Genomic DNA, 57,671 nt, shown 5'->3' with positions numbered 1-57,671 from the left:
CTGGCGCTGGCGGCGGTGTTTTTGCTGTTTCTCGATCAGGCTGCGCAGTGGCTGGGCACGGGCGCGGTGGCGCTCTGGATGGGACTGGTCGCCGTGGGGGTCTATCTGATCGTGAAGGACGGCGGAAAGTGACTGCCGCAGCGGGCGCATCGGCCACTTGGCGGCAAGACGCGCTCAGCGGAAGAACAGCGCGCTCATCACCAGACCGATGGCCACGATGCTCCAGCGCATGACTTCGCGCGGAATGCGCCGGGCCAGACGCGCGCCTGCGTAGCCGCCCAGCAGCACGGCGGGCAGCATCAGCGCCACCCAGCCCCAGCGCACCGTGCCTGCCGCCGCGTAAATCCCCACTGCGAACAGCGTCAGCACCGCAGACACGGCGTTTTTCAGCGCGTTCATGCGGTTGAGATGCGTCTCGCCAATCAGTGTCAGCAGGGCAAGCAGCAGCACGCCAAGGCCGCCGTTGAAATAGCCGCCGTAGACGCTGACGGCGAATATTCCCGTCAGGGCCTGCAGGCGCGTGGCATGTTGCTCGGGGTGTCGGCCGATGAGGCGCAGCAGGGTTGGGCCAAACGCGAACAGCGCGGTGGCGAACAGCAGCAGCCAGGGCACCAGAGCGCGAAATGCGTGATTGCTGGTGGCAATCAGCAGGCCCGCGCCCACGCCGCCGCCCACGAGACAGGCCAGCATCAATGCGGTCATGCCCAGCGCCCGCGGCGGGCCCAGGTCTTCGCGGAACCCCCAGGTGCTGGCCAGATAGCCGGGAAGCAGCGCTGTGGTGCCGGTGGCGTTGGCCGCAACCGGCGGGATGCCGGCGTAAATCAGCGCGGGCAGGGTGAGGAAGCTGCCGCCCCCGGCGGCGGCATTGAGCGCGGCACCGAAAAACGCTGCAGCAACGACGAGGGTGGAGGTGAGTGGATCGTCAGACATGGTGGCTGCACAAAACGCGCAGCATACCCAGCAGGGCGCAGGCGCGCTGCAACCGGGTGCGCTGCCGCCTGGTGGCCAATGCCTGTTTGCCTGCCCTGCTCGATGACATCACCACGGTCCACGATGATGTGGCCTTGCTCGTGGGCATCGCGCTGCGCATGACCGCTGGGGTCGACGGTCTGGTGGCGGGAACGGCAACCATGTTTCTGGTGGGCGGTGGCATCATCAGCCACCGCTGGCCCTGGTTGCACCACGCGAGCGAGGCGCTGGCGCGCCGTGCCGGCGCTGCGCTGGGCTGGCTGAGTGTGCTGCTGTTCGACGCCGCAGTGGGCGTCGCAACCGGAACCCTGTTGCTGGCAGCGTGGATGCCGGGCCGCAAACTGCTGGGGCGCGGCGCCGCGTGAGGGCGCTGCGCGGGAAGATCAGGCCGCCAGCAGCGCGGCGAGCTGGTCCTTGAGGTGCAGGCGCTCCTTTTTCAGCGCCTCCAGGTGCGCGTCGTCGGCTGCGCGCACGCCTTCCTCGATTTGCACCACGTCCTTGTTGATTTCTTCGTAGCGCTGCGCCAGCTTCTGAAAATGCGCGTTGCCCGCCTTGAGCGCGTGAATCTTGTCGGCCTGCGCCGGGAATTCATGGGTCAGATCGTGTGGATCCAGGGTCATGGGAAAGTCCTCCTGTGTTGTTGAGCATGACTGCACCCTGAACCATAGGACGGTTCGTTTAGCCGCGCCACCGCGGCGCGCAAACCACCCGCTCTGGCGCCGTTCAGGGATTGACCGGCAGCAACACCCACATCCTGCCGGGCCACTGCATGCGTCCGGCCAGTTCTCCGGCGGCATCGCCGGTGCCGGTGAACAAATCGGCGCGCACTGTGCCGGTAATGGCCGAGCCCACATCCTGCGCAAAGACCAGACGGTTGAGCGCCTTCGGGGCGGGCGAACTGGCGTCATAGGGCTGCGCGGTGGACAGCCACACCGGCAGGCCGAGTGCAATCGCGCGCTTGTCCACCGCAATGCTGCGCATGGCAGTCAGCGGCACGCCGAGCGCGCCAACGGGGCCGCGTTGTGGCTGAGTGTCGAGCGCTGCGCTGAAAAACACCACGCGCGGGTTCGCGGCGAGCATTTCGGGCACGTCGTCCGGGTGCATTTGCGCCCAGGCGCGGATGGTGGACATGGTGACCGTTCCTTGCACACGGCCCGTGTCGAGCAGCCAGCGCCCAACAGATTTGTACGGCCAGCCGTTGGTTCCGGCATAGCTCAGCCGCAAGGTCTGTCCATCGGGCAGGCTGACCAGCCCCGAGCCCTGTACCTGCAGGAACAGCGCGTCCACGGCGCTGTCCAGCCACACCACCACCTTGCGGTCGAGCAGAGCCTGCACCGCCGGGTCGGACTGGATCTGCGCCCGGCTCCAGAACGGCAGCACGCGCTGCTGACCGTCCACCCAGGCGACGCGCCCGCCGGTGACGCCGTCGGCCCCCGCTGCGCGTGGCACCAGATCGGCGGGCAGCCCCCACACCGGCACCACATAGGGCCAGCCGCGCTGCAGCGCACCGTGCAACACCGGCTCGTAATACCCGGTGATCAGGCCCGCGTCGTCCTTGCCGCTGGCGGGGATGACCTGCCACGGCGCAAACTGCGTTTCGAAAAACGCCCGCTGCGCCTGCGTGTCAGCCGCGAGCACGGTGGATGCGCGTGCACAGACCGAGGCCAACGCAGGGGGAAGCCGCGCGCCGCAATCGCGCCGGAACGCCTGCCAGACCCCGTCAAAGTCATCCTGGCCCCAGCCGGGCAAATCGGCCCATTGCGCTGCGCGCAGCCGCACACCGGGCCCGGTGAGGGGGGCCGTCATCCCCGCCGACGCACTGGGCGACGGCACCGAAGGCGACGGCACCCCCAGCGTCGGTGGGGCAGCGGGTGGCGCTGCGCACGACGCCAGCAGCAGCAACAGCGCGGCACCCAGCAGGCGCTGCGCCCACGCAGCAGTGAAGATTGGACGCGGCATGGTCGTGGCTCAGGTCGCGCTGGCCACGGCCTGACGCGGTGGCAGCAGGAAGGTCCACGGTCGGCGCAGCAGACGTCTGGCGAGGCTGGAATAGATCGCGCGACGTTCCTTCACCTGAATGCCGCGCGCCCGCAGCGCCAGGCGGTAGGCCAGATAGAAGCTCACGCCGACATTGAGCACCCCATTGACCGCAATGCCCGCCAGCGCCCACCAGAACGCGGGATCGTTGACCACTGCGGGCCCCAGGCTGGCGCAGGCCGCGCCGAACAGGCCGGAGGACAGGGTGACGTGCCGCACCTGCAGATCGATGCCGAAAATGCGGAAGAATTCCGGCGTCAACCCGAGCAGCAGGCCGAGCGACACATTGCCGGCCATCACCCCCACATTGCGCCGCCACCAGGCCGCCCAGCGCGCGGCGCGCCTGGGGCCCAGACGACGGCGAATGCGCGGATTCCACGCAATGGCGCTGTCCAGGCGGTGCAGCACAAAGGCGTTTTCCGCCCAGCCCGCAATCACACTGGACAGAAACAGCAGCACCCCGGTGAAGGCGGCAAAGAGCGGCGTGGGGCCGAGCAGCGACAGCGCATGCAGTTCGTGCTCCGCCTGGGGCACCGGCAGGAATTGCGGCCCGAACCAGGCCAGCCCGCCCAGGCCAATCAGCAGCGCCATCGGCATCACCACCAGCACATTGCCGAACACACCGGCAGACTGCGAGCGGGTGAGGTTGGCCACTTCGTCGACAAAGCGCTCCACCCCGCCGGGGCGCGACAGCTCGCCGAGCTTGTCGGCCAGTGCCGGAGCGGTCATCGCCGGCTGCTTGGTGGCGATGGTCCAGTGCAGCAGTTGCACGATGACAAAGCTCACCGCGTAATTCAGACCGGCGAGCAGACCCGTCCAGAACAGTGCAGCCTTCAGGCCAAGAATGCCGATCTTCACCCAGGTGGTGAAGCCCATGATCAGCCCGCCGCCCATGGCCGCCCAGAGCATCGCGCGATATTCACGGCGGTCTCGGGTGATGTAGTGTTCGCCAGACTCGGCATGGCGCTCGGCCATCTTTTCCGCCAGCAGCGCCGTGTTGTGTCGCCACAGGGCGCGCAGGCTGCGGCGCTGCACATTCAGGTGCGCCAGACCGGCCAGCAGATGCGCTGCATCGCGCGCCGGGGTGTCGCCCACCAGACAGTTCAGAAGGGCCTCGGCACGGTCGATGCGTTGACGCAGTTCATGGAGCGCGTAGACCAGGCTGACCGAGGTGCCATGGTCTTCCAGGTGGTCGTGAATCGATTCGGCCTGCTGGCGGCAGGCGTCCAGACCCGCGCGCAACAGCGCGAGGGTTTGCGGCAGCGTGGTCCGATCAGCGGGCGCCGCCGTGTGCGCAAGCTGCGCCTGCACCGCCTCCACTTGCGCGGACAGGTGTTTGAACGGGGCTTCGGCCTCGGCCTCCCACGGGCCCGTGGTGCGCATGCGCGAGCGCAGATCGGGTGAAAAGCCGGTGGCGCGGATCTGGCTGACGGTAAAGGTCAGGGCATCGAGCAGTGCCGTGCGCCAGAGCAGGTTTGCGGGCGCTTCGGTCGCGTCGGGCGAGGGCGTCTCCAGCAGCGCGGTCAGGCGGGCCAATGCGGCGCTGTCCAGTGCATCCAGCCAGACGGCGTCGCGCGCATTCGGAAAGAACAACGAAAACAGCACGGCGAGGTCGCGGGTTTCGGGCGACGCCGGCAGCCACTTGCGCCCCAGGCGCTCGCTGAATTCGCTGAAAAAGGACGAGCGACTGCTGAAGCCGAAATCTGCGAGCAGCAGGGTCGGGTCGGTGTGGCGCAGCAGTCCGGTGAGAATGGCGGCGACCTGGGCGCGGCGCTGCGGTTGCTGTTCCAGCACATCGAGCAACACGTCGAGGCGGCGAATTTCCGCAGGAGTGACGGGCTCCGCAGAGGCGGGAGGCAGGTTCAGACCCGTGCGCAGCGCCTGTTCGTCCGGGCCGTGACGCAGCCAGTCCAGCGCGTCCATCAGCCAGAGGGATTGCTCGACCGGCGGCAGCCGACTGTCCTCCCGTGCCAGCAGCGCCAGCGCGCTGCTGGCAGCGCGTTCGGCGGCTTTGCGCGCCCGGCGTCGCGCAAAGCGCATCAGTGCAGACTCCGCGGCTGAACCAGGGCGAATTCGGGGATGGTGGCCTCGAACCGTCCGCCATCTTCGGCCACACAGAAATAGCTGCCGCGCATGCTGCCGGTGGGCGTGCTCAGGTGCGACCAACTGGTGTACTCGAACGCTTCACCAGGCTTGAGAAAGGGCTGCTGCCCCACCACGCCCAGGCCGCGCACCTCCTCCACCTTGCCCGTGCCATCGGTGATGATCCAGTGGCGCGAAATGAGCTGCGCCGCAATGCGGCCGGTGTTGATCACCGTCACGGTATAGCTGTAGGCATACACGCCCTGTTCCAGATCGGACTGCTCCGGAAGATATTGCGGGATGACGGAGACGGAGAATTGATAGATCGACATGTCGCAGATTTTAGGAGCCCGTCGGCCTTGCGCCGCGTTCTGGGGAAAACCAAGGGAATTGCGCGCGGTCACGGAGTTTGCAGCGATTTTCCGAGCAGCGGGGTCGGGCATCCCCTTAAAATGCGCAGCCATGAAAACCTACCGCATCGCTCCCAGCATTCTCTCGGCCGATTTCGCCCGCCTGGGCGAAGAAGTGCGCAATGTCATTGACGCCGGCGCCGATTTCATCCACTTCGACGTGATGGACAACCATTACGTGCCCAATCTGACCATCGGCCCGCTGGTCGCCGAGGCAATCAAGCCCTACTGCAAGAAGGCCGACGGCACGCCCATCACCCTCGACGTGCATCTGATGGTCGAGCCAGTGGACGCACTGGCAGCGATGTTCGTCAAGGCCGGGGCCGACATCGTCAGCTTCCACCCCGAGGCGAGCAAGCATGTCGATCGCACCCTGCAGATGATCCGAGACGGTGGCGCCAAGGCCGGATTGGTGTTCAACCCCGCCACTCCGCTGGACGTGCTCGACTACGTGATGGACAAGGTCGATCTGGTGCTGCTGATGAGCGTCAACCCCGGATTTGGCGGCCAGAGCTTCATCGAAAGCAGCCTTCCCAAGGCCCGCCAGGTGCGCGCCAGGCTCGACGCCTACAAGGCGCAGACCGGCCGCGACATCCTGCTGGAGATCGACGGCGGCATCAAGCCCGACAACATCGCTGCAGCCGCAGCTGCCGGAGTGGACACCTTCGTTGCGGGCAGCGCCATTTTCGGCAAACCCGACTACAAGGCCGTGATCGACGCCATGCGCGCCAACCTCGCGCAGGTCGCCTGATGGACGCGCGCACTGCCACGCCGCCCGCGGTCACGATCGCGGGCCACGCCGTGGTCGCCGCCATTGTCGATCTCGACGGCACCATGGTCGACACCCTGGGCGATCTGCACGCCGCAGCCAACGCCACCATGCGGCTGCTCAAGCTGCCCGAGCTGTCGCGCGAGGACGTCGAGCATCGCATCGGCAAGGGCTCCGAATACCTTGTGCTGCAGTGCCTGCGCCTGCACCTGCCGGACGATCAGGCACAGGCCCTCTATCCGCAGGCCATCGCACTCTATCTTCAGGAATACACCCAGCTCAACGGCCAGTTTGCCGACCCGTTTCCCGGCGTGCCCGAAGGCGTTGCCGCGCTCAGGCAAGCCGGGCTGCGCCTGGCCTGCGCGACCAACAAGCCCACCGAACTGGCGCGCGATCTGCTGCAGATGAAGGGCCTGCTGCAGTATTTCGAGATCGTCAACGGTGGCGATGCCTTTCCGCGCAAGAAGCCCGACCCCATGCCGCTGCTCGAAACCTGCAAGCAACTGGGCCTGCCGCCCGCGCAGGTGCTGATGATCGGCGATTCGCAGAACGACGCCCTGGCCGCCCGCGCCGCGGGCTGCCCGGTGGCGCTGGTGACCTATGGCTACAACCATGGCGAACCCATCCGCACGGCCGACGCCGACGCCTTTGCCGACCGCATCGGCGATCTGCTCGTCCACTGAGAGGTCTTCCCAAAGCCACTCAAGGAAACGAAAAAGCCGCCGCACTGCGAAGTGACGGCGGCTTTTCTGTGCGCAAGGCGCACAGCAAGAATCAGCTGACGTTCTGCTTCTGGATGCTGGCGTTGGACAGCACGCCGGCCGGCAACATGCGCAGAATGGCTTGGTACAGCTCGGCATTGCCGGTGCCCGGAATGATGTGCGCGCCCGGGCCCATCAGCACGATGCCGTTGGACGGCTCGAACAGCAGTTCCACGGTTTCGCCCTTGGGAATCTGCTTCACGCTGGCGAGTTGCTTGGAGAACGCGTCCATCGCAGGCTTGAACGACGCGTACTGCGCAGCGGACACATGCTTCTTCACGCCAGCTTCGAGAGCCTTGGCCAGACCGGTTGCCTGCATGTTCGACAGCGCGGTCAGGCGAAGCGATTTGGCGCCGGGCATGGTCATGATGTTGCTGGCGGACGTGGTGTTCTGCGGCAGATACACTGCAGCGGCCATTTTCCCGCCCATGTCCACAATGCCGGCGCCGTTGATGAACAACGGCACGCCGTTGGCCGGGGCGGATTGCATCAAGGGCATGCCGCCCACGTTGATGGCGGCATTGGCGCTGACTGCGCCCATGGTTGAGGCCAGCGCAAGCGCGGTGGCAGCCCAGATTTTTTTCATGTTGGTTCCTCGGGTGGTCGAATATCAGCGAAATCTTATTTTATGAACCCACCCATTGCACGTTCGGGTTTTCACCGAAACAGCCGCCGGAAGTGGTCACCAAACATGACCGCGCGCAAGTCCGGCAGAAACCCCGCGTCGCCTTGGTTAATTGCTGTCCGAGGCATTGCCCAGCAACGCCCGCTTGAGCCGACCTTCCGCAGGGTCCTTGCCCAGCCAGATCTTGAGCATGGAGTTGAAGAATTGCGGTTCGGTGAACACGCTGCCCGTGGGCACGCCGTCGATGGCGATGGTGCAGCCCTTGCCGGGAATGTCGCTGAACGTGACGGTTTCGCCCGTCTTCACCTGGCTTTTCTGGGCAAACAGGCCGCCAAGCTGCACCAGACTCGGAATGAACGCGTTGAATTCCTCCGGGGTGAGGTTGTTCTTGATGCCTTCGTTGAGCTTGTCACCCAGTTCCTTGCCACTGACATCACGCAGCATGGTGAGCTTGAGTTCCTTGGGCCCGGCCATGCTGTAGATCGCTTGCGGCTGCGCGCTTTTCTGCGGCAGGTACAGCGCGGCGGTATAGACCTTGAACAGGAACACATAGCGGGTTCCCGCGCCGTTGAGAACGAGCGTCTTGCCACCGAGTTCCACCTGCGGGGGAATGTCCACTCCGTGCAGGGTGAGCGCCTGCGCGCTGGGAGGGAAAATTGCGAGGGTCAGCGCGGCGGACAGCAGGGCGGTCGCGCCGAGTTTGTGCAGCAGGCGGCTTGTGATCTGGGGCATGATGTCTCCTGTTATCGAACGGTCGTTCATTTTTAGCAAAATGCCGCGCCTTGACAAGCGGATTCGATGGCAGGGGCGTCTATGATGGACCGACAGACAGCGCAACAGGAGGTGTCATGTCCAAAGCGTTTCAGGATTTCTATCCCGACAATCTGGCGCAGTGCTATGGCTGCGGCAGCCGCAACCCGCACGGCCACCAGATCAAGACTGTCTGGGACGGCGACGAAACCGTCACCCGGTTTACCCCGCAGCCCTACCACACGGCGGTGCCCGGATTCGTCTACGGCGGGTTGATTGCCTCGCTGATCGACTGTCACAGCACCGGCACGGCAGCCGCAGCAATGTACCGGGCCGAGGGACGGGAGATGGACACGCTGCCCGCGTTCCGTTTTGTCACCGGGTCGCTGCATGTGGATTTTCTCAAGCCCACGCCGCTGGGAGGCGAGCTGGAAATCCGTGGGCGGGTGAAGGAGATCAAGGGCCGCAAGGTCATCGTGGAGTCCACCGTGTACGCCGCGGGCGTGGCCACGGCGCGTGGCGAGGTGGTCGCAGTGCAGATGCCACCAGATTTCGGCGCCAAGGCCGCATAGCCACTGATCAGCCGCCGAGCGCTCGCGCGAATTTGCTACATTCGCCCCTTCGGACCGTTCTGCATCCATTCAATCATTCCATGTTCGTTCATCGGCGACACGCATCGGGTTCTGGAGACCGGGGGGCCTGGCCCTGGCGGAACACGCGCGTCCTTCTCCTCGCCACTGCCGTGTGCGCGTCACTGGCCTGAGCGCTCCACGCGCCAGGCGCCAGACTGCCGCACGGGTTCGCTGATCTGCTGCGGCCCCATCACAAGGCTCGCCGCGACCCTTCGGAGTCGAACATGACCGAACACGAATTTGTCCAACTGGCCCAGCAGGGCTACAACCGCATCGCCCTCACCACCCAGGCGCTTGCCGATCTGGAAACGCCGCTGTCGCTCTATCTCAAGCTGGTGCCGCGCGGCGCTGCGGGGCGCAACAGCTTTCTGCTCGAATCCGTCGTGGGCGGCGAGCGCTTCGGGCGGTATTCCTTCATCGGCCTGCCCGCGCGCACGCAGGTGCGGGTGAAAAATGGCGCCACCGAGGTGCTGCAGGATGGCGCGGTGATCGAGCGATCGACCGACAATCCGCTGGATTTCATCGACGCCTTTTACAAGCGCTACAAGGTCGCGATGCCCGCGGGCATGCCGCGGTTCTGCGGTGGCCTGGCCGGGTATTTCGGCTATGACGCGGCGCGCTATATCGAGCCGCGGCTGGCGCGCTCGGCGCAGCAGCATCCCAAGCCCGACCCGGTCGACCTGCCCGACATCCAGCTGCTGCTGACCGAGGAGCTGGCGGTGATCGACAACCTCAGCGGCCGCCTGCACCTCATCGTCTATGCCGACCCGAGCCAGCCGCAAGCCTATGCCCGGGCGCAGGCGCGGCTGCAGGCCCTGCGCGCGCAGCTGCGCAATCCGGTCGAGGCGCCCGCGCTCGCGCCCGGCGAACTCACGCCGATCGAGCGTGAGTTCGACAAGGCCGACTACCTGCGCGCGGTCGCGGTGGCCAAGGACTACATCGCCGCGGGTGACTACATGCAGGTGCAGATCGGCCAGCGGCTGCGCAAGGCCTATACCCAGCCGCCGCTGAGCCTGTACCGTGCGCTGCGGGCGCTCAATCCGTCGCCCTACATGTATTTCTACGACTTCGGCGATCATCAGGTGGTCGGCTCGTCGCCGGAAATCCTGGTGCGGCAGGAGCGCACCCCGCAGGGACAAAAGGTCACCATCCGGCCGCTGGCGGGGACGCGGCCGCGCGGCGCCACGCCCGAGCAGGACGCGGCCTTCGAGGCTGAACTGCTGGCCGACCCGAAAGAGCGCGCCGAGCATCTGATGCTCATCGACCTGGCGCGCAACGACATCGGCCGCATCACCCAGACCGGCACCGTCAAGGTGACCGAGGCGTTTGCGATCGAGCGGTACTCGCATGTGATGCACATCGTCAGCAATGTGGACGGCTTGCTGCGCGAGGGCATGGACGCGATGGACGTCTTTCGCGCCACCTTCCCCGCGGGCACGCTGTCGGGCGCGCCCAAGATCCGTGCCATGGAAGTGATCGACGAACTCGAACCCACCCGCCGCGGGCTATACGGCGGCGCGGTGGGCTACTGGAGCTTTGCCGGCGACATGGATCTGGCGATTGCCATTCGCACCGGCATCGTCAAGCAGGGGCAGTTGTATGTGCAGGCGGCAGCGGGCATCGTGGCCGACTCCGTGCCCGAGATGGAATGGCGGGAAACCGAGGTGAAGGCACGCGCCGTGCTGCGCGCTGCCGAACAGGTGCAGGAAGGGCTGGACGGCTGACAGGGCCGCGCGCAGTCAGGCCGAACGGTTCGAAGCTCTGGCGGTACAGGTACGCGATCGGGGCCTATTGGCTACAAGCGGCCCTGTACAAGCGGCCCATCATCGGCTTTGAAACCGCCCTGTCGTAAACTTCTCAGCGCTTCCTCTCAAAGACATCCCTCGGAGTTTCACCCGTGTAAGCCGCACCCATCGCCGCGCGTTTCAGCTTCATCACAACATAGACGCTCGCGCGACGCACACACCTCCGATTCGATGAAACCAACATGCTTGCTGCGCATGCACGCAGACAGGCCTCCAGTTCACTGATCGGGCGACACGCTGACGCGCGATTTCGCCAGCCGCTCCTTTGCCGGCTGGCTTTGCAACTGGACTTCAACACATGCAATCCATCCGTCAGGACTGGTTTTCCAATGTTCGCAACGATCTGCTCTCGGGCATCGTTGTCGCCCTGGCGCTCATCCCCGAAGCGCTTGCCTTTTCCATCATCGCCGGCGTCGACCCCAAGGTGGGTTTGTACGCAGCATTCAGCATGGCCACCGTCATCGCCTTCACGGGCGGGCGCCCGGGGATGATCTCGGCCGCCACCGGCGCGATGGCGCTGCTGATGATCACCTTGGTCAAGCAGCACGGTCTGCAATATCTTTTTGCGGCAACCGTGTTGACGGGTGTGCTGCAGATGCTCATCGGCTGGCTCGGGTTTGCCAAACTCATGCGCTTTGTCTCACGCTCGGTCATCACCGGCTTTGCCAATGCGCTGGCCATTGTCATTTTCATGGCGCAGCTGCCCGAACTCATCCACGTGCCGTGGACGGTGTACGCCCTGACGGCAGGCGGGTTGGGCATCATCTACCTGTTTCCCTACATCACAAAGGCGGTCCCGTCGCCGCTGGTGGCCATTGTGGTGCTGACGGCCTTGACCGTCCTGCTCGGCCTGCATGTTCCCACCGTGGGCGACAAGGGACAGTTGCCCGACAGCCTGCCGATTTTTCTGCTTCCACAGGTCCCGCTCAACCTGCACACCTTGCAAATCATCTTTCCCGTCTCGCTGGCGATGGCGGTCGTCGGTCTGCTGGAATCGATGATGACCGCCACACTGATCGACGATTTCACGGACACGCCCAGCAATAAACGGCGCGAGTGCATCGGCCAGGGGGTCGCCAATATCGTCACCGGCTGCCTTGGTGGCATGGCGGGTTGCGCCATGATTGGCCAGTCGGTCATCAATGTGAAGTCCGGTGGGCGCGGGCGCTTGTCCACACTCACCGCGGGGGTCGTGCTGCTCATTCTGGTGGTCTTCCTGGGGCGGTGGGTCGCACAGATCCCGATGGCCGCGCTGGTGGCCGTGATGATCATGGTGTCCATCGGCACGTTCAACTGGGGCTCGATCCGCAATCTGCGCCAGCACCCCAAGAGTTCCAGCGTGGTGATGCTGGCCACCGTGGCTGTCGTGGTGGCCACCGACAATCTCGCGCTGGGCGTGCTCACCGGGGTTCTGCTGTCGGGGTTCTTCTTCGCCCACAAGGTCGGCCAGATCCTGCGCGTGCGCTCGGTGGCCGAAGATGAAGGCCGCATGCGCACCTACACGGTGACGGGGCAGGTGTTTTTCGCTTCTGCGGAGCGCTTCATTGCTTCCTTTGATTTCAAGGAGGTGATCGACAAGGTGCGCATCGACGTCAGCCGTGCGCATTTCTGGGACATCACCGCGGTGAGCGCGCTGGACAAGGTGATCCTCAAGTTCCGCCGTGAAGCCACCGAGGTCGAGGTCATCGGTCTGAACGAAGCCAGCGCGACGATGGTCGACAAATTCGCCGTGCACGACAAGGACGGTGCCGACGACCTGATGATGAGCCATTGAGAGGGCCACGCCATGAACCAAGAGAACAAAGTGCTGGCCTGCGTCGATCAGTCACATTTCGCCGATTTTGTCGCCGACCATGCCGCCTGGGCGGCACAGCGCATGGACGCGCCGCTGGAATTTCTGCATGTCATCGACCGCCATCCGGAGATCGGATCGGGCAAGGACCATAGCGGAGCCATCGGCATCGACACCCAGGAAACCCTGCTGCAGCAACTCACCGAGGAGGAAAAGGTCCGCACCAAGGCCGAGCGCGAGCGCGGCCGCGTGTTTCTCAACCGCCTGCGCGAACGGGCGCTGGCCGCTGGGGCCGAGTCGGTGGACGTTCGACAGCGGCATGGCGAGCTTGTGAACACGCTGGTCGAGCAGGAGCGTGACGCGCGGCTGATTGTCCTGGGTCGTCGCGGGGCATCGGCCGAATCCTCGGGCCGTGACATTGGGCGTCATGTCGAACGTGTCGTGCGGTCCTTGCGCAAACCCATCTTGACCGTCACCGACGCGTTCAAGCCGCCGCAGCGCGTTTTGATCGCCTTTGACGGATCCGGCGTCACCCGCCGCGCGGTGGATCTGGTGGCGAGCAGTCCGCTGTTCTCGGGGCTGGAGGTGCATGTTCTGATGTCCGGAAAGACCCGCGCAGACGCCGACAAAAAACTTCAGGAAGCGCGCACCACCCTGGAGTCGCGCGGGATGGATGTCGTTGCGTCGTACGTGCCTGGAGACGCCGAGACCATCATCGCCCAGACCGTTCGCGAACGGGCGGTTGATCTGTTGATCATGGGCGCATATTCCCATTCTCCCTTGCGAACGTTCTTGTTCGGCAGCAAGACCACCGACCTCTTGCGCTCGTCGACGGTTCCCACTTTGCTGCTGCGTTGAGACAGTGGGGTGATGACTTCTTCGTGCCGGATCAATGGCGCGTTGCCCGGGCCCGGATTTGAGGCCGATCTGCCATGGCGTTGATGGTGCGGCAGCCGCTGAGTCTCGACCAGGGCAAATCGGTTGCAGGAGCGCTCGCGCACCGAGCCTCGCCGAGCCTTACAGCAGCCCGATGCGCGGTGGATGGATGTTGCGCCCGTTTGTCTTGCAAGGACGCGATGGACAGTCTGGGCCAACGGTGACCGTCAAAACGCCAGATCCCCCTCGACCGCATCCAGCCCCGCCTTGGCACAGACATCGTCGTTGTCGCCACCCGGCGCCCCCGACACCCCGATGGCGCCGACCATCTGGCCAGCGGCTTCGATCGGCAGCCCGCCGCCGATCATCACCACCCCGGGCAGATTCCTGATCGCCGCTTCCGCCGCACCCGGCTTGTTCACCCGCGCGGCCACCGTGGTCGTTGCCTCGCGCCAGCTCGCTGCGGTGCGCGCCTTGCCTTCGGCCGCAGCCACCGTATGCCAGCCGGCGTAGCGGTCGCGCAGCAGCACCAGGGGCAAACCTGACGGATCGGTCACGGCCACCGCCACCTGCCAGCCGCGCTTGGCACATTCGGCCTTGGCCGCCTGCGCGGCCTTGAGCGCGGTCTCCGGGGTGATGACGGTCTGCTTCCAGGTGGCCGAGTCGGCATGGGCAGCCTGCGCCCACAGGCTGCACGCCGCGAGCAACGCGGCGCCGACAAGGCGCGCAACGGTAGCGGTTTCGTGTTTTTTCATGTTCAGGCTCCGAACCAGCTCTCGACCTGCGCGCGGCTGGGGATGCCGCCAGAATGCACCACCTTGCCGTCGATGACCACGCCCGGGGTGCTCATCACGCCGTATTTCATGATCGCGGCAATGTCCTCGACCTTGTCCACCTGCGCCTGCACGCCCTTGGCGGCGATCACGTCTTCAACCAGCTTTTGCGTGGCCTTGCAATTGGCACAGCCCGTGCCGAGGATTTTGATGTCATGCATCGAACACTCCTTGAAAAAATCGCGGCAAGTCACATCACCGCATTGAACACATACCCCACGACGATGATGCCCACCGCCACCACCCCGGCGAACAGCGCGATCAACTTGGGCTTCATCACCTTCTTCAGAATCATGAACTCCGGAAGGGATAGCGCGGTGACCGCCATCATGAACGCCAGGGTCGTGCCCAGCGCCGCGCCCTTGCCCAGCAGCGCCTGCACCACCGGGATGATGCCCGCTGCATTCGAGTACATCGGCACGCCGAGCAACACCGCCAGCGGCACCGACCACCACGCGCTCTTGCCCATCAGGTGCGCCATGAAGTCCTGCGGCACATAGCCGTGGATCCACGCCCCCACGCCCACCCCGGCGACGATGTAGGGCGCGACCTTGAGCACGATGTCGCGCACATGCTTCCAGCCCTGGGCAAAGCGCGCCTGCCAAGTGAGCTTGCCTTCCTCGCCGTGCACCGCCGGGATGTCGAACACCCAGGGTTCGACCAGATCGACCGGGTTCATGCGCCCGATCACCAGTCCGGCTGCGATGGCCACGGCTAGCCCCAGGCCGAGATAGATCGCGGCGATCTTCCAGCCGAACAGGCCAAACAGCAGGGCGAGCGCGACCTCGTTGACCATGGGCGCCGAGACCAGAAAGGAAAACGTCACCCCCAGCGGCACGCCCGCAGTGAGAAAGCCGATGAACAGCGGCACTGCCGAGCAGGAGCAAAACGGCGTGACGATGCCCAAAGCCGCCGCGAGCACATTGCCCACGCCCTGGCGCTTGCCCGCGAGGATCGCCCGAGTTCTCTCCGGGGTGAAGAAGGTCTGGATCACGCCAACGACAAACACGATGAGCGCCAGCAGCATCAGCACCTTGGGCACTTCAAACGCGAAGAAACTCAGCGCGCTGTAGAGGTGGCTGGACGAAGCCAGCCCCGTGGCGCCGGACAGCCAGCGCATGAAGGCGTCGGTGGCCGGTTCGAGCTGGTCGTAGAGCACGAACCAGCCCAGCACGTACAGCACCGGCACGACCCAGGCGCGCCAGGCGGGCGCGGCAACGGGCTTGACGGCGGCGGGTTGGACTTGGGTGTTCATGGGATCATCCTCGCAAAGGCATCGATTCGGTGGTGAAGACGCAGCAGCGGCGAAAAGGATGCAGCGGGAGGCGAAGACCCAGGGTTATCCCCGAGATTCGATCCACTGGAAAGGGCAAAACGCCCCCTGCCCTGCCGCAGGGGGCAACGCGTCGCGTGCCGTGAAACGCGCCGGGGGAGATTTCGAAACCGCGCTTGCCGATGCCGTCTGCGCACCGACAGCAGTGTTTCATTGCTGCGCACCGCCCTCGGGCATGGCGTACATGCGCGAACGCATGTGCTCCTGGATCAGGCCGTCGTCCACGACGGTGGATTTTTCGATCGCCGCAGGCACGCGGCCCATCCCGGCACGCATCTTGGTCAAGAGTTCCTGGGCGGAAGGCAGGGTTTGGGTGGTTATGGTCACATTCCGCCAAAAAGGTTGGCAACGGATCAGCGACAGTTCCTGCCCGACGACGTGGTGCAGCATGTGCGTTGGGCTCTTTTCATGCCCGGCGCCATGCACACCACGGAAGCGGCTTGGATTCGGAGGGTCATGGCATGCACCTCCCAACTGCCTCGCCTCGCCAGAGAAGAGGCGCCAGATCCGATAAGGATGCACGCCAAGGTTGCACCCGACCGCGCAAACGGGCCTGCACCCCACAGATGCGCCGCTTATGATGTCTGCATGGAGATCGCCACTCAGCAGCCTGCCGAAACCTGTGTCACCCGCGCCTGGCGGGTGCATCAGGCGGAAATCGAAGGCTACTTGCGTCACCGCCTGGGCGATGGCGAGCTCGCCGCCGATTTGCTGCAGACCGTTTTTCTCAAGGCGCTGCACGAGGGCAGGCGGTTTTGCGAATTGCGCGAGCCGCGCGCCTGGCTGTTTGCCGTGGCGCGCAATGCGCTCGCAGACCATCTGCGCGTGCGGCATGTGGCCGAGCCGCTGTCCGAAGAACTCGCGGCGCCAAGCGATGAGGCCGAACCGGTGGACACCCTGGCCGACTGTCTGCCCGTGGCGCTGGCCGCGCTCGATCCCGATGACCGCGACGTGCTCTCCCGCTGCGATCTGCAGGGCATGACACAAAAGGAGTATGCCAAGCAGCATGGGCTGAGCTTGCCAGCGGTCAAGTCGCGCGTGCTGCGCGCCCGCACCCGGCTGCGCTTGCTGCTCGTTGAACGCTGCGGCGTGCGCTTCGACGCCGCAACTGGTCGGGTGTGCTGCAGCGTGCCCAGACAGCCGATCAGCGCCTGTTGCAGCACCAGCCCCAGCACGACGGCCGCCTGACCATGTGCGGGATTTGCGGCGAACTGCGCTTTGACGGCGCGCAGGCAGACCCCGGTGCGATCGCGCGCATGCGCGCCGCGCTCGTCGACCGCGGCCCCGACCATCAGGGGCAGTGGCAGGGCGGCGCGGTGGCCTTTGGCCACACCCGGCTGTCGATCATCGACCTGAGCGCGGCGAGCGACCAGCCGATGGTCGATGCCGACACCGGCTGCGTGCTGGTGTTCAACGGCGTGATCTACAACTACCGCGCACTGCGCGCCGAACTCGTCGCGCGCGGCCACAGTTTTTCCAGCAGCGGCGACACCGAGGTCATCCTCAAGGCCTACGCACAGTGGGGGCAGGCGTGCGTCGAACGCTTGGACGGCATGTTTGCGTTCGCGCTCTGGGATTCGAGGCAGCAAAGCCTGCTGCTGGCGCGCGACCGCTTTGGCATGAAGCCGCTCTACCTCGCCGAAGACGGCAATCGGCTGCGCTTTGCCTCGACCCTGCCGGCGCTGCTCGCTGCTGGCGGCGTGGACACCGCGATCGACCCGATTGCGCTGCACCACCTGTTTTCGCTGCATGCCGTCGCGCCCGCCCCGCGCACCGTTCTGCGCGGCGTGCGCAAGCTCGCCCCGGCGCACACCCTGCGCGTGCAGCCCGACGGCATGCGCTGGCTCAGCCCGTACTGGGATTTGCGCGCCACTCGCCCGGATATACCCAAAACCGAAGGCGAGTGGATCGAGGCCACGCGCGCAGCCTTGCTTTCAGCGCTCGACACCCATGTGCACGCCGCCGACGTGCCGGTGGGCGTGCTGCTCTCAGGCGGGCTCGATTCCAGCCTGCTGGTCGGCCTGCTGGCCGACAAGACCAGCGACCTGCGCACCTACTCCATCGGCTTCGAGACGCTCGACGCGCACACCGAGCGCGCCGATGAATTCGCCTACTCCGACCTGATCGCGCAGACCTTCTCCACCCGCCATCACAAGCGCTCGGTGCCCAACGACGCGGTGCTCGCGCGTCTGCCGCACACCATTGCACGCATGACCGAGCCGATGTTCAGCCACGACGTGGTCGCGTTCGACTTTCTCGCCGAGTGGGTGGGGCAGGATGTGAAAGCCGTGCTCGCTGGGCAGGGCGCTGACGAGGTGTTCGCCGGGTATTTCTGGTACGGCGCGATGGATGCCGCGCGCGGCGCGCCGGTCGAGCGCTTTGCAAGGCACTATGTCGACCGCGACCATGCCGAATGGCTGCGCTTCATCGCGCCCGAGTTCCACGTGCCTGACGTGACCGACGAGTGGCTGGCCGAGCGGCTGCAACGGCCGCACGCCGACACCTTTCTCGACCAGGTGCTGCGGCTGGATGCAACCGCCTTGATCGTCGACGATCCGGTCAAGCGCGTCGACAACCTGCCGATGGCGCATGCGCTCGAAGTGCGCGTGCCGTTTCTCGACCGCGCGCTGGTCGAGCTGGCCGCCAGCATGCCGCCCGCGCTGCGGTTGCAAAGCGGCGGCAAGTTTCCGCTCAAGGCGGTGGCGCGCGGGGTGATTCCAGACGCGGTGATCGACCGCGACAAGGGCTACTTCCCAGTGCCTGCGCTCAAGCATGTGCGCGGCGCGTTTTTGCAGCAGATGCGCGACCTGCTCACGTCGAGCGCCTGCCGCCACCGTGGCCTGTACCAGCGGCCATTCATCGACGCGCTGCTGGCCGCACCCGAAGCGCCCGAACACTTCACCCGCATCCGCGGCAGCAAGCTGTGGCACGCGGCGCTGCTCGAGTGGTGGCTGCAAACCCATGTGGACGGCAGATGATCGAGCGGCTCAACCGCGATTGTTTTTGCCTCACCCTCGACCCGGCCCGGCTGAGCGCTGCGCTGCATGACGCGCTGGGCCAGCCCGGGCTGGAGCAACTCATCGCGCAGCGCAACCCGCACCTGTTTTCCGCCCAGCCCGTGTTCATCAGCCAGGCCCACGCGCAGCGCATGCGCGACGTGGTGCAGGCACTGGAACACGTGGCGGCGTTGCCGGGCTACCGGGCGGCGGTGCTGGCCTACGCACCGGCTGCGGCGCAACTCCGGCCGCGCAACCCCGGTGTGTTTCTCGGGGTGGATTTTCACCTCGAGCGCGGACGGCTCGACCTCATCGAGGTCAACACCAACCCGGGCGGCGCGCTGCTGTCGGCGGTGCTCGCGCGGGCGCAGCGCGCCTGTTGCGACGAGATGCAGGGCATGATCCCGAGCGACGCCGCGGTCGACCGCTTCGAAGCCGCGGTGCGCGCAATGTTCGAGCGCGAATGGCGCGACGCGGGCAAGAGTGGTGCGCCGCGGCGCATCGCCATCGTCGATACCGCGCCGCAGCAGCAATATCTCTACGCCGAGTTCCTGCTCTATCAGCAGTTGTTCGCCCGCGTCGGCATCGAGGCCGTGGTGCTCGACCCGGCCGAACTGGAGTGCGACGGCCGCGTGCTGCGCCAGCGCGGGCAGGACGGCGCAGCCATCGACCTGGTCTACAACCGCCTGACCGACTTTGCCCTCGACGCACCCGAACACGCCGTGCTGCGCCGCGCCTGGGACAGCGAATGCGCGGTGATCACCCCGCACCCGCACGCGCACGCCGTGTATGCCGACAAGCGCAACCTCGCGCTGCTGTGCGATGCGCCGGCGCTGCGCGCGCTCGGCGCGGACGCGGCCGCGGCAGACCTGCTCGCCGCGCATGTGCCGCACACCGAAATCGTCGGTGCGGACAATGCCGAGCGGCTGTGGGCGCAGCGCCGCACCCTGTTCTTCAAACTCTGGGCGGGATACGGCAGCCGCGCCGCCTATCGCGGCGCCAAGCTCACCCGCGGGGTGTGGGAAACCATCGTCCAGGGCGGGTATGTGGCGCAAACGCTGGCGCCGCCGGGAGAGCGGCGCATCGGCCCGGCGAGCGCGCCCAGATCGCTGAAGTTCGACCTGCGCGCGTATGCCGACATCGGGCAGGTGCTGTGGCTTTCCGCCCGGCTCTATCAAGGGCAGACGACCAATTTCCGTACCCCGGGCGGCGGTTTCGCGCCAACCTTCGAGCAACCGGCCCCGCAGGCCTGACCGCGCCAGCTGCTGACATGCGCCGCAGCCCGCATGTCAGCTTTGGACGGAGGAGGGCCATCCACGCCCCGACAGCGCAATCGGTTGTGGGCGAAGTCGCCATGCGTTGCATGGAAAGGTTCATCATGTGCTGTGGAGTCGGCGGGCAGCCCAGCCCGTTGCGGTTCGAGATTCTCGGCACAGGCATCGAGGCCGAGAAGTTGTCCCGCCGCTTGCAGTGCGCGCTGGCTGGCCTGGGCTGGTCGGCGCCGGTTGCCGTGCGTGACGATCCGCTGCGTGCGCTCGATCTGGGTGCCAGCCGCGACCCGGCGCTGCTGTCCGATGCTGCGCACAACCTGGGCGATGTCGGCGGTCTGGCGCTGGGTTGGGCCGGGCTGGCCGCAGGCCGACTGCACGCCATTGACCGCCATACCCATGGCTGGCAGCGCGCGTCCATCCTGGCGAGCTTTGCCAATGCCACCCTGCTGCTGATCCTCATGGGCGGGCTGGCGCTCGAGGCGTTCCAACGGTTGACGCACCCGGGAGTGTGGATGAATGGCCGGTTCTCATCGTCGCGGCGGCCAGCATCCTGGTCAACGGCGCCACGGCCTGGCTGTTTCTGTCCGGCGCCAAGCACGATCTCAACATCCGCGGCGCTTTGCTGCACATGGCGGCGGACGCGCTGGTATCGCTGGGCGTCGTGATGGGGGCGGTCGTGGTGCTGGCCACCGGCTGGATGTGGCTGGACCCGGCGATTTCGCTGGTGATTGCCGCCGTAGTGGTCTGGGGGACATGGTCGCTGTTCTCGCAATCGCTGCACCTGCTGTTCGACGGCGTGCCGCAGGCGGTGGATTTGCCTGCCGTGCGCGGCAAGCTGCTGGCGCTGCCCGGGGTGGTCGGGCTGCACGATGTGTTCGAGATCACGCATGTCACGCTGCAGATCGAGCCGCAGACCTTCGCCGCACAGTGCGCGCTCGCGGCCTCGGCTGCCGCCTGGCCAGGGCGCGTGACGTCGGAGCAGATTCCGTGAGCGGGCATGCGGCGCAATCGCCAGCGCGCGGTGCGCCGACACATGCGGCGACCGTGCAACCAGGTTTTGTTCTGTTGTTCTCCACGTCGCTGCAGCATGGGTTCAAGCGGCTGGATCCGCTGCCCTCGGGCTTTGCGCTGCTGCCCGAGCCCGCCGCATCGCAATTGGCGCAGTGGCGTGAGGCCGCGCAGACGCATGTGCTGGGCGACGCCGTGTCGGATCGGCTTGAGATGCTGAGCTTCACCCTGACCACCGCCTATCAGCAGCGCATGACTGCGCTGCAGTTCTGGCTGACCGTGATGTTCGGCGCCACCGAGATCGGCTTCATTGCCGCGAGCATCGCTACCTGGTACGACGCCAGCGGCCTGGGCCATCGTGCTCGGCGTGCTGCGCGAGCCCATGTTCCTGATGCTGCTGGCCGCAGGCGGCATCGATCTGCTGCTGGGCGACAAGGGCGAGGCGCTATTTCTGCTGGGCTTCGTGTTCGTGGTCATCGGCATCACGCTGGCGCAGGAGCGCAAGACGCAGCGGGCGCTGGAATCGCTGCGCGATCTGTCCGCACCGCGCGCGTTGGTCATCCGCGATGGCCGCGAGCAGCGCATCGCCGGGCGCGAGGTAGTGGTGGGCGACCGGCTGGTGCTGCACGAGGGCGACCGCATTCCCGCCGACGCGCAACTGGTCGCCGGGCAGATCGATGTCGATGAATCGCTGCTCACCGGCGAATCCGTGCCGGCGAGCAAGCTGCCTGATTTGGTGCTGCACGCTGCAGGCGCGGGTGGCGGCGCGGCGCTGTTCGCCAGCACGGTCGTGACCAAGGGCGTCGGCCAGGCCATCGTCGTGGCCACCGGAGCACGGACCGCGGTCGGCGGCATCGGCGCAGCGCTGGCGAGTACGGCCGAGGTCGAGTCGGGTCTGCAGCGCGCCTCGGCCGGGCTGATTCGCAACCTCACCGTCGTCGCGCTCGCCCTGGCGCTGGCCTTGGTGCTGCTGAGCTGGCTGTTGGATGGACGGACGCTGCTGGAAAGCCTGCTCTCGGGCATCGCGCTGGCCATGGCCATCCTGCCCGAGGAGATTCCGGTCATTCTCACGGTGTTCCTCGCGCTCGGAGCCTGGCGGCTGTCCAAGGCCAAGGTGTTGACCCGCCGCGTGCCCGCGGTGGAGGCGCTGGGGGCGATCACCGTGCTGGCGGTGGACAAGACCGGCACGCTCACGCAAAACCGCATGCAAGTGGCCGAACTGGCTGCGGGCGACGCGTCCTTCCAGGCCAGCGAGAGCGATCTGCCCGAGCGTTTTCACACCCTGGTTGAGTTCGCCATGCTCGCCACGCCGCTCGACCCGTTCGATCCCATGGAAAAGGCCATCCAAACCTTCGGCCATGCGCGGCTGCAGGGCACCGAGCATGTGCACGACGACCGCAGCCCGACTCGCCAGTACGACCTCGCGCCGGACATTCTGGCGATGACCCGCGTGTTCGCCACCGCCCGCCCGCAGGTCTACGCCCTGGCGACCAAGGGGGCGCCGGAAGCGGTGGCCGACCTGTGTCACTTGCCTGATGCGCAGCGCCAAGCCATTGCGCGGCAGGTGGAGGCGATGGCCGCACGCGGGCTGCGCGTGCTCGGCGTGGCGCGCGGCACTTGGCAGGCGCCCACGCAGGGTGCCGACTGGCCCGCGCGTCAGCACGATTTCGATTTCGCGTTTCTCGGTCTGGTCGGACTGATCGACCCGCCCCGTCCGGAAGTGCCTGCAGCGATTGCGCAGTGCCGTGCTGCTGGGGTGCGCATCGTGATGATGACTGGCGACCATCCCGCCACCGCCCGTGCGATTGCTGCGCAGGTGGGGCTGTCCGAGCGGCCCGACGTGATCACCGGCGCCGCACTCGACGCGCTGGACGACGCCGCGCTGCGCGAGCGCCTGCGCAGCGTGGACGTCTGCGCCCGCCTCGCACCGGCGCACAAGCTGCGCCTGGTGCGTGCCCTGCAGGACGACGGGCAGGTGGTGGCGATGACCGGCGATGGGGTCAACGACGCCCCGGCGCTCAAGGCTGCCGATGTGGGGATCGCCATGGGCGAGCGCGGCACCGACGTGGCACGCGAGGCCGCCGCGCTCGTGCTGCTCGACGACAGCTTTGCCAGCATCGTGCAGGCCATCCGTGGCGGTCGGCGCATTTTCGACAACATCACCAAGGCCACGCGCTTCGTGTTCGCCGTGCACATACCCATCATCGCGCTGGCGCTGCTGCCCGCACTGCTGCACTGGCCGGTGCTGCTGCTGCCGGTGCACATCGTGCTGCTGGAATTGCTGATCGACCCGGCTTGCTCCATCGTGTTCGAGGCCGAGCCTGCTGCGGCCGACGTGATGCAGCGCCCGCCCAGGCCGCTTGCGGCCAGTCCGTTCACCCTGGGCAATATCGGTTTTGCCTTGCTGCAGGGGATGGGCATTGCGGCGGTGCTGCTCGCCGGGCACGCCGCATTGCAGGGGGCAACCGGCTGGAGCGAGGGCGATCTGGGGCTGGCGGTCTTCTCCGCGCTGGTGCTTGCGCTGTTCCTGCTCATCCTGTCCAACCGCGATCTGCACCATGCCGCGCTGCTCAACCTGCGGGGGGACAACCCATGGCTGGGGCGCATGTTCGCCTTTGTTGCCGTGGTGCTGGCTGCGGTGCTGCTGATTCCGGGATTGCGCGAGGTGATGGGGTTCTCCAGCGTGCGCCTGCCGCCGCTCGCTGCAGCAAGCGGGTTGCTTGTGCTGTGCGGATTCTGGCTGCAAGGTTTGCGACTGGCCTGGGGCCGGCGGCTGGCGTGACGCTGGGCGGCATCGGGGCAAAACCCGCCCGCGTCTGATTTGGATCAAGAGTTTTGCATTCCGGCAGCATCCTTTCCCGGCCCGCGACGTCTTCAAGGGCGAAGTTCACAACAAACCAACGGAGGTTTGCATGCTCACCTACGACGTCACCCTCGACCGGGTCGATGCGCACGGCGCGCGCGCCCAGTGTAAAGAAGCGTGTCTAGCGGTCGACTCGGCCGTCGAGGGCCGGGATGATGCGTTCAACCCGGCCGAGCTTCTGCTCGCCGCAGTCGGCGCCTGCATGCTCAAGAACATCGAGCGGGTCGCGCCCATCCTCAAATTCCAATACCGTGGGGTCCACATCGCCGTCCATGGCGAGCGCCAGGACGCCCCGCCGAAGATGCAGCGCATCACCTATCGCATCACGGTCGACACCGATGAGGACGATCATCGCCTGGCCTTGTTGCACCGCAATGTGCAGCAGTTCGGCACGGTCTACAACACCGTTTCCGCTGGCACCACGCTCGAAGGCAGTATCGTGCGCGGCGGCCTCAGCCCAACAACTCCCTGTGACCAACGATCATGACGCGGTCTTCTGTCTTTTCCCTCAAGCAGGCTGGTTTGGCATGCGCGCTCACGGTCGCTGTCAGTGCGCCCACCGTGGCAGCAGCACAGTCTGCCGCAGCGGGCGCAAGCGCTCCGGTCGTTGCCGCATCCACTGCCGCCTCAACAGCGCAACCCGAGGCGAGCCTCGCCGAGGTGCTGCAGACCATCGGTGCACGCTCTCCTGATGTGCTTGCCGCCCGGGCGAGCGTGGCGCAGACGCTGGCGCAGGTGCAACAGGCGCGCGCGGCGTGGTTCGGCAAGGTCGATGCCTACGCCCTGTCCCAGCATTACAACGACCCGCGGCTCACCCGCGCGATCACCCTGCCGCCGAACGTGGCGGCCTATCCGTTTTCGGCAGACCAGTTCGGCTACGGCCTGAACGCGCAACTGCCCATCGACCTCAGCGGCCAGATCGCTGCCGAGGTCGACGCCACCCGTGCCCGTGCTGCCGGTGCGCAATGGAGTGCGGACGATGTGCGACTGCGCGCCCTGTTGCAGGGTGCAACCCTCTATCGCAATCTGCAGGCGCTGGCCGGACAGCGGCAGGCGCTCGACAAGCAACTGGAATCGTTGCAGACCAGTGTGCGCGTGGCCGCGGCCGGGCTGAAGGTCGGCAACATCGCCCGCGTCAACCTGCTGCGGGTGCAGGCTGCCGTCGCCGCGGTGCAGGCGCAGATTGCCGGGGTCGATGGGCAGCAGCGCAAGATAAGGGCGCAGCTCGCCGCGCTGATGGGCGTGTCGAGCTTTGACGCCCCAGTGTCCGCTCCGGACTCCGGCCCGGCGCACTTTCCGGTCAACCGCAACCTGCTGCCACCGTCGATTCAGGCAGCGCAAAGCGCGCTGCTCGCCAGCCAGGACAAGGTGCGTTCAGCGCAGCGAGCGATGCTGCCGCAATTCGCCGCCACCGCCAACTGGAACCGCAACGCCGTGCATTGGGACAACCGGCCCATCGACACCTGGCAGTTCAACCTCGGTGTGACCTTCAACCTCTGGTCAGGCGGGGCGCAGACCGCAGCGGTTGACGCTGCGCAGGCCGCAGCCGATCAGGCGCAGCAACAGCTGCAGGCCGCGCAGGACAATCTGCGCGCCGCGCGTGATGGCGCCGTGGCGCTGTGGAACGCGCAGGATCAATCCTGGCGCGCGGCCGAATCGGGCCTGCGCGCGGCCGCCGAGAGTGCGCGCATCGAACAGGACCGGTTCAAGAACGGCCTGGGCTCGGCCACCGATCTGATCGACGCCGAAGCGGCACTGGCCAGCGCGCGTGCCAGCGTCGCCAGCGCCCTGGCGGGTTGGTGGCAGGCCGATGACGCCCTGCGCTACGCCTACGGCGAGCCACCCGCTGCCCTACAGAACAACGCATCCACGCCTGCGAGTCTCAACCCATGAACACGCCCGTCACCCCATCTCCCACGTCCCCCGCGCGCAAGCGCAAGCCCTGGTATCTGCTTCCCATCCCCATTCTGTTGATCGCAGGCGGCCTGTGGTTGCATTTCCACCGACTGCATCAGGCCGATGCCAGCCCGCCGCCTGCACCCACGCCTTGGGCGGTGCAGGTCGGCACAGTGCAACGCGGAACGGTAGCCGCCAGTTTGCAGAGCGTAGCCACGGTCGAGGCACCAAACACCATCACCCTGGTGCCGCAAATTCAGGGCACGGTCACGGCCATCGGCCCGCGCGCCGGGGTGGCAGTCAAACGCGGTGAACTGCTGGCGCGCATCGACGCGCGGGCGATTGCCAGCAATATCTCGGCATTGGAACAACAGCGCATCGCCGCGCGCGCCAATGCCGACTACGCCGCCAAGCAACAGGCGCGGACCGACGCGGTTCTGGCCGAAGGCGGCGTGAGCCAGGCGCAGGCCGATCAGGCGCGCACCGCCGTTGATGCGGCCCGCGCTTCGGTGCAGGCGCTGTCCGACCAGATTGCCGCGCTGCAAGTGCAGCTCGGCTATGCCGACATCCGCGCACCGCAGGACGCGGTGGTGGCGCAACGCCTGGTCGAAGTCGGTGACACCGCCGCCCCCGGCAAGCCGGTCTATCAGCTCACCGCAGGCAAGGGCGCGGTGGTGCGGGTGACTCTGCCCGCCGACCAACTCGCGCAGGTGAAGGTGGGCGATGTGCTGCACCTGAGCCAGGGCGGGCAGACGGTCGATTTGCCCATCACCCGCATTTCCCCTGCGGTCAATGCCGCAGGTCTAGGCACGGCCGAAGCCGACGCCCCCACCAGTCCCTTCGGCCTGCCCAGCGGCAGCACAGTCGCGGCAACCCTGACACTGACCCCGCAATCGGCACCGTCGCAGACCGCGGCGCTGCTGACGGTTCCCGTGGCCGCCGTGGTCGGCAGCGGCGATCAGGCGCATGTGCTCGCGTTCACGCCGCCAGCCAAAACAGGCGAGCCCGGGCGGCTGCGCATCGTTGCGGTGAAGGTTCTGCAGATCGGTGCAAACCGCGCAGCAGTGAGCGGGGCACTCCAGCCGGGTGAGCAGGTGGTGGTTGGTCAGACCGCCGTGCTGTCGCAGATGCGCGAAGGCGATGCGGCCGTGACGGCAGCGGGAGCGGCGCAATGAACCTCATGCAACGGCTGCTGGGCCGGTCGCACGCGATCATCGCGATCGCACTGCTTGTCGTCGTCGCCGGCATCGGTGCGTATTTCACGATGCCGATGAACCTGTTTCCGGACACCAACCGGCCGATGATCAGCGTGGTCACGCAATGGCCGGGCGCGGAAGCGAGCGACGTCGAGCAGGACGTCACCCACCCGATCGAAACCCAGCTCTCGGCCATCGACGGCGTGCGGCGCGTGACCTCGGTGTCGCGCGACCAGGTGTCGGCGGTGACGGTCGAGTTCGAGTATGGCAACGACATCAACATCGCCGCGACCAAGGTGCTCACCGAGCTCAAGCGCGTGGAATCCAGCTTGCCCGCGGGCAGCAAGGCGCCGGTGATCTTTCGCATCACCAATGCGGCGCAGCCGGTGACGGTGCTCGCGCTCACCCCGGCAAAGCATTCCAATCTCGATTTGTCCGAGGTGCGGCGCATTGCCGAAAACCAGTTCCGCGACCGGCTGCTGCGCATCCCCGGCGTGTCCGAGGTCGAGGTGTTCGGCGGGCATGAACGGCAGGTGCAGGTCAATCTGGACCGCAGCGCATTGGCCGCGCATCATCTGAATGTGGCAACCGTGGCTGCGGCGCTGGCGGCGAGCAACATCACCGCGCCCGAAGGCCTGGTGCACCGTGACGGCTTCCGCTTTCTGCTCACCCTCAACAGCCTGGCGCACAACCCCCAGCAGCTCGCCGAGGTGCAAGTGCCGGTGCCGGGCGGCGGCTTCGTGCGCGTGGGCGATCTTGGCACCGTGGGCTGGGGCGATGCCGACCCCACTTCGCTCTACCGCGGCAATGGACATGAGGCGATCGCGGTGTCCTTGCTGCGCGGCGAAAACGGCTACGCCGCGACCACCGCGCGCAACATCGACGCGGCGCTGCCGCAAATCCGCGCCGAGTTTCCGATGCTGTCCGTTGCCCAATCCGACGGCCAGCTGCGGCTGATCGACCTGACCGTGGACAACATGCTGGGCGCGCTGCGCGACGCGTTGATCATGACGGTGTTCGTCATCCTGCTGTTCCTCGCCGATACGCGTGCGGCGTTCATTACCGCGCTGTCGCTGCCGTTCACCTATCTGCTCACCTTCTTGGTGATGAAGCTGATCGGCTATGAGTTCGACATGATCACGCTCACCGCGATCATCATCGCCGTCGGGCTGCTCGCCGACGATGCCATCGTGGTGATCGAAAACATCGAGCGGCGCATGCGCGAGCATGGCGAGTCGGGTCTGGCGGTGGCGGCCAATGGCACGCAGGAGGTGATGCTCGCGGTGCTCTCCGGCACCATCGCCAATGGCGTGGTGCTGCTGCCCATCGTGTTCATTGGTGGCTTCGTGCAGACGGTGCTGCGGCCGCTGTCGGTGAGCCTGATGGTGGCGTTGGCTGCCTCGTTCATCGTCGCGGTGACCATCATTCCGCTGCTCACGCCGTGGCTGCTCAAGCCGGGCGCGCGCGATCCGCTGCGCAAACCGCTGTCGTATTTCGACACCTGGGTCATCAAGCCGCTCAAGCGGTTTTACGCAAGGGTTGTGACCTGGGCGCTCGAGAATCCCAAGCGTGTGCTGTTTGTCGCCCTGCTGCTGACGCTGGCCTCGCTGCGGCAGTTGCCGGTGGTCGGACGCGAACTCATGCCGCTGATGGATTCGGGCATCACCCAGATCACCTTCGAGGCCCAACCCGACACCGACGCGGCGCAGATGCAGCACATTGCCAAGGCGGTCGACGCGGCGATTCGCTCCTCGGTCAAACCGGGCTGGCTCCTGTCCACCTCGACCGTGGTCGGCGCCGAACCGCAGGACAAATCCTTCGGCGCCGCGCGCATTTTCTCGCAGGGCATGGCGACGGTGAATCTGGTCGACCGCTTTCATCGCGATGAGACCATCTTCCAGATCAACGAGGTCATGCAACAAAAAGTGCGGGCGATTCCCGGGGTGATCGACGCCAACGCGGTGGTCTATGGCGCCACACCCCTGTCGTCGATTCGCGGCACGGTCGACCTCATGGTCAGCGGCCCGGATTGGCGGGTGCTCGACCAGATTGCGGGCGAGATCGAAGCGCGGCTCGCCAAGGTCGGCGGGCTCACCGGGTTCGAGCGCAGCTGGCAGGGCGATTCCAAGCGGCTGCAGCTCGATGTGGACGCGGCCAAGGCGTCGAGCTACGGCCTGACCCCGGGCGCGATTGCGCAGCAGGTCGCGGCGCAGGTCAACGGCATCCCCGGCGGCAGCCTGCGGGTGGAAGGCGAAAACAGCATTCCCGTCTGGGTGCGGCTGCGCAGTGACGCGCGTTCCAGCCCCGCCGCAATCGCCGCACTCAACATCACCGCACCCAACGGTGCCATCGTGCCGTTGGCACAGGTGGCCACGGTCAAGACGGTCTATGCACCAACCACCTACACCCATCAGAACCTGGTGCGCACGGTGGATGTGATCGGCTATCGCCGCGACATCGCGGTCACGGCCCTGGATGCGCATGTGGCCGAAGCCTTGAAGGGACTGCAACTGCCGCGCGGCTACACCATTTCGGATGAAGGCGAGATGAAGGAAATGAATGCCTCGTTCACCCGCCTCGGTCAGTCGCTCGCGCTGGGCATCGTGCTGCTCGCGGTGGTGCTGGTCATTGCCTTTCGCTCGTTCATCACACCGATTGCGATTCTGGTCACCTTGCCCCTGGCGGTGATCGGCGCCGCCTGGGCGATGCTGATTGCCGACAAGCACGGCTGCATGCCGTCGTTCATGGGGCTGATCCTGCTCATGGGCATCATCGTCAAGAACGGCATTCTGCTGGTCGATTTCGCGCAGGAGGCGCTGGGCCGCGGCGTGCCGCTGAAGGCGGCGATTCTGCAGGCCGTGGACCTGCGCACCCGGCCCATCCTGATGACCGCTGCCGCTGCGGCGGTGGGCATGATTCCCGTGGCGTTCGAGTGGGCGGTGGGGCTCGAGCGCCTCTCACCCCTGGCGGTGGTGGCCATCGGCGGGCTGATCGTCGGCACGTTCCTGACTCTGCTCATCGTGCCGGTGCTGCTGTTTTTGCTGCTCAAGCGGCGCTATCCCGATGCTGCGGTGTTGCCTGCAGTGGCCGCGCCGGAATCACCCTCAGCCTGATCCAACAAAATGACCATGTCCATCTCAACCCTCGCACCAGAAGCGCTCTCGTCGCACCCTTCGACAAAACGCGCCCATGCTGCGGATCGTTCCTTCGAGATCAGAGACCGCTTGCGTGCGAGTACCCAGGGACGGACGGTCCTCGGATCTGACATGGCGATCGATGCCCAGGGCAGCATGGCGAGCACGACTCTCACCGCAGAGATAATGCAGCACTCGGGCATGCGTGGTTCCGCCGGGGTTCAAGCAAGGTGTTTCAGCGAAGAAAAATCCGGGTACCAAAAGAGCGTATGGTCACGAAACACATCAAAAATGACGAGTTAGGTTTCTTATGCTGCTGATGATCGACAACTACGACAGCTTTACCTACAACCTGGTGCAATATTTCGGCGAGCTCGGGCAGGACGTGCAGACCGTGCGCAATGATGAGCTCGATCTCGAGGCCATCGCCGCGCTCAACCCCGAGCGCATCGTCATTTCACCCGGCCCCTGCTCGCCGGCCGAAGCCGGGATTTCCGTTCCGCTGCTGCAGTATTTCGCGGGCCGGCTGCCCATTCTGGGCGTGTGCCTGGGACATCAGGCCATCGGCGCGGCGTTCGGCGGACGCATCGTGCGGGCGCGGCACATCATGCACGGCAAGACCAGTCCGGTCACGCACGACGGCAAGGGCGTGTTCGCCGATCTGCCCAGCCCCTACACCGTGGTGCGCTATCACTCGCTGGCGATCGAGCGCGACACCCTGCCCGCCTGCCTGGAAGTCACCGCGCAGACCGAGGACGGCGAGATCATGGGCGTGCGTCATCGGCACTTCGCCATCGAGGGGGTGCAGTTTCACCCCGAGTCGATCGAAACCGAGCACGGCCACAAGCTGCTGCAGAATTTTCTGACGTTGAGCGAGGGCCATTTCCATGACCATCAGTAATCACGACGCGCTGGTGCGCGTCATCGAGCACCGAGAAATCTTCCACGATGAAATGATTGCCCTGATGCGCCGCATCATGACCGGGGAGATGTCGCCGGTCATGATGGCGGCGATCATCACCGGTCTGCGGGTGAAGAAGGAGACCATCGGTGAGATTGCCGCGGCGGCAGCGGTGATGCGCGAATTCTCCACGCCGGTCGAGGTGGCCGACAAGCGGCGGCTGGTCGACATTGTCGGCACCGGCGGCGACTCGGCGCGCACCTTCAACATCTCCACCGCGAGCATGTTCGTGGCAGCGGCTGCGGGTGCGCAGGTGGCCAAGCACGGCGGGCGGAGCGTGAGTTCGTCGTCCGGTTCGGCGGATGCGCTTGAGGCGCTGGGCGCCAACATTCAGCTCGCGCCCGAGCAGGTGGCGCAGAGCCTGGCGCAATGCGGCATCGGGTTCATGTTTGCGCCCAACCATCATCCGGCGATGAAACATGCCGCGCCCGTGCGCAAGGAACTGGGCGTGCGCACCATTTTCAACATCCTCGGGCCGCTGACCAATCCCGCAGGCGCGCCCAATCAACTGCTCGGCGTGTTTCACCCCGACCTCGTTGGCATTCTGGTGCGGGTGCTGCAGCGCCTGGGCAGCGAGCATGCAGTGGTGGTGCATGGTCTGGACGGACTCGACGAAGTGTCGCTGTCAGGCGAAACGCTGGTGGGTGAACTGAAAAATGGTCAGATCACCGAGTACGCCATTCATCCCGGCGATCTCGGGCTGAAGGCTGCGCCGCTCGATGCCCTGCGCGTGGACGGTCCCGCGCAATCCATCGAATTGCTGCACGAAGCGCTCAACGACGTCGACGGCCCGGCGCGGGACATCGTCGCGCTCAATGCGGGCGTGGCGCTGTATGCGGCCAACGTGGCGCCCACGCTGATCGAAGGCGTGCAAATGGCGCGAGAAGCCATCTCCAGCGGTGCCGCCCGCAGCAAGCTGCAGGATTTTGTCCGTGTCACGCACGCGATGCAGACTCCCGCCCAGGCCGGTGCGTAACGTGCACACCCTCTTTGCGCACCCGGCGCACCCGGCGTCTTCCCACCGAACGGCCACGCGGTCCTGATATGAGCAACGACATTCTTCAGCGCATTCTGGCCACCAAGGCCGAGGAAGTGGCTGCGGCGCGCGCCCACATGCCCTTGTCTGCCCTGCGGGAGCGGGCGGCGGCGCGTGACACGCCGCGCGGTTTTGCCGCAGCGCTGCAAAGAAAGGTTGCGCTGGGTGGTCCGGCCGTGATCGCGGAAATCAAGAAAGCCAGCCCTTCGCGCGGTGTGTTGCGCGCCGATTTCGATCCGCCGGCCATTGCCCGCAGCTACGCCGCAGGTGGTGCAACCTGCCTGTCCGTCCTGACAGACGCGCAGTATTTTCAGGGCGCCACGGCCTACCTGCAGCAAGCCCGTGCGGCCTGCGCGCTGCCGGTGCTGCGCAAGGATTTCATCGTCGACCCTTACCAGGTCGTTGAAGCGGCGGCAATGCAGGCCGACTGCATTCTGCTCATTGCAGCGGCAATGCCATTGCAACAGATGATCGATCTCGAGGCACAGGCGCGCGATCTGGGACTCGATGTGCTGGTCGAAGTGCATGACGCCGCAGAGCTGGAGGCGGCATTGCAGCTGCGCACGCCGCTGCTCGGCATCAACAACCGCAATCTCCGCACCTTCGAGACGCGCCTCGATACCACGCTCGATCTGCTGCCGCGCATTCCCGCCGACCGGCTGGTCGTCACTGAAAGCGGCATTCTTGCGCCGGACGACGTCAGGCGCATGCGCGGCGCAGGGGTACAGGCCTTTTTGGTGGGGGAGGCGTTCATGCGGGCTCCGGAACCGGGCCAGGCGCTGAGCACGTTGTTTGCATGATTCGGCGCAAAACCTTTGGTTTGACATTGCAGAAAAAATCGCTGAGAATCTGCGGTTCGCCTCGGAGAGGTGGCCGAGTGGTTAATGGCAGCAGACTGTAAATCTGCCCTCTAACGAGTACGCTGGTTCGAATCCAGCCCTCTCCACCAGGCACAAAATGAAGGATTTGCTGTCGGTGTTCGCCCGGGTGCGGGTGGCGACAGATGGCAGAGCGAGAAGCAAAACGGCGGCCTTGATCGCGCCAGAGTATTGGATGTGCGGCAGCGGCATGACAAGGCAGGCGTGGCAAGGCGGGAGTAGTTCAATGGTAGAACCTTAGCCTTCCAAGCTAATGGTGCGGGTTCGATTCCCGTCTCCCGCTCCAGTATCTGGCATGGTCTTGTGCCGTGGCAACAGGTTTAACCTTGGGCGCGCAAGCGTTCAGGCCCATGTGGCTCAGTGGCAGAGCACTCCCTTGGTAAGGGAGAGGTCGCGGGTCCGATTCCCGCCATGGGCACCACTGATTTTGTTGATTTGTCGATCTTTGTTGGCTTGAGGAGTTTGAATCATGGCAAAGGAAAAGTTTGAGCGGACCAAGCCGCACGTCAACGTGGGCACGATTGGTCACGTCGATCACGGCAAGACCACGCTGACGGCGGCCATCACCACCGTGCTGTCGGCCAAGTATGGCGGTTCGGCCAAGAAGTACGACGAGATCGACGCAGCACCCGAAGAAAAGGCCCGCGGCATCACCATCAACACCGCCCACGTCGAATACGAGACCGCCACCCGGCACTACGCCCACGTCGACTGCCCCGGCCACGCCGACTACGTCAAGAACATGATCACCGGTGCGGCCCAGATGGACGGTGCCATCCTCGTCGTCTCCGCCGCCGACGGCCCCATGCCCCAGACCCGCGAGCACATCCTGCTCGCCCGTCAGGTCGGCGTGCCCTACATCATCGTCTTCCTCAACAAGTGCGACATGGTCGACGACGCCGAGCTGCTCGAACTCGTTGAAATGGAAGTGCGCGAACTCCTCTCCAAGTACGACTTCCCCGGCGACGACACCCCCATCATCAAAGGCTCGGCCAAGCTCGCCCTCGAAGGCGACAAGGGCGACCTCGGCGAACAAGCCATCTTCCGCCTGGCCGACGCCCTCGACAGCTACATCCCCACGCCCGAGCGTGCCGTGGACGGCGCCTTCCTCATGCCCGTTGAAGACGTCTTCTCCATCTCCGGCCGTGGCACCGTGGTGACCGGGCGCATCGAGCGCGGCATCATCAAGGTCGGCGAAGAAATCGAAATTGTCGGCATCCGTCCCACCCAGAAGACCACCTGCACCGGCGTCGAGATGTTCCGCAAGCTGCTCGACCAAGGCCAGGCCGGCGACAACGTCGGCATTCTGCTGCGTGGCACCAAGCGCGAAGACGTCGAGCGCGGCCAGGTGCTGTGCAAGCCCGGCAGCGTCAAGCCCCACACCCACTTCACCGCCGAGATCTACGTCCTCTCGAAGGACGAAGGCGGCCGCCACACCCCCTTCTTCAACAACTACCGTCCCCAGTTCTACTTCCGCACCACCGACGTCACCGGCGCAGTGGAACTGCCCAAGGACAAGGAAATGGTCATGCCCGGCGACAACGTCAGCATCACCGTCAAGCTCATCGCCCCGATCGCGATGGAAGAAGGTCTGCGCTTCGCCATCCGTGAAGGCGGTCGCACCGTCGGCGCCGGTGTGGTGGCGAAGATCATCGAGTGACGTTTTTCATTTGAAGCAGGGTTTTGTAGGGCGCGTCCAGCGTGGCGCGCTTTCATCTGTTTGAATTGTGGCCGTTGCCTGTATCGCAGACAACGGCCTTGGTGCTAGAAGATACAGGGGCATAGCTCAATTGGCAGAGCGTCGGTCTCCAAAACCGAAGGTTGGGGGTTCGATTCCCTCTGCCCCTGCCACTCCGAATCAACTCGGGGTTGAACGCGCGTAAATCCATATGGCAAATCCGTCTGTCGAAACCGTTTCCACTGGAGCGGACAAAGCAAAGTTGGGTGCGGCGGCGGTGTTGTTGCTTGCCGCGCTCGGTTTGTTTTATGGTCTGGGCGGGCAGCCGATGTGGGTGCGCGTGCTCGTCCTGCTGGCCCTGCTCCTGGGCGCAGTGGTCATCTTTTTTCTGTCGGAGTCGGGTCGGGCGTTGATCGCCTATGGTCAGGATGCGATCCGCGAAACCAGGAAGGTCGTCTGGCCCACCCGAAAGGAAGCGATCCAGATGACGGGCATCGTGTTCGGGTTTGTCATTCTGATGGCCCTGTTTCTCTGGCTCACGGACAAATCGCTGGAATATGTGCTCTACGACTTGATTCTTGGTTGGAAGCGCTAGGAGCATGAAGCATGGCTGAGGCACAAACAATGGCAGCGCAGGTCGGCAAGCAGTGGTATGTCGTCCACGCCTATTCCGGCATGGAAAAGGCGGTGCAGCGCAACCTGACGGAGCGGATCGAGCGCGCAGGAATGCAGTCCAAATTCGGCCGCATCCTGGTGCCGACGGAAGAAGTGGTCGAAATCAAGAATGGCCACAAGAGCATTACGGAACGTCGTTTTTTCCCCGGCTATGTGCTGGTGGAGATGGAGATGGACGACGCGACCTGGCATCTGGTCAAGCACACCAGCAAGGTGACCGGTTTCGTGGGCGGCGCGAAGAATCGCCCGGTGCCGATCAGTGAGGCTGATGTCAACAAGATCATGAGCCAGATGCAGGAGGGCGCAGAGAAGCCGCGTCCCAAGGTGCAGTTCGAGGTGGGTGAAATGGTGCGCATCAAGGAAGGCCCGTTCACCGACTTCAACGGCAATGTCGAAGAAGTGAATTACGAGAAGTCCCGCCTGCGCGTGTCGGTCACCATTTTTGGCCGCGCCACTCCGGTAGAACTGGAATTTCAGCAGATCGAACGTCTGTAGGCGTGCCATTTGCCATCGCGGTCGGCGCAGTGCGTGCAATTCGCGCGTTTCGCGATTTGATGCTGGGGCCTGAGTCTCGGCGCATGGATTTTTTCTGCAGCCTGTCCCGCCCGGGTTGCAGAAACGCATGAAAGGGCGGGTTTCGGGGAGCCTCTGTCACTGAGGCGCTCGCACCCATTCGGAGTCAGTATGGCAAAGAAAATTGTCGGCTTCATCAAGCTGCAAGTCCCGGCCGGCAAGGCCAATCCCTCGCCGCCGATCGGTCCGGCACTCGGCCAGCGCGGCCTCAACATCATGGAGTTCTGCAAGGCGTTCAATGCCCAGACCCAGGGTGTGGAGCCCGGATTGGCGCTGCCGGTGGTCATTACCGCGTTCGCAGACAAGTCGTTCACCTTCATCATCAAGACGCCGCCCGCCGGTGTGTTGATCAAGAAGTCCCTCAAGCTCGACAAGGGTTCGGCCCGCCCGCATGTCGACAAGGTCGGCAAGATCACGCGCGCCCAGCTCGAAGAGATCGCCAACACCAAGATGAAAGACCTGACCGCCGCCGATCTGGATGCGGCTGTGCGCACCATCGCGGGCACGGCCCGTTCGATGGGCGTGACTGTGGAGGGCGTGTAAATGTCCAAGATGCCAAAACGCTATGCCGCCTTGCGTGCCAAGGTCGATTCCAACAAGCTCTATGCCCTCGATGACGCGCTGGCGCTGATCAAGGAATGCGCAGTCGCCAAGTTCGACGAGTCCATCGATGTGGCCGTGAGCCTGGGGGTGGATACCCGCAAGTCCGACCAGGTGGTGCGCGGCTCCGTCGTGCTGCCCGCGGGCACCGGCAAGGTCAAGCGCGTGGCCGTGTTCGCCCAGGGCGCGAAGGCGGAAGAAGCCAAGGCTGCTGGTGCCGACATCGTGGGTTTTGACGATCTGGCCGAGCAGGTCAAGGCCGGCAATCTCAACTTCGACGTGGTCATCGCCTCGCCCGACGCCATGCGCGTGGTGGGTGCGCTGGGCCAGATTCTCGGCCCGCGCGGCATGATGCCCAACCCCAAGGTGGGCACCGTGACCCCTGATGTCGCGACCGCAGTGAAAAACGCCAAGGCGGGCCAGGTGCAATTCCGTGCCGACAAGGCCGGTATTGTGCACGGCACCATTGGCCGCGCCTCGTTTGGCGCCGATGCCCTGCGCAACAACCTCACGGCCTTGATCGAGGCGCTGCAAAAGGCGCGCCCCCAGGCCGCCAAGGGCATTTATCTGAAGAAGGTGGCGGTCTCGTCCACCATGGGGATCGGCGTGCGCGTCGACACTTCCACGGTGAATGCGGCGGTTGCCGGGCAGTGATTGTTTGAAAACAGCCTCGGCGCAAGCCGATGCGGACAGGAATTGGTGGGCCGGGTCGGCAACGCTGCGCTGACCCGGGCGATCCAAGACCGCAGGCGCGGGGCGGCATGCCTCGCTTAATTCGGCTTCAGGCTGCAGGAGCCGGGTCTGCGCAGATGGCGAACCCGCTGGACGAGAGAACAGGCATTGCGCAAGCCGTGCCTGGAGTCACTCCAGAGGACGCTTGTATAGGCGCCATGAACCGTTCGGTGCATGGCAATTTCTTCAGGAGTCAATCTTGAGTCTCAACCGCTCTGAAAAGCAAGCTTCAGTCGAGGAAATCTCGGCGCTGGCAACCAAGGCGCAATCCCTGGTTCTGGCCGAGTACCGCGGCATTGCAGTCGAGCAGATGACCAAGCTGCGCAAGCAGGCTCGCGAAAACGGGGTGCATCTCCAGGTGTTCAAGAACACCCTGGCCAAGCGCGCCGTCACGGGAACCCCGTGCGAGTCGATTGCCGCAGACATGACGGGACCGCTGATCTACGGATTTTCCGAAGACGCAGTGGCTGCCGCACGGGTCATCAACGACTTTGCAAAAACCAACGACAAGCTGGTCATCCGTTCGGGTGTTGTCAACGGCAAGGCGATCGACGCTGCCGGGGTCAAGGCCCTCGCAAGCATCCCGTCGCGCGAAGTGCTGCTGGCGCGTCTGCTTGGCGTCATGCAGGCGCCCGTGTCCGGCTTTGCCGTGGCGCTGGGCCAGCTGGCGAAGAAACGCGAAGCCGAAGCAGCCTGATCTGGCTGAAGCTTTCACAACCCCTTTTTCAAACATTCACCTCGGAGTCATCAAATGGCTATGAATCAACAAGACATTCTCGACGCAGTGGGCGGCATGACCGTCATGGAACTCAACGACCTGGTCAAGGCGTTTGAAGAGAAGTTCGGCGTGTCCGCCGCGGCGATGGCCGTTGCCGCACCTGGCGCGGGTGGTGCGGCTGCCGCCCCGGCTGAAGAGCAGACCGAATTCAACGTGATGCTGCTCGAAGCCGGCGCGAACAAGGTCAGCGTCATCAAGGCGGTGCGCGAACTCACCGGCCTGGGCCTGAAGGAAGCCAAGGATCTGGTGGACGGCGCGCCCAAGGCGGTCAAGGAAGGTGTGGCCAAGGCCGATGCCGAAGCTGCCAAGAAAAAGCTGGAAGAAGCTGGCGCCAAGGCCGAGATCAAGTAAAGCCTCGGTTTTGCGTGGGCCCGGAAGGTCGAATGGCCTTCCGGGCTTTCGCGCCTTCTGCCGGTTCAGGCCGGCAGCTTGGTTACCACATGGCCTGGGGCGTTCCCGGGTCATGCGATAACTGATTTTGTCCCTGTGGAGCGGAGCGTATCCATGTCCTACTCGTTCACTGAGAAAAAGCGCATTCGGAAAAGTTTTGGCAGCCGCCAAAGTGTTCTGGATGTTCCCTATCTGCTGGCTACGCAGATCAACTCCTACGAGGCCTTTCTGCAGAAAGACCTTCCCCCGCCGCAGCGCAAGGACGAAGGACTGGAAGCGGCGTTCCGCGCCATTTTCCCCATCGTGTCGCACAACCAGAATGTGCGCATGGAATACAACGGCTACACCCTGGCCAAGCCGGTGTTTGACGTGCGTGAATGCCAGCAGCGCGGCCTGACCTATGCCAGCGCGTTGCGCGCGAAGGTGCGCCTGATCGTGATGGACCGCGAGGCGGCCAAGCCCACGGTCAAGGAAGTGAAGGAGCAGGAGGTCTACATGGGCGAGATTCCGCTCATGACCGACAAGGGCTCGTTCATCATCAACGGCACCGAACGGGTGATCGTCAGCCAGTTGCATCGCTCGCCCGGCGTGTTCTTCGAGCATGACAAGGGCAAGACCCACAGTTCGGGCAAGCTGCTGTTCTCTGCACGCATCATTCCTTACCGCGGCTCCTGGCTCGACTTCGAGTTCGACGCCAAGGACATTCTGTATTTCCGCGTCGACCGTCGCCGCAAGATGCCGGTCACCATTCTGCTCAAGGCGCTCGGCCTGAACCCCGAGCAGATCCTGGCGCATTTCTTCGCCTTCGACCACATGCAGTTGATGGACGATGGCGCGCTGCTCGAATTCGTGCCGGATCACTTCAAGGGTGAAGTCGCGCGCTTCGACCTGATCGACCAGAATGGCAAAGTGGTGGTCGCCAAGGACAAGCGCATCAATACCCGCCACCTGCGCGAACTGGAGCAGGGTGGCACGCAACGCCTGTCGGTGCCGGAAGACTTCCTGCTTGGCAAGGTGCTGGCGCGCAACCTCGTGTCGCAGGACACCGGCGAAATCGTGGCCCGTGCCAACGACGAGCTGACCGAGCCGTTGCTGAAAAAAATTCGCGAGGCCGGGATTCAGCAGATCCAGACGCTCTACATCAACGACCTCGACCAGGGCGCGTTCATTTCGCAAACCCTGCGCATCGACGAAGTGGCCGACCAGCTCGGCGCCAAGGTGGCGATCTACCGCATGATGCGCCCCGGCGAGCCGCCGACCGAAGACGCGGTCGAAGCCTTGTTCAACCGTCTGTTCTTCGACGCTGACGCCTACGATCTGTCACGCGTGGGCCGCATGAAGTTCAACCGCCGTCTCGGCCGTGAAGAGATCGAAGGCGAGATGGTGCTGTCGCACGAAGACATCATGGCGGTCATCAAGCTGTTGGTCGAGCTGCGCAATGGCCGCGGCGAGGTCGATGACATCGACCACCTCGGCAATCGCCGGGTGCGCTGCGTGGGCGAGCTGGCCGAAAACCAGTTCCGCGCCGGGCTGTCGCGCATCGAGCGTGCGGTCAAGGAGCGTCTGGGCCAGGCCGAAACCGAGAACCTGATGCCGCACGACTTCATCAACTCCAAGCCCATTTCCGCGGCGATCAAGGAGTTCTTCGGGTCCAGCCAGCTGTCGCAGTTCATGGACCAGACCAACCCGCTGTCGGAAATCACCCACAAGCGCCGTGTCTCGGCACTGGGCCCGGGCGGTCTGACCCGCGAGCGCGCCGGCTTCGAGGTGCGCGACGTGCATCCCACCCACTATGGCCGCGTCTGCCCGATTGAAACGCCGGAAGGCCCGAACATCGGCCTGATCAACTCGCTGGCATTGTTCGCCCGCCTGAACGAATACGGCTTCATCGAAACCCCGTATCGCCGCGTGATCGACCGCAAGGTGACCGACCAGATCGACTACCTCTCGGCCATCGAGGAAGGCAAGTATGTCATCGCCCAGGCCAATGCCGGCATGGACGAACACGGCCTGCTCAACGACGAACTGGTCTCGGCGCGCGAAGCAGGCGAGTCCATCATGGTCTCGCCGGAGCGTGTGCAGTACATGGACGTGTCGCCCAGCCAGATCGTGTCGGCGGCGGCTTCGCTCGTTCCCTTCCTGGAGCACGACGACGCCAACCGCGCGCTGATGGGCGCCAACATGCAGCGTCAGGCAGTGCCGGTGCTGCGCCCCGAAAAGCCTCTGGTCGGCACCGGGGTCGAGCGCGTGACCGCTGTCGACTCGGGCACCGTGGTCACTGCCCTGCGCGGCGGCGTGGTGGACTATGTCGACAGCGCGCGCATCGTGGTGCGCGTCAATGACGAGGAAACCCAGGCTGGCGAAGTCGGCGTGGACATCTACAACCTCATCAAGTACCAGCGCTCCAACCAGAACACCAACATTCACCAGCGCCCCTTGGTCAAGCGCGGTGACCGGCTCGCCAAGGGGGACGTGGTGGCCGACGGCGCCTCGACCGACATCGGCGAGCTGGCTCTGGGTCAGAACATGCTGGTGGCCTTCATGCCGTGGAACGGCTACAACTACGAAGACTCGATCCTGCTGTCCGAGCGCGTGGTGGCCGAAGACCGCTTCACCTCGATCCACATCGAGGAACTGAACGTTCCGGCGCGCGACACCAAGCTGGGTTCAGAGGAAATCACCCGCGACATTCCCAACCTGTCCGAGCATCAGCTCGCGCGGCTGGACGAGTCGGGCATCATCTACGTGGGCGCCGAGGTGGAAGCGGGCGATGTGCTCGTGGGCAAGGTCACCCCCAAGGGCGAAACCCAGCTCACCCCGGAAGAAAAGCTGCTGCGCGCCATCTTCGGCGAGAAGGCGTCCGACGTGAAGGACACCTCGCTGCGCGTGCCCTCGGGCATGTACGGCACCGTCATTGACGTGCAGGTGTTCACCCGCGAAGGCATTCCGCGTGACAAGCGCGCCCAGCAGATCATCGATGACGAACTCAAGCGCTATCGCCTCGACCTGAACGACCAGATGCGCATTGTCGAAGGCGACACCTTCGACCGTCTGGCCAAGCTGCTCACCGGCAAGACCGCCAATGGCGGCCCCAACAAGCTGTCCAAGGGCGCAACCATCACCGCCGACTACCTGAACGAGACCGAGCGTTACCACTGGTTCGACATCCGCCCGGCCGACGAGGCGCTGGCGCAGCAGATGGAGCAGCTCAAGGACTCGCTGGAGAAGCGTCGCCACGCCTTCGACCTGATGTTCGAGGAAAAGCGTCGCAAGCTCACGCAGGGCGACGAACTGCCCACCGGCGTGCTCAAGATGGTCAAGGTCTACCTGGCCGTCAAGCGCCGCCTGCAGCCTGGCGACAAGATGGCCGGCCGTCACGGCAACAAGGGTGTGGTGTCCAAGATCGTCCCGGTCGAAGACATGCCGCACATGCCCGACGGCACCACCGTGGACATCGTGCTCAACCCGCTGGGCGTGCCCTCGCGCATGAACATCGGCCAGATTCTCGAAACCCATCTGGGCTGGGCCTCCATCGGCATCGGCAAGCGTGTCAACGACATGCTGCAGTCGCATGCCAAGGCGACCGAGCTGCGCAAGTTCCTGGGCACGCTGTACAACTTCAGCGGCAAGCAAGAGGCGCTTGACAAGCTCAGCGATGCCGAAATCCTGGAACTGGCGAACAACCTCAAGGCCGGCCTGCCGATCGCCAGCCCGGTGTTCGACGGCGCCAGCGAAGCCGAAATCGGACAGATGCTCGACCTCGCCTATCCCGACGACATTGCCCAGAAGCTGCAGCTCACCGCGTCGAAGAAGCAGGTCATGCTGACCGACGGTCGTACCGGCGAAGTCTTCGAGCGTCCGGTGACCGTGGGCATCATGCACGTGCTCAAGCTCCATCACCTGGTGGACGACAAGATGCACGCCCGCTCGACCGGCCCGTACTCGCTGGTCACCCAGCAGCCGCTGGGCGGCAAGGCGCAGTTCGGCGGCCAGCGCTTCGGCGAGATGGAAGTCTGGGCGCTCGAAGCCTATGGCGCGTCGTACGTGCTGCAGGAAATGCTCACCGTCAAGTCCGACGATACGCAGGGCCGCACCAAGATGTACGAGAGCATCGTCAAGGGCGATCACATCATCGAGGCCGGGATGCCCGAGTCATTCAACGTGCTGATCAAGGAAATCCGTTCCCTGGGTCTGGACATCGAACTCGAACGCAATTGATTGATGCCGCGCGCCCGGTGCCGCTTGGTTGCGCCGGGCAAGCAACTGAAGGAGTGAAAGCATGAAAGCGCTACTCGACCTGTTCAAGCAGTTTCATCAGGATGAGCATTTCGACGCCATTCGCATCGGCCTGGCGTCTCCGGAGAAAATCCGGTCCTGGTCGTTCGGTGAGGTGAAGAAACCCGAGACCATCAACTACCGCACGTTCAAGCCCGAGCGCGACGGTCTGTTCTGCGCCAAGATCTTCGGCCCGATCAAGGACTACGAGTGCCTGTGCGGCAAGTACAAGCGCCTGAAGCACCGCGGCGTGATCTGCGAGAAGTGCGGCGTCGAAGTCACGCAGAGCAAGGTGCGCCGCGAGCGCATGGGTCACATCGACATGGCCAGCCCTGTGGCGCACATCTGGTTCCTCAAGAGCCTGCCGTCTCGCCTGGGCATCGTGCTCGACATGGCGCTGCGCGATATCGAACGCGTGCTGTATTTCGAGGCCTATGTGGTTGTCGATCCGGGCATGACCCCGCTGAAGGCCGGTCAGGTTCTGTCGGAAGAGGAATACGCCGCCAAGCGCACCGAATTCGGCGACGAGTTCGTTGCTTTCATGGGTGCCGAGGGCGTCCACGCCCTGTTGCACAACATGGACCTCGACCTGGAGATCGAGAAGCTGCGTGGCGACATGACCGGCTCCGACACCAAGGTGAAGAAGAACGTCAAGCGCCTCAAGGTGATGCAGGCGTTCAAGGATTCCGGCACCAAGCCCGAGTGGATGGTCATGACCGTGCTGCCGGTACTGCCGCCCGATCTGCGCCCGCTGGTGCCGCTGGACGGCGGGCGCTTTGCGACTTCCGACCTGAACGATCTGTACCGCCGCGTCATCAACCGCAACAATCGCCTGCGTCGTCTGCTGGAGTTGTCTGCACCGGAAATCATCGTGCGCAACGAAAAGCGCATGCTGCAGGAAGCGGTCGATTCGTTGATGGACAACGGCCGTCGCGGCAAGGCGATGGTGGGCCAGAACAAGCGCCCGCTCAAGTCGCTGGCCGACATGATCAAGGGCAAGAGCGGCCGCTTCCGCCAGAACCTGCTGGGCAAGCGCGTCGACTACTCGGGCCGTTCGGTGATCACCGTGGGCCCGACGCTCAAGCTGCATCAGTGCGGCCTGCCCAAGCTGATGGCGCTGGAGTTGTTCAAGCCCTTCATCTTCCACAAGCTCGAAACCATGGGCGTGGCCACCACCATCAAGGCGGCCAAGAAGGAAGTCGAATCGCAGACCCCCATCGTCTGGGACATTCTGGAAGACGTGATCCGCGAGCATCCGGTGATGCTCAACCGCGCCCCCACGCTGCACCGCCTGGGCATCCAGGCGTTCGAGCCCCTGCTGATCGAGGGCAAGGCCATTCAACTGCACCCGCTGGTCTGCGCCGCATTCAACGCCGACTTCGACGGCGACCAGATGGCCGTGCACGTGCCGCTGTCGCTCGAGGCGCAGGTGGAAGCGCGCGCACTGATGCTGGCGTCGAACAACATTCTGTTCCCGGCCAACGGCGAGCCGTCCATCGTGCCCTCGCAGGACATGGTGCTGGGCCTGTATTACGCCACCCGCGAGCGCATCAATGGCAAGGGCGAAGGCATCGTGTTCGCTGATGTATCGGAAGTGCAGCGCGCGCTCGATGCCAAGCAGGTGGAAATCACCAGCCGCGTCAGCGTGCGTCTGACCGAGTATGAGAAAGACAAGGTCACCGGCACCTTCACGCCCAAGACCGCCGTGGTGGAAACCACGGTGGGTCGCGCTCTGCTGTCGGAAATTCTGCCCAAGGGGTTGCCGTTCAGTGTCATGAACAAGGCGCTGAAGAAAAAGGAAATCTCGCGCCTGATCAACTCGTCGTTCCGCCGCTGCGGCCTGCGTGAAACTGCGATCTTTGCCGACAAGCTGCTGCAGTCCGGCTTCTCGCTGGCGACCAAGGCCGGCATCTCCATCAGCATCGACGACATGCTGATTCCCGAAGAGAAGTACAAGGTCATCTCCCGCGCCGAAAAAGAGGTCAAGGAGATTGAACAGCAATACTCCTCCGGTCTGGTCACGCAGGGTGAGCGCTACAACAAGGTCGTGGACATCTGGGGTCGTGCGGGTGACGAAGTCGGCAAGGCGCTGATGAACCACCTCTCCAACCAGACGGTCAAGGATCGCCACGGCAATGACGTCCGTCAAGAGTCGTTCAACTCCATCTACATGATGGCCGACTCAGGTGCGCGCGGCTCGGCCGCACAGATCCGCCAGCTCGCCGGCATGCGCGGCCTGATGGCCAAGCCCGATGGCTCCATCATCGAGACACCCATCACCGCGAACTTCCGCGAGGGGCTGAACGTTCTGCAGTACTTCATCTCCACCCACGGCGCGCGCAAGGGCCTGGCCGATACCGCGCTGAAGACCGCGAACTCCGGTTACCTGACCCGGCGTCTGGTGGACGTGACGCAGGATCTGGTGGTCACCGAGCAGGATTGCGGCACGGCCAACGGCACCAATATGCGCGCGCTGGTCGAAGGCGGCGAAGTCATCGAGTCGCTGCGCGACCGCGTGCTGGGTCGTGTGGCTGCGGTGGACGTGGTCAACCCCGAGACGCAGGACGTCATCGTTCCCGCGGGTGAAATGCTCGACGAGGACGCGCTCGATCTGGTCGAGGCCGCTGGCATCGACGAAATCAAGGTGCGCACCGCGCTGACCTGCGAAACGCGCTACGGCATTTGCGCCAAGTGCTACGGCCGCGATCTGGGCCGCGGCACCCTGGTGACCAACGGCGAAGCCGTCGGTGTGATCGCCGCGCAGTCCATCGGCGAACCCGGTACCCAGCTGACCATGCGCACGTTCCACATCGGCGGTGCGGCTTCGCGTGCAGCGGTGGTCTCCAGCGTGGAGGCCAAGAGCGCGGGGACGGTGCGGTTCACTGCGACCATGCGCTACGTCACCAACACCAAGGGCGAGCAGGTGGTCATCACCCGCTCCGGCGAAGTGCTGGTCACCGACGACCACGGCCGCGAACGCGAGCGCCACAAGGTGCCTTATGGCGCGACGCTGTTCGTCAAGGACGGCATGGTCATCAAGGCCGGCACGCTGGTGGCTAACTGGGACCCGCTGACCCGCCCCATCATCACCGAGTACGCGGGACAGATCAAGTTCGAGAACGTCGAAGAGGGCGTGACCGTGGCCAAGCAGGTCGACGAAGTCACCGGCCTGTCCACGCTCGTGGTCATCGACCCCAAGCGTCGTGGCTCCGCCAAGGTGGTGCGTCCGCAGGTCAAGCTGCTCAACGAGCAGGGGCACGAGGTCAAGATTCCGGGCACCGATCATGCCGTGACCATCGGCTTTACCGTGGGCGCGCTGATCCAGGTGCGCGACGGTCAGGACGTGGGCCCTGGCGAGGTGCTGGCGCGCATCCCGATGGAAGGCCAGAAGACTCGCGACATCACCGGTGGTCTGCCGCGTGTGGCCGAACTGTTCGAGGCCCGCTCGCCCAAGGACGCCGGCATGCTGGCCGAAACCACCGGTACCGTTTCCTTCGGCAAGGAAACCAAGGGCAAGGTCCGTCTGGTCATCACCGACCTCGACGGCAACTCCAACGAGTTCCTGATTCCGAAGGAAAAGAACGTGCTGGTGCACGAAGGTCAGGTCGTCAACAAGGGTGAGCTCATCGTCGACGGCCCGGCCGAGCCGCAGGACATCCTGCGCCTGCTCGGTGTCGAGGCGCTGGCGCGTTACATCGTCGACGAAGTGCAGGACGTCTACCGTCTGCAGGGCGTGAAGATCAACGACAAGCACATCGAAGTGATCGTTCGCCAGATGCTGCGCCGTGTGGAGATCAAGGACCCGGGCGATACCGATTACATCGCGGGCGAACAGGCCGAGCGCTCCCAGGTCCTGGCGCGCAACGACCAGCTCCTGCGCGAAGGCAAGATGCCCGCCACATTCAACAACCTGCTGCTGGGTATCACCAAGGCCAGCCTGTCCACCGACAGCTTCATTTCAGCCGCGTCCTTCCAGGAAACCACCCGCGTGCTGACAGAAGCCGCCATCATGGGCAAGCGCGACGCGCTGCGCGGCCTGAAGGAAAACGTCATCGTCGGCCGCCTGATTCCCGCAGGCACCGGCCTGGCCTTCCACCAGGCGCGCAAAGCCAAGGACGCAATGGACCAGGCCGACCGCGCAGCCCAGGCTGCCGCCGAACTGCAGGCGCTCGAAGACAGCACCCTGCACTCGGCAGAATCCGACAACGCTTCGGACGCTTCTTGATCCAATGGTGCCAGACCTTCGACCGGTCTGGCACCTTGCATGAACAGAGCGAACCGAGTATACTTATTAGCTTACGGCGCGGGGTGGAGCAGCTCGGTAGCTCGTCGGGCTCATAACCCGAAGGTCGTTGGTTCAAATCCAGCCCCCGCAACCAAAAATTTGTCAACGAAGCCAAGCACTTAGCGGTGCTTGGCTTTTTTGTTTTCAGCGCATGGATGGGCTATAGCCCACGCATGGCCCATCCATGGCCCGCGCGGTTTTCCCAATCCGGCTCCTGAGGCATCAACCTGACCTTCGGGCTGCCTTCGGCTTTTGGGTTTGGGCCAAAGGGTCTTTCTCGGGGCCAAGCAGATACGACTCCAGCGCAAGTCGAACGACATCCGATCGTGATGGGATCTTGCCCATAGAGGCATGGAGCTCCATCCGGCGTTTATCTAAATGGTCCATCAGATCCGGCGGTACGCGGACGTTGATCTGCAAGCGGTCCATGCTGAGGTCTCTCCTGAAGTTGTTGCGAAATCATAACAATGTCTACAAAACAGACATTGACTTTGAGTGCTATTTGTCTACACTGTGGTTATGCGCACAAAGCGCATGCTAGACAGGAGCAAATTTATGAGCACGACTTATCTCACCACGGAAGAGTTGTCCCAGCGGATCAAGTATGACAGCCGGACAATCCGCGAGCGGCTCAAGGATGCCGTCCTCATCGAAGGCACTCATTACATCCGTCCATTCGGAGGTCGGAAGATCCTCTACATCTGGGAGCGCATTGAACACGATATGCATTCCTCCTCAATGATCGAAATTCCGATGGCTAACGGTGGAGTCTGCCATGGGTAGCATTCGGAAACAAAATGCAAATGGAAAACTCTTCATTGATTTCCGCTATCGTGGTCGGCGTTGCCGCGAGTACACCCTCCTCGACGATACGGCTGAAAACCGGGCGAAACTTGAACGTTTATTGCGGCGGATCGAGCGGGACATTCAGCGCGGACAGTTCGACTATGCCGCCTATTTCCCAAACAGTAAGAAGGGCAGTTTCTCTGATTCGATCAAGCCGGCCGCACAGGTTGCAACGCAACCAGTCGAAGCTCTTGTTTTTAGACAGCCAGCACAAGCGGCGGAACTTGCTTCAACCCCTCTCTTCGCCGACTTCGCCGCTCAGTGGCAAGCCGAGAACGCAGTGCAGTGGCGGCGGTCGTACCAGCGCACCGTAGCCGACATCGCTTCGGTGCATCTCGTGCCGTCCTTCGGGCAGCAAGAGGTCGGACGCATCGCACGAGAACAGATTCTGATCTTTCGGTCCTCACTCGCCAAAGCTCCGGGCCGCAAGAAAGACACCCTGTCACCCCGTCGGATCAACGCAGTGATGAACATCCTGCGCGGGATCCTCTTCGAAGCATCCGACCGCTACAAGTTTACCTGCCCGTTCTACAACATCAAACCGCTCAAAGTGCCCAAGAGCGATGTCCAGCCCTTCACCCTGGAGGAGGTCAAGGCGCTGCTGGCAAGCGTCCGCGAGGACTTTCGGGACTACTACACCGTGCGCTTTTTCACTGGGCTGCGCACCGGGGAGATCGACGGGTTGAAGTGGAAGTATGTCGACTTCGCGCGGCGTCTCATCCTCGTGCGAGAGACCCTGGTCGGTGGTGAGGAGGACGAGACCAAGACCATCGAATCCCACCGCGACGTGCAGATGAGCCAGGTGGTGCTCGAGGCGCTGCAGCGGCAGCATGCCCGCACAGCGTATCTGGGCCCCTGGGTGTTCTGTAACCGGCAGGGCCAGCCGCTCGATCACAACAACGTGACCAAACGCGTCTGGTATCCCCTGCTGCGGTATCTCGGCCTTGCGCCGCGCCGCCCGTATCAGACGCGGCACACCGCTGCCACTTTGTGGTTGGCCGCAGGGGAGAACCCAGAATGGATCGCGCGCCAGATGGGGCATGCCTCCACCGAGATGCTGTTCAAGGTCTACAGCCGCTACGTGCCCAACCTGACCCGTCAAGACGGCTCGGCGTTCGAACGTCTGCTCGCTGCCAATCTCTCCAGCGGCGGCATTCCGCCAACCACCTCGGCTTTTCCGGAAGGGGGCACACATGGCTGATTCCACCCAACCTTGCCCGAGTGATCTGCCGATGCTGCCGCAGATCTTCCGGCTGGCCAGTCTGCATACCCGCGCCGATGCGGCCGGTTGCCTGCACCACACGGCGCATCTGTTTCACGCCCAAGCTGCATTTAAGGCCTGCTGGACGTCGCGGCAGCACGACGCCCGACTGGAACCTGGCGTGCTGGTCAGCCCGCGTTGGAGCGGGCCGGGGCGTAGTGTTGCGGGTTGCCTGTCCATCGTCCGGCTGGCGGTGATGGAGCGCCCCGTGGCGGATCTGAGCCTGTTCCAAACCGTGTTGCCCGGCTGGAAGGTCGAGCGCGGGCTACTGGACCGCGCTCAAGCACTCTGGTCTGAACTGCCCGCGCCGAATCGCCATTTGCTTAACGCCATCTTCTGGGACGGGCAACGGTTTCGGCGGCTTTGCACCGGACCGTCGTCAATGGAGGGGCACCACGCGGACCACGGCGGCAACCTGCGCCACAGCATCGAGGTGGCCGAGCAGGTACGGCTGCTCGCCACAGACCGACCTTTTGTCGATCGCAGCCTGGCGGTTCTTACCGCGCTGTTGCATGACGCGGGCAAGGCCGATGAATATCGCCTGCGGCAGGACGGCACCTGGGGCCTGAGCGATCGCGGTCGGCTGATTGGTCACCGCATCACGGCAATCGAGTGGATCGCCGCAGCCATCGCCCGTTGGAATATCCGCCTGCCACAGGCGCACGCGCTGGGGTTGCTGCACAGCCTGTCCGCGATAGCACATGCGCCGGCATGGATGGGCCTGCGTGCCCCGCAGCTGGCCGAAGCCGAGTTGCTGTCGATTGCAGACCGGCTCTCGGGCAGTGATGACCTGCTGCGTCGCCTGCTGCCCGAAGGCACTGGCTGGGGCGCCTATCACAAGCATCTGGGCCGGCGTCCCTACCGCGTGGCCGCTGCCGTGTGAGGGCCGGTCAGTCGAAGCTGGGCTGCTGGGGCTTGCGCACGGGGAGGCCGTGCGCGGTCCAGGCTTCGAACCCCCCAGCAATCGAGCGTACGTGCAGGTATCCCATGGATTGCAGCGCCTGCGCGCACAGCGCAGCGCGTCCGCTGGTCTTGCAGTACAGCACGATGTTGAGATCGCGCTTGCTGAGTTCGGGGGTGTTGCTGAGCTTGAACTCGAGAACACCGCGTGAGATGTGCACCGCGCCGGGCACATGCCCGGCAGCGTACTCATCCGCCTCGCGCACATCGATCACGACGTCGGCCTCCCGCACAGCCGCCTTGGCATCTGTAATCGGTACTTCGGAGATGCGGGATTTGGCGTCGGTGACGAGGTCGTGGGCGGTTTTCATGGGAGTGTGGAATGAGTCATTGGACAGGCGGAACTATACCGAGGGAGTGGCATGGATCAAGGCGGCGGCAGCTTGGCGCGCAGCAGGATCGAGAGGGTCATCACATACGCTGCCGCGTCCAGCGTGGTGAGCAATCCGCCATGGCGGGCTTTGCCGCGATCGACGTCCTGCAGGCGCAGTCTGCCCAGAACCTGAGCAGTGGGCGCGCGGTGGAACGGGCTCGGTGGCAGCTGCTCGATCTTCTGCGCTGGCAGACCCAGTGCGCGGGCCCAGCGTTGCTGCTGCGCACGCGCGGGCAGGGTGCAGCGTGTGCTGGGTTCGAATTGACAGGCCCATTGCACCTGCGGCAGATGCGGCGTGCGCAGGCAGAGTGCGTCAATTACCTGCATCCAGCGCACCGCGTCGTTGACATCGGTGAACACCACCGCATGCACGTCGCTGTCGTGCAGCGCCCAGTGCAGGGTGAGTGCCTGCTCGACTGCCGCAGCATCCTGCTGCCACCACGATCGCCAGCCATCCAGCCAAGCCTGCGCCAGGGCACGCAATGGCTTGGATTGGATGCGCTGGAACGCACGCGGCCGATCCAGGAGGAGTTGGCCGACGCGGATTGGCTGATTGCGCCGCGCGGGGTTTTTTTTCAATGCCGGGCTCTTTCCGCGCAGTTGACTCCAAGCCTGCATCCATCCGTGGATGCGCCGCGCCTGCGCTGCACCCACAAATCGCCGTGCCGCTGCGGGAGTCAGATTCTTGGATAGCTCGAACAGCAGGTCGAGGACTTCTGTGATGTTCAGCAGCGTATCCACGGCAGGTGTCATTCCCGATCCTGGCGCAGCGCGGCTCGGGCGCCCTACGCCTGGGTGTTTTTGTGGAGTGGGCAAGGGCGGCTGCACACGCTGGACCAACTTGCGCGCCCAGCCTGCGCCGAGCTCAGACCAGGGGTTTTCCACGCCCCAGTGGTGATGCTGAACGTTGACGTGGTTGGCCGTTGCCCCAACCAGCCACCCCACAATCTCGGCAGGTGGTCGCGTGCCCGCTTGTCGTACGGCCAATCCCAATAAGGCGTCGAGCAGATGGATATAGCTGCCTAGGGTGGTCTGCGGCGTGGCATGTCCCATGAAGGCGGCAACCGCCCAGAGCAGCGGGCGCTGTGCAGGACCCTCCCCGAACAACGCACGGCGTCTGGCTGCGATGAACGCTGCCCCCAAGGCAGCTTGCGGATCGAGAAGGCGCGCGGCGCCGTCGAGCTGGTCATGCTTCAGTTGCAGGAGCAGGTGATTGGCTGCACTGTGGCGCAGGTGGTGAAAGCGCAGGCCGTCCTCCGCGCAGACCTCGCGCATCGCCGCGGTCACCGGATCGAACACGACGCTCTCCGGGTGGGGCTGATCGGGCTCGGTGTGATCGGACAGGAGCAGCACGGTGTCTCGGTCCGCGACGCCAGCGGCGATCAGCTTCTGGATTGCGCCGTGCGCCCGGTGCAGCTGCGCAAGCTCATCGGGCGGACAGAAGGCCGTCAGGACCAGCACGCGCCGGCCGCTGTCGCGCTTGAGCGCGCGTCCCGCGTGGCTGCGTACGAACAGCAACGGCAGGGGCTTCCATTGCACATCGATCCACCGCAGCCCACGGATTTCGCTGCGGCGCAGCCCGCAACGATAGCCCAGAATCGCGGCAATGATGCAGTCCTGCGGCACAGCCCAACGGCGCAAGGTGTCGAGCATCGCACGGTACTGCGTCTCTGTCAGCAATTGGGCATCGACCAGCGTTTGGGTATCGGCCGCCAGGTCCGGCGTGACGCCCTCCCATCCGCGGTGGGTGCACACGGATCGATCAAGCAGGCGCAAGGCGACGGCCAGGTTGTTGCGCTGACTCTCGTTTGTTGCTTGCACGAGCGCCTGCAATGCATCTCCCCAGGTCTGTACGTCGCTTGGCACGCGCCCGCCCAGGACGGCATCGAGCCTGCGATCCACCCGGGCGAGCAGCTCTCTTGCGGAACTCAGGCGAGCGCCTTTGCGCCCCTGGGGCTGGAGGAGATCGACCATCCATTGGGCCAGCGCGACGTCCAAGCGATCGAGATTCTTGCCAGCCGCTTGGATGTGCGCACGCAACCGCGTGGCGACCTGGTTGGCGCGCTGGGGAGCCGAGCGCAACAGGCGGCGAATGTCAGCGACCCCACCGGGCGCAGGCGCTGCCTGAACCCGATGCGCACGCGAAGAAGATGTCTCTTGCGCTGGCCGAATCGTTTCCGGCACCGAGCCGCGTTGCAGCGGTGCATCCAGAATCCATCGCCACCAGCCAGCGGGGGGAAGGCAGGCGCTGGCGATCCGGCCGCGCGCCCACTCTGCAAGAAACGGCGGCAGGCGATAGTGCCACCGCGCCTGCGCGCATCGCAGGAAGTCGGTGAAGTTGCGCAGGCCGATCGTCTTGGCGTGGATCTCGCGCTCAAGCACACGCCAGATGCCCCGCCCATGGGACGCCTGAGGATTCGGCCCAGCGGTGTCCATGTGCTGCGCCTGCCAGCGCAGCGCAAGCAGAGCCGTCAACGGGTCAAAAACCAGACGCTGCCAGTTGCCCGCCTTCTCCGTCCATTCCACCCAGACCCACTGGCCGTTTGGGCTGGCGCGTAAGCCGCGCTGCGCCAGCATGGCCCTGACCTGACGGATACGTTCCTGGCCGATCAATGCAGAGTGCCAGATCGCGCTGATCAGCACCTGCTCGAGCGACACCGGGGACTTCTCCGCGGCGCATCGCTTCCAATACGCGTCGAGCACTCGGTCGATTGCCCCGACCTGCGTGAGCGAAGGGAAGGTTTCGGCGTTCAATGGGGGAGTGGGCGCGCGCAGAACCAACACCCGAGGCGGGACGCGCACCGTCCAGTTGCGCTCCAGACGCCCGCGTTCAAGTCCGTTGCTCAGGTAGTTGACGGCCCAGCGCCGCTCGGCGCCTTTGAACTCCTGATCGATGCGATCGCGCAGCGCCTGCACAGAGGCATCGGCAATGTTCAGGCTGAGTTCGCCCTGGAGCCAGGCCTGTAGACCCTGTTCCTCGATCCAGGAGCGGACTTGCGTTTGCACCTGCACACGACTGCGCTCGGAGCGCTCGCGGCGTTGCTGGAGGTCGGCTGCCGTCACCCGCACGCGCGGCGCACGGATCGCAAAACCGTTCCACTCCGCGCTCACGCCCATCCTCGAACCACCCGAAACCCGGCTTCTCGCACCAATTGTTCGAGCGGCTCGCGCAGCGCGTCGATTGCCGTTTGCGCAGGCAGCGCGCTGAAGCGCCCCCAGGGCTCAGTCCCGCGCTGCCAATGGCCCATGAGAAATTCAACGCGCTCTCCGCTGAGCCCGATCTGCGCCAGGCGCGAACGAAGCCAATGCCGTCCCGTGTTGCGCGGCAGGGTATAGCCGGTGACGGTCTCGATCGCCGCAGCCATTTCGCATGTGGGCCGGTCGATGCGATCGATGCGCTCGCTGCGTCCGCGCCGCAGATAAAACAGCACGGGCGGAGGGCTGGCAAGCTCCGCGGGAACGAAGCGCGTGAGCATCGCACGCGCATGCCGTGCATAGACCTGCAGCTGCTCGGCGGCCGTGGGGCATAGCGGCACCAGCCGTGTTGCCGAGGCCGCCACATCATCCTTGTCGCTGAGGAGCACCACGCCGTGGTGCAGATCGATGCGATCCCAACCAGGCAGCGGCTGGCCGACATCGCGCAAGCCCAGACTGAAGCGCAGCAGGGTATGGACATACGCGGTCAGGGCGTTGTGCAGCAGGAGCAGCGCATCATCGCCCAGGGGCTGCGCCCGCGCCTGATCGAGCTGCTGCGCAAGCCGGCTGGCCAGAGCACGTACTGTTTCGTCTCGGGGCACGATCGGCGCGCCGACACCGTTGTGCTCCGACTCCGAATCAAGCGGAACAGAAAGGGGGATAGCCGACGGGCGATCCAGGCGCGCATCAGACTGAACGAGACCTGCCCAAGCAAGCGCTTGTTCCTTCGCAACCCAGCGAGTGATGGCAGCAGTATCCATGTAGAGATAGTGCAGGCCGGTGTCGGCCAGTATGTGGGGGCGTCCGGTGGCAAGGCTTGCCAGCGCGTGGTCACGCCGACGCTCGACCAGACGGCGAAACATCCATTGCTCCACCATCGGCAGGGATAGGCGTCCGGCGGTCTGGGTGACATGGCTGCGCAGCAGGGCGGATGCGGCGCTGCACAGATCATCTGGGGGCAGGGTGAACGCTGGGGCCGGCCGTTTGTTGCCGGCGCGGCGAAGTTGCTTCACTGCCGGCAGGGCGTCGATCAGCGGCTGCACTGTCGCGGGCAAAGGCAGGTCCAGCGTGTTGGCGCATGGGCGCGCGCCACTGCGGTCGATGCGGTGATAGGCCGGCTGCGCTGCTGGGCGCAACACAGGAAGACGCAGATGAAGGCAGTCCAGCAGCAGCACAGGCCGGGTGCTGTCCGTCTTGGGGGCATCGTCTGCACGGAGCACGACGGCGGTCTGGCACAAACCGCCGCTGGCCTGGCCTTGGCTCGGATGCGCTGTCCACAGCGCCAGGGCCAGCAACGCTACAGCCTCGATGTCGCGCACTTCGGTTTGCTGGGAAGTCAACAGGTCGTGCCAGAGCCGTGCGATCTCGGCTTCGGTCGGTCGGGTCCAATCCGCAGCCAGCAGCTGCACTCCGCGTTCGCGGCGGGCGATCATCCCCCGGGTGCGCAGCACCTGCTCGGCCAGGCTGCGCTCGATCGGCGCGGGTGCAGCCGTGTCCTGCGGGTCTTCCTCACCGAATTCGACCCATTCGACATACTCCTCCTGGGGTTCGAACTCGGTCAGGATCAAACCGCTGCGCTCCACGGCGCGCTGCGTGGTGGAGTGCAGCCGGGTCACTTTCTGGGTACGCAGCAAATCGCCCCGCTCCATGCGTTGCTGCTGGGGCGGTGCGATGAGTGTTTCCCCCTCGGATTCCTCTGTGTCCGATGCGTCGGTCTCCCACAGTCCATGCGCACGCAGCACAGGTTCGACCACCCGGCGGATGGCGTCGAAGGCGGGCTCGAGTTCGCTGGTCGGGGCAGGTTGTGCCCAATCGACGGCCTCACGGCGATCGCGCAAGACCTCCTGATTCGTCTGCAGCAGCTCGCGGATCTTGGTGCAGGCGTCGTAGATCGGGCTCTGTCCGGCGTCGCCGGAGAGCGAGCTTGCGCGGGCTTTGGCAAACAGGACGACTGTGGCGACTGCGTCACGGGCGATGTCGTTGCGCTGGGCCGCTTCGAGCCGCCAGTGCCAGCTACCCAAAAGCGTGTAGATCGGGTGCGAGGACATCACCCCCCGAAATGGCAAGCTCCGACGGGGATCGGGGCGCCTACCCGGCAGGTGGGAATGCGTGGCAAGCAGGGCTTGTAGCACCTGGATGCCCTGGACGACTTCGCCCAAGGGCGCAACCACCGCATCCAGCGCCGGCGCATTCGCGGCGGCGGTGCGCGTAAGGGCGTTTTGCAGCGCGATCACACCATCGAGGACCAGCGGCAAGGCCAGGCAACTCTCAGGCGCCTCAATCCAGGTCAGCGCCGTCGCTACCGCCGGCGTGTTGCGGCCCAGCTGAAGCAGGGTCTGCAGAGCGGTCTGTGTCGTGGGGTTGGTGGACATGGCTTTCTGGCGAGGATCCCTTGCGCTGCTGGGCATGCAGAGTTTGACGCGGCAGGTCAAGGACGCGGCCGAGCGCCGTCAGCGAGGACAGGCCCGGGGTGAGTTCGTCGATCCACTGCAAAGCTTTGGCTTGCTGATGCAGCGAGCCAAGCTCCGATTGCAGCGCTTTGAGCGGGCCGATGCAGGTGAGCAATAACCAGCGCTCGGCCAGCAGCAAGGCGTCGATGTCTGGGTCGGAGAGTTGGCGGGGTAGGACGACTGCTGGGGCCGCAAACGTGGCGGGTAACGGCATGTGCGCATCAGATCTGCGCCGCCGCGATCGACGTTTGGGCTCGGCTGTGACCTGCGCGAAACGCACAGCGTCAGCGGCATCTGGCCGCTCGGCTGTCTCTTCGGCCGGATGCTCTGCAGACGATCGCTGGGGGGTGAGCAGGGCATGGTGTACACGCAGGGCGCGCCATGCGAGCAGGCCGCCGATGACCTCGAATCCTTTGTTGCTCCCCCGTCCCACCGCGCGCACGATGAGCGGATGCTGGCTACACAGCATCTGGACTGCAGCGGGTGTGAGCACGAGCACATCATCGATGGGTCGCGGGTGCAACTGCTCGAGCGTGCGCGTCAGCGCAGCATGCACTCCGCGGATGTCAGCTAGGCGAATCTGTTGGAGCGTCGCGCTGGCGAACCAATGCGAAGGATCCTGCGTGCGGCCGCAGTCTTCACGTGTCGCAGCGGCTTCGGGCAGGGCAGCATCACGCATGGGCTTGGGGAACGTCGGGCGATCGAGTGAGTGCGCCCTTTATGCAGGCTTACCGTGATGCGTTGACCGTCACCAATGCGGCCACCTCCTGATCGAAGTCGCTTGGCAGCGCCGCATAGGGGTTGGGATTGAGCGGCAAGGTGGTCGAATACACCCAGGCCAGGTTTCTGCTGGAAAGCAAGGTCACTTCTTGCGCATCGCCACTGGATTGCACGGCGATTTCTGCAAAGAGCGCGGCAGGATAGGACTGTGTCCACGCAGCCTGCGGCGTGGCATTCACGTTGCTTTGCGAATCTTCTTCGTCGATGAACACGTCTGCAACGCCAGCCTGCGCGAACGCCGCGTCGAATGATGTGCCAGGGTTGGCCACAATGATGGCCTGCGGATAGAGCTGCCGAATGTAATTCTTGATCGCCGTGTAGTAGCGCAGGTTGGCCTGGGTCGCGCTGGTAGCCATTTCGTCGACAAAGATGCCATCGATTGGATACCAAGAAAAGTATCTGGCGATCTCTTGCTTGACCGCCGAGAGCTTGCGATAGCCGTAGCTGGTGTGGACATAGCCCAGCGTGCTCCCGCCTGAGCCGTCGAGTGTCATGATCGCTGCGGTGTAGCTGGGATCGGGCGCCGATCCAGGGCCCGAGTTGGGATTCATCACCGCGATCAATGGCACCTGGGTCGCAGCCGATGCCATGCGGTTCCAATCGGTTGCGTCCGTCGAAGGATCGAAATACGCGGGGACGATCAATCCGACGGCAGGCAAGGTTTGCGCCACGATGGACAAAGAAGTCAGCAGCAAGAAAAGCGCGGCCAAGCCTTGCGACAAACGGCACAACATCGGCGACCTCCCCAAAAAATCGACGTCGAAATCCAATTTTTATAGATTATGTTTCGCACATCTGATTTTTCGCAAGCGAGATGGGCGAATCTGGAAGTCTTCTGCTAGTGTCCTGTTCCGCCACTTCGCGTACGAAGGCGATGCAATTTTCCTGGATCGAGTCGGCCTTTGCG

General features: G+C 64.8%; 48 protein-coding genes, 5 tRNA genes and 2 pseudogenes (2 of these 55 running past the window's edge). 37 read left to right on the top strand and 18 right to left on the bottom strand.

The features are described from left to right. On the top strand, positions 1–132 hold the 3' portion of the coding sequence (locus AC1ZQA_RS15730) for a hypothetical protein (protein WP_482677766.1). Its footprint begins 51 nt before the window's first position; the window shows 132 of its 183 coding nt (coding positions 52–183); its start codon lies off the left edge, out of view; its stop codon occupies positions 130–132. Positions 133–174: 42 nt separating this feature from the next. Here AC1ZQA_RS15730 and AC1ZQA_RS15725 read toward each other — a convergent pair whose 3' ends face one another. Beyond that, positions 175–930, bottom strand: coding sequence for a sulfite exporter TauE/SafE family protein (locus AC1ZQA_RS15725; protein WP_482677765.1), 756 nt, complete (start codon positions 928–930; stop codon positions 175–177). Between AC1ZQA_RS15725 and AC1ZQA_RS15720 the strand changes: the two genes are divergently transcribed. Then, positions 915–1,334: a hypothetical protein gene (locus tag AC1ZQA_RS15720; RefSeq protein ID WP_482677764.1), complete on the top strand. Its 420-nt coding sequence runs from the start codon at positions 915–917 to the stop codon at positions 1,332–1,334. The genes AC1ZQA_RS15725 and AC1ZQA_RS15720 overlap by 16 nt on opposite strands. Positions 1,335–1,352: 18 nt before the next feature. On the opposite strand, the gene AC1ZQA_RS15715 is transcribed toward AC1ZQA_RS15720, so the two are convergent. The 4 genes from AC1ZQA_RS15715 to apaG all read right to left on the bottom strand — a co-directional run bounded on the left by AC1ZQA_RS15715 (position 1,353) and on the right by apaG (position 5,420). After that, positions 1,353–1,589 carry an HP1242/YdcH family protein gene (locus AC1ZQA_RS15715; protein WP_482677763.1) on the bottom strand — a complete coding sequence of 79 codons (237 nt, stop codon included), beginning with the start codon at positions 1,587–1,589 and terminating at the stop codon, positions 1,353–1,355. A gap of 103 nt (positions 1,590–1,692) precedes the next feature. Beyond that, entirely contained in the window at positions 1,693–2,928 is a 1,236-nt protein-coding gene (gene mltA / locus AC1ZQA_RS15710; protein WP_482677762.1) for a murein transglycosylase A, read from the bottom strand. A 9-nt stretch (positions 2,929–2,937) separates the two neighbouring features. Then, positions 2,938–5,046 (bottom strand): site-specific recombinase, encoded by a 2,109-nt coding sequence (locus tag AC1ZQA_RS15705; protein WP_482677761.1) that lies wholly within the window; start codon positions 5,044–5,046, stop codon positions 2,938–2,940. Next, the gene (gene apaG, locus AC1ZQA_RS15700; protein ID WP_482677760.1) at positions 5,046–5,420 is read right to left on the bottom strand and encodes a Co2+/Mg2+ efflux protein ApaG; all 375 of its coding nucleotides are present in this window, start codon (positions 5,418–5,420) and stop codon (positions 5,046–5,048) included. Before apaG ends, AC1ZQA_RS15705 begins: the two co-directional genes overlap by 1 nt. A gap of 130 nt (positions 5,421–5,550) precedes the next feature. Here apaG and rpe point away from each other — a divergent pair, with 130 nt between their 5' ends. Then, positions 5,551–6,249, top strand: coding sequence for a ribulose-phosphate 3-epimerase (gene rpe / locus AC1ZQA_RS15695; protein ID WP_482677759.1), 699 nt, complete (start codon positions 5,551–5,553; stop codon positions 6,247–6,249). After that, the gene (gene gph, locus AC1ZQA_RS15690) at positions 6,249–6,950 is read left to right on the top strand and encodes a phosphoglycolate phosphatase (RefSeq protein ID WP_482677758.1); all 702 of its coding nucleotides are present in this window, start codon (positions 6,249–6,251) and stop codon (positions 6,948–6,950) included. Before rpe ends, gph begins: the two co-directional genes overlap by 1 nt. 91 nt (positions 6,951–7,041) lie before the next feature. Here the strand turns inward: gph and AC1ZQA_RS15685 are convergent, their stop codons facing one another. After that, positions 7,042–7,614, bottom strand: a complete 573-nt coding sequence (locus AC1ZQA_RS15685) for a chalcone isomerase family protein (RefSeq protein ID WP_482677757.1) — start codon at positions 7,612–7,614, stop codon at positions 7,042–7,044. Between the two features lie 147 nt (positions 7,615–7,761). Further along, positions 7,762–8,385 carry a chalcone isomerase family protein gene (locus AC1ZQA_RS15680; protein ID WP_482677756.1) on the bottom strand — a complete coding sequence of 208 codons (624 nt, stop codon included), beginning with the start codon at positions 8,383–8,385 and terminating at the stop codon, positions 7,762–7,764. A gap of 116 nt (positions 8,386–8,501) precedes the next feature. Between AC1ZQA_RS15680 and AC1ZQA_RS15675 the strand changes: the two genes are divergently transcribed. The 4 genes from AC1ZQA_RS15675 (at position 8,502) to AC1ZQA_RS15660 (ending at position 13,490) form a co-directional block, all read left to right on the top strand. Further along, complete coding sequence (locus AC1ZQA_RS15675) at positions 8,502–8,975, top strand: PaaI family thioesterase (protein WP_482677755.1); 474 nt, start codon at positions 8,502–8,504, stop codon at positions 8,973–8,975. A 284-nt stretch (positions 8,976–9,259) separates the two neighbouring features. Then, complete coding sequence (trpE, locus tag AC1ZQA_RS15670) at positions 9,260–10,759, top strand: anthranilate synthase component I (RefSeq protein WP_482677754.1); 1,500 nt, start codon at positions 9,260–9,262, stop codon at positions 10,757–10,759. Between the two features lie 379 nt (positions 10,760–11,138). Then, positions 11,139–12,614, top strand: coding sequence for a SulP family inorganic anion transporter (locus tag AC1ZQA_RS15665; protein ID WP_482677753.1), 1,476 nt, complete (start codon positions 11,139–11,141; stop codon positions 12,612–12,614). Positions 12,615–12,626: 12 nt separating this feature from the next. After that, positions 12,627–13,490: a universal stress protein gene (locus AC1ZQA_RS15660; protein WP_482677752.1), complete on the top strand. Its 864-nt coding sequence runs from the start codon at positions 12,627–12,629 to the stop codon at positions 13,488–13,490. A gap of 245 nt (positions 13,491–13,735) precedes the next feature. On the opposite strand, the gene AC1ZQA_RS15655 is transcribed toward AC1ZQA_RS15660, so the two are convergent. The 4 genes from AC1ZQA_RS15655 to AC1ZQA_RS15640 all read right to left on the bottom strand — a co-directional run bounded on the left by AC1ZQA_RS15655 (position 13,736) and on the right by AC1ZQA_RS15640 (position 16,064). Then, positions 13,736–14,263: a GlcG/HbpS family heme-binding protein gene (locus tag AC1ZQA_RS15655; RefSeq protein WP_482677751.1), complete on the bottom strand. Its 528-nt coding sequence runs from the start codon at positions 14,261–14,263 to the stop codon at positions 13,736–13,738. Between the two features lie 2 nt (positions 14,264–14,265). Continuing rightward, a complete protein-coding gene (locus AC1ZQA_RS15650; RefSeq protein WP_482677750.1) occupies positions 14,266–14,502 on the bottom strand; it encodes a thioredoxin family protein in 237 nt (78 codons plus the stop codon). A gap of 29 nt (positions 14,503–14,531) precedes the next feature. Continuing rightward, positions 14,532–15,596 (bottom strand): permease, encoded by a 1,065-nt coding sequence (locus tag AC1ZQA_RS15645; protein ID WP_482677749.1) that lies wholly within the window; start codon positions 15,594–15,596, stop codon positions 14,532–14,534. Between the two features lie 228 nt (positions 15,597–15,824). Then, on the bottom strand, positions 15,825–16,064 hold the full coding sequence (locus AC1ZQA_RS15640) for a hypothetical protein (RefSeq protein WP_482677748.1): 240 nt from the start codon (positions 16,062–16,064) through the stop codon (positions 15,825–15,827). 198 nt (positions 16,065–16,262) lie between these two features. On the opposite strand from AC1ZQA_RS15640, the gene AC1ZQA_RS15635 reads away from it, so the two are divergent. The 26 genes and pseudogenes from AC1ZQA_RS15635 (at position 16,263) to AC1ZQA_RS15510 (ending at position 46,993) form a co-directional block, all read left to right on the top strand. Next, positions 16,263–16,862, top strand: a complete 600-nt coding sequence (locus AC1ZQA_RS15635; RefSeq protein WP_482677747.1) for a sigma-70 family RNA polymerase sigma factor — start codon at positions 16,263–16,265, stop codon at positions 16,860–16,862. Between the two features lie 2 nt (positions 16,863–16,864). Further along, the gene (locus AC1ZQA_RS15630) at positions 16,865–18,652 is read left to right on the top strand and encodes an N-acetylglutaminylglutamine amidotransferase (RefSeq protein WP_482679351.1); all 1,788 of its coding nucleotides are present in this window, start codon (positions 16,865–16,867) and stop codon (positions 18,650–18,652) included. Then, entirely contained in the window at positions 18,649–19,923 is a 1,275-nt protein-coding gene (locus AC1ZQA_RS15625) for a hypothetical protein (RefSeq protein WP_482677746.1), read from the top strand. Before AC1ZQA_RS15630 ends, AC1ZQA_RS15625 begins: the two co-directional genes overlap by 4 nt. 17 nt (positions 19,924–19,940) lie before the next feature. Next, positions 19,941–20,932 (top strand): annotated as a pseudogene (locus tag AC1ZQA_RS15620) (cation diffusion facilitator family transporter). 327 nt (positions 20,933–21,259) lie between these two features. Next, positions 21,260–23,731 (top strand): cation-translocating P-type ATPase, encoded by a 2,472-nt coding sequence (locus tag AC1ZQA_RS15615; protein WP_482677745.1) that lies wholly within the window; start codon positions 21,260–21,262, stop codon positions 23,729–23,731. A 130-nt stretch (positions 23,732–23,861) separates the two neighbouring features. After that, positions 23,862–24,299 (top strand): OsmC family protein, encoded by a 438-nt coding sequence (locus AC1ZQA_RS15610; RefSeq protein ID WP_482677744.1) that lies wholly within the window; start codon positions 23,862–23,864, stop codon positions 24,297–24,299. Further along, the gene (locus AC1ZQA_RS15605) at positions 24,296–25,705 is read left to right on the top strand and encodes a TolC family protein (protein WP_482677743.1); all 1,410 of its coding nucleotides are present in this window, start codon (positions 24,296–24,298) and stop codon (positions 25,703–25,705) included. Before AC1ZQA_RS15610 ends, AC1ZQA_RS15605 begins: the two co-directional genes overlap by 4 nt. Then, a complete protein-coding gene (locus AC1ZQA_RS15600; RefSeq protein WP_482677742.1) occupies positions 25,702–26,883 on the top strand; it encodes an efflux RND transporter periplasmic adaptor subunit in 1,182 nt (393 codons plus the stop codon). The genes AC1ZQA_RS15605 and AC1ZQA_RS15600 overlap by 4 nt, the downstream gene beginning before the upstream one ends. After that, a complete protein-coding gene (locus tag AC1ZQA_RS15595) occupies positions 26,880–30,017 on the top strand; it encodes an efflux RND transporter permease subunit (protein WP_482677741.1) in 3,138 nt (1,045 codons plus the stop codon). Before AC1ZQA_RS15600 ends, AC1ZQA_RS15595 begins: the two co-directional genes overlap by 4 nt. 331 nt (positions 30,018–30,348) lie before the next feature. Next, a complete protein-coding gene (locus AC1ZQA_RS15590; protein WP_482677740.1) occupies positions 30,349–30,939 on the top strand; it encodes an anthranilate synthase component II in 591 nt (196 codons plus the stop codon). Next, positions 30,926–31,975 carry an anthranilate phosphoribosyltransferase gene (gene trpD / locus AC1ZQA_RS15585; protein WP_482677739.1) on the top strand — a complete coding sequence of 350 codons (1,050 nt, stop codon included), beginning with the start codon at positions 30,926–30,928 and terminating at the stop codon, positions 31,973–31,975. Before AC1ZQA_RS15590 ends, trpD begins: the two co-directional genes overlap by 14 nt. Before the next feature lie 68 nt (positions 31,976–32,043). Next, complete coding sequence (gene trpC / locus AC1ZQA_RS15580; RefSeq protein WP_482677738.1) at positions 32,044–32,835, top strand: indole-3-glycerol phosphate synthase TrpC; 792 nt, start codon at positions 32,044–32,046, stop codon at positions 32,833–32,835. A 63-nt stretch (positions 32,836–32,898) separates the two neighbouring features. Then, positions 32,899–32,984 (top strand) — tRNA-Tyr (locus tag AC1ZQA_RS15575). Between the two features lie 141 nt (positions 32,985–33,125). After that, a tRNA-Gly gene (locus AC1ZQA_RS15570) sits at positions 33,126–33,199 on the top strand. 60 nt (positions 33,200–33,259) lie between these two features. Next, a tRNA-Thr gene (locus tag AC1ZQA_RS15565) sits at positions 33,260–33,334 on the top strand. Positions 33,335–33,382: 48 nt separating this feature from the next. Continuing rightward, complete coding sequence (gene tuf / locus AC1ZQA_RS15560) at positions 33,383–34,573, top strand: elongation factor Tu (protein WP_482677737.1); 1,191 nt, start codon at positions 33,383–33,385, stop codon at positions 34,571–34,573. A gap of 115 nt (positions 34,574–34,688) precedes the next feature. Then, positions 34,689–34,764, top strand: a tRNA-Trp gene (locus AC1ZQA_RS15555). Positions 34,765–34,802: 38 nt separating this feature from the next. Continuing rightward, entirely contained in the window at positions 34,803–35,186 is a 384-nt protein-coding gene (gene secE / locus AC1ZQA_RS15550; protein ID WP_482677736.1) for a preprotein translocase subunit SecE, read from the top strand. 11 nt (positions 35,187–35,197) lie between these two features. Then, positions 35,198–35,761, top strand: coding sequence for a transcription termination/antitermination protein NusG (gene nusG / locus AC1ZQA_RS15545; protein ID WP_482677735.1), 564 nt, complete (start codon positions 35,198–35,200; stop codon positions 35,759–35,761). Positions 35,762–35,950: 189 nt separating this feature from the next. After that, the gene (gene rplK, locus AC1ZQA_RS15540) at positions 35,951–36,382 is read left to right on the top strand and encodes a 50S ribosomal protein L11 (protein WP_482677734.1); all 432 of its coding nucleotides are present in this window, start codon (positions 35,951–35,953) and stop codon (positions 36,380–36,382) included. Next, positions 36,383–37,093: a 50S ribosomal protein L1 gene (rplA, locus tag AC1ZQA_RS15535; RefSeq protein WP_482677733.1), complete on the top strand. Its 711-nt coding sequence runs from the start codon at positions 36,383–36,385 to the stop codon at positions 37,091–37,093. A gap of 277 nt (positions 37,094–37,370) precedes the next feature. Further along, a complete protein-coding gene (gene rplJ, locus AC1ZQA_RS15530) occupies positions 37,371–37,868 on the top strand; it encodes a 50S ribosomal protein L10 (RefSeq protein ID WP_482677732.1) in 498 nt (165 codons plus the stop codon). A 54-nt stretch (positions 37,869–37,922) separates the two neighbouring features. Beyond that, positions 37,923–38,300 carry a 50S ribosomal protein L7/L12 gene (gene rplL, locus AC1ZQA_RS15525; RefSeq protein WP_482677731.1) on the top strand — a complete coding sequence of 126 codons (378 nt, stop codon included), beginning with the start codon at positions 37,923–37,925 and terminating at the stop codon, positions 38,298–38,300. 153 nt (positions 38,301–38,453) lie between these two features. Next, a complete protein-coding gene (rpoB, locus tag AC1ZQA_RS15520; RefSeq protein ID WP_482677730.1) occupies positions 38,454–42,557 on the top strand; it encodes a DNA-directed RNA polymerase subunit beta in 4,104 nt (1,367 codons plus the stop codon). 61 nt (positions 42,558–42,618) lie between these two features. Further along, positions 42,619–46,839, top strand: a complete 4,221-nt coding sequence (rpoC, locus tag AC1ZQA_RS15515; RefSeq protein ID WP_482677729.1) for a DNA-directed RNA polymerase subunit beta' — start codon at positions 42,619–42,621, stop codon at positions 46,837–46,839. 77 nt (positions 46,840–46,916) lie between these two features. Continuing rightward, positions 46,917–46,993 (top strand) — tRNA-Met (locus tag AC1ZQA_RS15510). Between the two features lie 128 nt (positions 46,994–47,121). On the opposite strand, the gene AC1ZQA_RS15505 is transcribed toward AC1ZQA_RS15510, so the two are convergent. Then, on the bottom strand, positions 47,122–47,328 hold the full coding sequence (locus AC1ZQA_RS15505) for a ribbon-helix-helix domain-containing protein (protein WP_482677728.1): 207 nt from the start codon (positions 47,326–47,328) through the stop codon (positions 47,122–47,124). A 126-nt stretch (positions 47,329–47,454) separates the two neighbouring features. On the opposite strand from AC1ZQA_RS15505, the gene AC1ZQA_RS15500 reads away from it, so the two are divergent. The 3 genes from AC1ZQA_RS15500 to AC1ZQA_RS15490 are packed head-to-tail and all read left to right on the top strand — an operon-like array spanning position 47,455 to position 49,889. Next, complete coding sequence (locus AC1ZQA_RS15500) at positions 47,455–47,682, top strand: hypothetical protein (RefSeq protein WP_482677727.1); 228 nt, start codon at positions 47,455–47,457, stop codon at positions 47,680–47,682. Beyond that, positions 47,675–48,946, top strand: a complete 1,272-nt coding sequence (locus AC1ZQA_RS15495) for an Arm DNA-binding domain-containing protein (RefSeq protein ID WP_482677726.1) — start codon at positions 47,675–47,677, stop codon at positions 48,944–48,946. The genes AC1ZQA_RS15500 and AC1ZQA_RS15495 overlap by 8 nt, the downstream gene beginning before the upstream one ends. Continuing rightward, complete coding sequence (locus tag AC1ZQA_RS15490) at positions 48,939–49,889, top strand: HD domain-containing protein (RefSeq protein ID WP_482677725.1); 951 nt, start codon at positions 48,939–48,941, stop codon at positions 49,887–49,889. The genes AC1ZQA_RS15495 and AC1ZQA_RS15490 overlap by 8 nt, the downstream gene beginning before the upstream one ends. 7 nt (positions 49,890–49,896) lie before the next feature. On the opposite strand, the gene AC1ZQA_RS15485 is transcribed toward AC1ZQA_RS15490, so the two are convergent. The 6 genes and pseudogenes from AC1ZQA_RS15485 to AC1ZQA_RS15460 all read right to left on the bottom strand — a co-directional run. Further along, entirely contained in the window at positions 49,897–50,277 is a 381-nt protein-coding gene (locus tag AC1ZQA_RS15485) for a rhodanese-like domain-containing protein (RefSeq protein WP_482677724.1), read from the bottom strand. A gap of 56 nt (positions 50,278–50,333) precedes the next feature. After that, positions 50,334–53,450 (bottom strand): tyrosine-type recombinase/integrase, encoded by a 3,117-nt coding sequence (locus tag AC1ZQA_RS15480; protein ID WP_482677723.1) that lies wholly within the window; start codon positions 53,448–53,450, stop codon positions 50,334–50,336. Continuing rightward, a complete protein-coding gene (locus AC1ZQA_RS15475; RefSeq protein WP_482677722.1) occupies positions 53,447–55,906 on the bottom strand; it encodes a site-specific integrase in 2,460 nt (819 codons plus the stop codon). The genes AC1ZQA_RS15480 and AC1ZQA_RS15475 overlap by 4 nt, the downstream gene beginning before the upstream one ends. Next, the gene (locus tag AC1ZQA_RS15470; RefSeq protein ID WP_482677721.1) at positions 55,812–56,663 is read right to left on the bottom strand and encodes a hypothetical protein; all 852 of its coding nucleotides are present in this window, start codon (positions 56,661–56,663) and stop codon (positions 55,812–55,814) included. The genes AC1ZQA_RS15475 and AC1ZQA_RS15470 overlap by 95 nt, the downstream gene beginning before the upstream one ends. 49 nt (positions 56,664–56,712) lie before the next feature. After that, complete coding sequence (locus tag AC1ZQA_RS15465) at positions 56,713–57,534, bottom strand: spherulation-specific family 4 protein (RefSeq protein WP_482677720.1); 822 nt, start codon at positions 57,532–57,534, stop codon at positions 56,713–56,715. Between the two features lie 68 nt (positions 57,535–57,602). Beyond that, positions 57,603–57,671: pseudogene (locus tag AC1ZQA_RS15460) on the bottom strand (transposase) (its annotated part continues 287 nt past the right edge of the window); the annotation flags it as partial.

Source organism: Thiomonas sp. DCM-2, from assembly GCF_056820905.1.
Note: the sequence above shows the minus strand (reverse complement) of the source record. Positions and strands in the feature narration are given on the sequence as shown.

Coding starts and splice junctions, on each gene's coding strand:
- AC1ZQA_RS15605 (WP_482677743.1), top strand. CDS start 24,296: ATGACGCGGTCTTCTGTCTTTTCCCTCAAGCAGGCTGGTTTGGCATGC.
- apaG (WP_482677760.1), bottom strand. CDS start 5,420: ATGTCGATCTATCAATTCTCCGTCTCCGTCATCCCGCAATATCTTCCG.
- AC1ZQA_RS15650 (WP_482677750.1), bottom strand. CDS start 14,502: ATGCATGACATCAAAATCCTCGGCACGGGCTGTGCCAATTGCAAGGCC.
- AC1ZQA_RS15685 (WP_482677757.1), bottom strand. CDS start 7,614: ATGAAAAAAATCTGGGCTGCCACCGCGCTTGCGCTGGCCTCAACCATG.
- AC1ZQA_RS15665 (WP_482677753.1), top strand. CDS start 11,139: ATGCAATCCATCCGTCAGGACTGGTTTTCCAATGTTCGCAACGATCTG.
- AC1ZQA_RS15490 (WP_482677725.1), top strand. CDS start 48,939: ATGGCTGATTCCACCCAACCTTGCCCGAGTGATCTGCCGATGCTGCCG.
- rpe (WP_482677759.1), top strand. CDS start 5,551: ATGAAAACCTACCGCATCGCTCCCAGCATTCTCTCGGCCGATTTCGCC.
- AC1ZQA_RS15505 (WP_482677728.1), bottom strand. CDS start 47,328: ATGGACCGCTTGCAGATCAACGTCCGCGTACCGCCGGATCTGATGGAC.
- AC1ZQA_RS15675 (WP_482677755.1), top strand. CDS start 8,502: ATGTCCAAAGCGTTTCAGGATTTCTATCCCGACAATCTGGCGCAGTGC.
- trpC (WP_482677738.1), top strand. CDS start 32,044: ATGAGCAACGACATTCTTCAGCGCATTCTGGCCACCAAGGCCGAGGAA.
- AC1ZQA_RS15715 (WP_482677763.1), bottom strand. CDS start 1,589: ATGACCCTGGATCCACACGATCTGACCCATGAATTCCCGGCGCAGGCC.
- AC1ZQA_RS15630 (WP_482679351.1), top strand. CDS start 16,865: ATGTGCGGGATTTGCGGCGAACTGCGCTTTGACGGCGCGCAGGCAGAC.
- trpD (WP_482677739.1), top strand. CDS start 30,926: ATGACCATCAGTAATCACGACGCGCTGGTGCGCGTCATCGAGCACCGA.
- AC1ZQA_RS15595 (WP_482677741.1), top strand. CDS start 26,880: ATGAACCTCATGCAACGGCTGCTGGGCCGGTCGCACGCGATCATCGCG.
- AC1ZQA_RS15590 (WP_482677740.1), top strand. CDS start 30,349: ATGCTGCTGATGATCGACAACTACGACAGCTTTACCTACAACCTGGTG.
- tuf (WP_482677737.1), top strand. CDS start 33,383: ATGGCAAAGGAAAAGTTTGAGCGGACCAAGCCGCACGTCAACGTGGGC.
- rpoC (WP_482677729.1), top strand. CDS start 42,619: ATGAAAGCGCTACTCGACCTGTTCAAGCAGTTTCATCAGGATGAGCAT.
- nusG (WP_482677735.1), top strand. CDS start 35,198: ATGGCTGAGGCACAAACAATGGCAGCGCAGGTCGGCAAGCAGTGGTAT.
- AC1ZQA_RS15640 (WP_482677748.1), bottom strand. CDS start 16,064: ATGCTGCACCACGTCGTCGGGCAGGAACTGTCGCTGATCCGTTGCCAA.
- trpE (WP_482677754.1), top strand. CDS start 9,260: ATGACCGAACACGAATTTGTCCAACTGGCCCAGCAGGGCTACAACCGC.
- rplK (WP_482677734.1), top strand. CDS start 35,951: ATGGCAAAGAAAATTGTCGGCTTCATCAAGCTGCAAGTCCCGGCCGGC.
- secE (WP_482677736.1), top strand. CDS start 34,803: ATGGCAAATCCGTCTGTCGAAACCGTTTCCACTGGAGCGGACAAAGCA.
- mltA (WP_482677762.1), bottom strand. CDS start 2,928: ATGCCGCGTCCAATCTTCACTGCTGCGTGGGCGCAGCGCCTGCTGGGT.
- AC1ZQA_RS15660 (WP_482677752.1), top strand. CDS start 12,627: ATGAACCAAGAGAACAAAGTGCTGGCCTGCGTCGATCAGTCACATTTC.
- AC1ZQA_RS15645 (WP_482677749.1), bottom strand. CDS start 15,596: ATGAACACCCAAGTCCAACCCGCCGCCGTCAAGCCCGTTGCCGCGCCC.
- AC1ZQA_RS15635 (WP_482677747.1), top strand. CDS start 16,263: ATGGAGATCGCCACTCAGCAGCCTGCCGAAACCTGTGTCACCCGCGCC.
- AC1ZQA_RS15705 (WP_482677761.1), bottom strand. CDS start 5,046: ATGCGCTTTGCGCGACGCCGGGCGCGCAAAGCCGCCGAACGCGCTGCC.
- AC1ZQA_RS15600 (WP_482677742.1), top strand. CDS start 25,702: ATGAACACGCCCGTCACCCCATCTCCCACGTCCCCCGCGCGCAAGCGC.
- AC1ZQA_RS15680 (WP_482677756.1), bottom strand. CDS start 8,385: ATGCCCCAGATCACAAGCCGCCTGCTGCACAAACTCGGCGCGACCGCC.
- rplL (WP_482677731.1), top strand. CDS start 37,923: ATGGCTATGAATCAACAAGACATTCTCGACGCAGTGGGCGGCATGACC.
- gph (WP_482677758.1), top strand. CDS start 6,249: ATGGACGCGCGCACTGCCACGCCGCCCGCGGTCACGATCGCGGGCCAC.
- AC1ZQA_RS15475 (WP_482677722.1), bottom strand. CDS start 55,906: ATGTCCACCAACCCCACGACACAGACCGCTCTGCAGACCCTGCTTCAG.
- AC1ZQA_RS15495 (WP_482677726.1), top strand. CDS start 47,675: ATGGGTAGCATTCGGAAACAAAATGCAAATGGAAAACTCTTCATTGAT.
- AC1ZQA_RS15625 (WP_482677746.1), top strand. CDS start 18,649: ATGATCGAGCGGCTCAACCGCGATTGTTTTTGCCTCACCCTCGACCCG.
- rpoB (WP_482677730.1), top strand. CDS start 38,454: ATGTCCTACTCGTTCACTGAGAAAAAGCGCATTCGGAAAAGTTTTGGC.
- AC1ZQA_RS15485 (WP_482677724.1), bottom strand. CDS start 50,277: ATGAAAACCGCCCACGACCTCGTCACCGACGCCAAATCCCGCATCTCC.
- AC1ZQA_RS15470 (WP_482677721.1), bottom strand. CDS start 56,663: ATGCGTGATGCTGCCCTGCCCGAAGCCGCTGCGACACGTGAAGACTGC.
- AC1ZQA_RS15655 (WP_482677751.1), bottom strand. CDS start 14,263: ATGAAAAAACACGAAACCGCTACCGTTGCGCGCCTTGTCGGCGCCGCG.
- rplA (WP_482677733.1), top strand. CDS start 36,383: ATGTCCAAGATGCCAAAACGCTATGCCGCCTTGCGTGCCAAGGTCGAT.
- AC1ZQA_RS15500 (WP_482677727.1), top strand. CDS start 47,455: ATGAGCACGACTTATCTCACCACGGAAGAGTTGTCCCAGCGGATCAAG.
- AC1ZQA_RS15725 (WP_482677765.1), bottom strand. CDS start 930: ATGTCTGACGATCCACTCACCTCCACCCTCGTCGTTGCTGCAGCGTTT.
- AC1ZQA_RS15610 (WP_482677744.1), top strand. CDS start 23,862: ATGCTCACCTACGACGTCACCCTCGACCGGGTCGATGCGCACGGCGCG.